Raw genomic sequence first — 57,671 nt, 5'->3', positions numbered from 1 at the left:
GGCTTTGCGAAATCATCGAGGAGAAGAACGAAGAGCGGTTAACCCAACTGGAGCGGCAAGGCATCTTATGACTTCGCTGCTTTGTCCGGGCGGCGATGGACGCGGTTCCGTTTTTTCTGGAGAGCGAAAGGACGATCCCACGCGCCGAAGAGCACCAGGACCTATTTTTTGGGGAATCTTTCTCGGGTTGTTTCTTCTCGACCAGGGGACGAAGGCAGCGATTCTCCAATGTGGAGAAACTTTTTCACTCTCCTTGATTCCTGGGCTGCTGAATTTTGTCTCCGTTCGGAACACCGGAATCGTCTTTGGACTCTTCTCGGGACAGAACTGGCTATGGATCGGAGTGGGGGCCGTGTTTCTTGCCGTTGGACTCTGGATTGGCCAAAGGCTCGATTGGAGGCGCCGGGAGATCAACGGGATTGCCGCCCTTCTCGCGGCGGGAGCGGCGGGGAATATCAGCGACCGGATCGTTCACGGATTTGTCGTCGACTTCATCGATCTCTACATCGGTCCCTGGCACTGGCCGAGCTTCAATGTCGCCGACAGCTGCCTTTGCGTCGCTTCTCTCTGGATCCTCTTTCGATTTGGCCTTGCTCCGGGTCGCTGACCCGGACGCCGCCCGAACACGAAAGGGGGGAAGGGATAGGGTAGGCTGCCGCGTCGAAGCACGAGAGGCTGCACATTTCATGCGCATATTGATCGTCGAAGACGAGGAGAAGATCGGCGCCTTTATTCAGAAGGGCTTGGCAGAGCAAGGATTCGTCGTAGACAGGCTGGCGCGAGGCGACGAGGCCCTCTTGGCCCTGGCCAACCAGCCTTACGATGCGGCGGTGCTCGATGTCTTCTTACCTGGGCGTGATGGTCTGAGCGTGCTCCGTGCCGTTCGGCGCCGCGGCATCCATCTGCCCGTGCTCTTGCTGACGGCCAGAGGAGAGATCTATGAACGGGTTGAGGGACTGGAAAGCGGAGCGGACGACTATCTTCCCAAGCCGTTTGCCATGGAAGAGCTGGTGGCGCGTTTGCGTGCCCTCCTTCGCCGCGCGGCCGGGGTGGGACTTTCCCTCTACCAGGTGGACGATCTGACCTTGAACCTAGTGAGCCGGGTCGCCACGAGGGGCGAGCGAAGAATCGAGCTCACGGGCCGGGAGTTTTCCCTCTTGGAGCTCTTGATGCGCTCTCCCGGAAAGGTCTTCACGAGAACCGAGATCTGCGAGCATGTCTGGAACTTCCACTTCGATCCGGGAACAAACCTGGTCGATGTCTACATTCAGAAATTGCGGAAGAAGATCGACGAGGGTCAGAGCCGCAAACTCATTCAGACGGTCCGGGGAGTCGGATACCGAATCGAGGAGTCCTCATGAGGAAGCTTTCCCTCCGATGGAAAGTCGCTCTCCTCACGGGAGCGACGGTGGGGCTTGCGCTCGCCCTCGTCGGAGCAGTCGCCGACTGGACGCTTTATCGTAAGCTCGTCCAAGAGGCGGATCTCCAGATGACTTCGGATGCGCGGGAAATGGTTTCGGCTCTCAAGAGCCCGCGATTGCTTTTCGAGGGAAAGCTTCCCGAGAACCTGGAGGGAGAGGAGAGCAACCTATGGGAGATTGATCGAGTGGGAGGGGCAGTCCTCTATCGGGCGCCGTTTTTCAGGACGCAGCAACGACTGGCGAAGGACGGATTTCGCTTTTTGTCGATCGGGAAGCAGACCTTTCGTGTCCTGGTGATCACCAAGGGGGGGTATCGATTGATGCTCGGGCGAGACACGCGGCCTCAGAAGGCGATCCTGCAAAAGGCGGAAATCGCCTATCTTCTTTCATTTCCTCTCGCCCTGGCCATCGCCATTTGGGGAGGATGGTATCTTTCCGGATATGCCTTACGGCCGGTTCGGGCGATCGCTGCGGCTGCGGAGAAGATCGGTCCCCATTCCCTTCATGGGCGAGTCGCAATTTCCTCTGAAGATCCAGACCTGGCACGGCTCGCGCAAATCCTGAACGCGATGTGGGAGAGGATCGAAGCCGCGTTCGAGCAGGAAGCGCGATTGACGGCCGATGCCTCCCACGAGCTTCGAACCCCGCTGACGATCCTCCGGAATCAGTTGGAGGCCGCGCTGACCGAATCCAAGGACCGCCCATTCTCGGGAGAAGAAGTCTTCCTTTCTCTCTTGGAGCAAGTGAAGCGGTTGACGACGATCACCGAGAACCTTCTGTTTTTGTCCCATGCCGAGAGTGGTCAGCTTCGGCTGCACAAGCAGCCCATTGATTGGAGCAAGATGGTGGCGGAGGTGGCGGAGGACGCCCGCCTTCTTGCGGTTCCCTCAGGCCTTTCCGTTGCGAGCTCGATTCCTGCCGGGCGATGGATCTCCGGAGATGGAGAGCTTCTGCTTCGTCTCCTTTGGAATCTCGTAGATAACGCGGTGAAGTATAATACGGCCGGCGGCTCTATCTGGATTACGCTTCAAGAAGATGACTCGTGGCTCATCTTGAGCGTCTCCAATACCGGCCCGATCATTGAGGTGGCGGACCAGACGGAAATCTTTCGACGTTTCTACCGGGCGCGAAGTGCCCGAGACAGTCAAGCCAGGGGCAGCGGGCTCGGTTTAAGCCTTTGCCGGGAGATCGCGGCCCTCCATGGAGGGGAAATTCGGTATGACAATCCGGCAGAAAACTGGAATCGCTTCACGGTCTGGCTCCCAAAGGGAGAATCCCAAGGCCCCGGTCGTGAGCCCGCCTCGACAACCGACAATGCCGCATCGAATCGATCTTTTGTCGTCACCAAGAATGCGTCCCAGGCGGCAGCCGGCCGAAGCGCGATCCACTCAGTGCGTTCTGGGTGAGAGAGTCGGCTCCGAGAACGGCAGAGAAACCTTCTGCGTCCTTTCGGCCGAGGGGGAAGATGGAGGAACGTTCGGGAGGGGGATGCGGAGTACAATCTCTCGGCAGAGTTCGTCTTCCGCTCTCTTGAGCGTGATGTCGCGAAGGAATCCGGCGGCCAAAACCGACGAGATCGCGATATCGATCGGAAAAATGGCAGGAAGAAGCGTGGAGTCCTGCCGTTGACCAGTCACTTCGATGAGGGTGCGACCGGTGCGCCCCGACGCGATCCTTACGCGAAGCCCGACCCGCCAGGCGGAGTAGAGCAAGGCGTAGATGGCCACTGAGTCTTGGACCTCGCCGTAGACGAGCGCGTCGACGCCTAGCCAGTCGGCTACCCGTTCTGCCTTCTCGTGGAGCATGTCCGCCGCCGTATGCCAGCCCATTTGCTGTAGGATCTTGTCCGTGAGAGCGGGGCTCTGCACCCAGAAATCCCTCTGCCCCAGGTAAGTTGCCATTCCTCGCCGGAGGCGATTGGCCGTCGTCCACTTCCAGCGGTCCCGCTCATCCCGGGAACGAGGTTTAGCTGGGACGCCGTTGAGGAGAAAGTTTCCCCCGGTTGCCTGATCGACGAAGGGAAGGACGGCGAGTTGGAACGGTCGGTCGGTCGCCAGATCCGGAGAGGCGACCGTTTGGAATCGCGAGGGATCCAGATCGATCAGGTAGTCGAGGGGATTCTTTTTCCCATGGGTGGATTCCTGCTGCTCGGGGAGAAAAAAGCGCTCCGGGGGAAGATTCGAGGCGGGAGAGGAGGTCCAGGGACGCAGGGGAGCGCGGAAGGCGGCAGCGGGAAGAGCGCCTTTTTGCGGAGAAAGCGCAGGAGTAGTGATCACCGGCAGTGCCTTCTGCACGATATCGGTCGCGGAGCGGGCCGACCGCGGAGGATGCGGAACGCGGACGACAAGCTCGCGGCAGGCCTCGTCTTCTCCCCGCCGCAGGGTGACATCCCGCAAATGGACCAGATTGGCGATAGACGCAAGGGCCAGATCGATGGGATTGGTAGCGATCCGGAGCCCGATAATGTTGCGGGTGGCGCTGCCCGAAAAGATTTCGCGGCCCGAAATTGCCGAGACAATCCAGATCGATAGCTTCACCCTCCAACCGGCTGCGAGGAACATATAATAGCTGCGATAGGCCGAGAGCTTGCCGTAAATCAGGGTATCCGCATCCAGGAAGCGACCCAGGACCTGCGGTTCTGTATCGTCGAGGAGCCGGTCGGAAGAGATCTTGTGCGCGGCGAGGGTGGCGTCGACTAGGGCAACCGGAATAAGGTCGAACTCTCGGGCGGCGAAATAGCCGTGAACCATTCGACGAAGCCTTTGCGAGTGTGTCCATCGCCATATGTCCAACGCGTCCCCTGTCCGTCCCGGCCATCGGATTTCGTTGAGCATATAACTGCCGGTTCCCTCATCAATAAATGGGAGCACGGCGATCCGGCAGGGGGCCGACTCTGCATAGTTCGGGCTGATGTGGACGATACATGAACCCGGATCGGGGTCCATGGCATAATCATACCAGTGCTTTCGGCCATGAAAATCGGCACCTTCTTCCTGAAGAAAGAGACGTTGGTCCTCCGCTTTTTCCGCCTCCAGACAAGGAACGACAAAAAGGAAGAGCCCGACGAAAAAGGAGACGAGAAAACTAACCTGCATTGATCAGAATGCTTTTGCTTTCGACCTGCAGAGCAGATTCGCCTGTTTCGCTCTCCCTGGGCTTCCCCTCCTTGCGGTTCTCTTCCTAGCGCTCCGGGGGAAGACCGGCGCCCCGCCTCGTATCCATGCCTATTTGCTTCTTTTCGGGTACGAACTTTGCGAGATCATGCCGTTGAATCGTCTCCAGAAAAGCGGTGAGGAGCATGTCCTTGTCCTGGGTGCGGAAGCGACTGCTCCGCTCGGAACGATGCTCATACCAGCACGCGCTGCCGGGGGAGGGCTTCGCGGATTGCCGCGGGAAGACCGCCGAAGAACTGCAACAACTCCTCTGGACTGCCCACCGTGACGCGGAGCCAGCCGGGTAGCCCCCAGCCCTCCAAGCTGCGCACAAGAACGCCTCGGCGAACCAGTGCCTTCCAGACTTCTTCCGCCTGCGGAATGCGGACCATCACGAAGTTGGCGCTCGACGGTAGCCAATCGAGCCCGAGTTCTTCGAAGCCTCGTTCGAGGCGAAGCCGACCCACCCTCACGTTCTCCTTGGACTGTTTTTGGTGGGGCCCGTCCCTTAGCGCGGCGGTGGCGGCCTCGTGAGCGAGCCCGTTGGTATTCGTGGGAAGAGAGGCCTTCTGGATTGCACGGGCGATTTCGCGCGGCGCGAGGGCATAACCGATGCGAAGGCTTGCCAAGGAATGAAGTTTGGAAAAGGTCCGGAGAGCCACGATGGGAGCTCCGTCCCGAATGGCCGCGACGAGGTCCGGCGGATGCTCTAAGAAATCCGCGTATGCCTCGTCCAGGGCTAATAGGACACGCGGCGGTAGACTTTTGGCAAAATCGAGAAGCGCGGCATTGTCCACCCGGGTTCCCGTGGGGTTGTTTGGATTGGCCAGGAAGACGAGCCTTGTGCGAGGGGTAATGGCACGGCGGAGGCTTTCCAAGTCAACGGAAAAGTTGCGATCGGGCGCGAGGCGAAGGCGGCATCCAAAGCGTTGCGCGAGAATTTCATACAAGGGAAACGAGTATCGCGGTACGACGACCTCCTCTTGTCTGCTGCGGACATAGACATGAAAGAGCAGCTCGAGTAGTTCGGTCGAACCGTTGCCCAACACAATCTGTTCCGGAGAGGCTCCGAGTTCCGATGCGATCAGCGCTCGAAGACCTTCCCCTGCAATGTCGGGATAGCGATGAGATTCCTCCGCCGCCCTCCGAATTGCCTCCAAGGCGAGCGGGGAAGGTCCCAGCCCGTTTTCATTGGCGTCGAGCCGGACCAGAGGAAGATCGCGAGGCAACAGGTCCTGGATCGGACAAAGCTCGCGGTAGGAGGTAAAATGAAGCTGGAGGATCCAGGGATTGGGCTGCGGGAGAAGCCCGGCAACCTTTTCCGCTTCGCTCTCTCCCCCGCGCTGGTCAGCGTTAGAAGAGGGTTGCATAACGCATGACCTCCCAATTGGTTACTTCCCGATTATATTCGTCCCACTCTGCAAATTTACATCGAAGGAACTCTTCCCGCAGGGATCGACCCAGAGCCTTTTCGACCAGGGGGTCGGAGGCAAACTCCGCAAGCGCCTCGCCTAGGGATCGAGGGAGGAGATCTTCATGCGGCAGCCAGTTCTTCTGGCGCTCGGGCCAGGAATAGATGCTTTTCCGCTCTGGCGCGCCCGAATCGAGGTTCTGTTGAACTCCTTCCAGGCCTGCTTCCAGGACCAGGGCCGAGGTGAGATAGGGATTGCAAGAAGAGTCGGGAATCCGGACCTCGCACTGGCCGCCCCCCAGAGGGATGCGAAAGGCATGGGTTCGATTGTTCCCTCCAAGCGAGTTGAAGACGGGCGCCCAGGAATAGAATTGCATCGCGCCCTTCTTGATCAGGCGCTTGTAGCTGTTCACCGTGGGGGCGAACGCTGCACAGAGCGAGCGGCCATGCCGGAGCAGCCCCGCGAGAAACGAGTAGCCGAGACCGGAAAGGCCTAGTCCGCGAGGGTCTTCGCCCGGCTCTGCGAGGAAAAGGTTCGCACCGGTCCGCGAATCGGCCAGCGAGAGGTGAAAGTGGGCGGCATTGCCTGGTTGATCGGCAAAGGGTTTTGCCATGAAGACGGCCGCCAAGCCTTGTTCCGAAGCAATTCGACTGGCCAGGCAGCGGAAAAAGACGAGGCGGTCGGCCATCTCGAGCGCTTCGCAATGACTGAAGACAAATTCGAATTGAGACCGGCCGTCTTCGTGCTGCACCGAGGAGACTTCCCATCCGAGTCCTTCAAGCGCCTCCAAGATCTGGTCGATGATGTTTGCCCTCTCCAGCAGCCTTCCGGCGTCATAGCTGCCTTTGGGAAGGGTTTCCCGTGGACTGGGAAAGAGCAGCCGGCCGGAAGCTTCCCTTTGGAGAAGGTAGAACTCACATTCGATCCCGAGCCGAAGGCGGAAGCCTTGATCCTCCGCCTTCTCGAGGGATCGCTTCAAGGCGGCTCGCGTGCAGGCCGGAAATGGAGCGTCGGCAAAGGTGAGGTGCGAGGGGATCCAGGCCAACTCCGGCTTCCAAGGAACGGGAAAGCCACGCTCCCAATCCGGGGCGACGGCCACCTCGCCGTCTTCCGGATGCGAGCCCAACCCGTCGAGCGCGTGGCCGGAAAATAGTTCCCCTCCTCGGAGGGATCGCTCGACATGGGAGAGCGGCACGAGCTTCCCTTTGGGGACTCCATGGATATCGACGAAGGCGGGCAGGAAATACCGGATATTTTGGCGTTGAAGGTTCTCTCGAATCTCTTGGATTTTAGAAGGGAGGTGCATTGCCGCGGGAGCAGGTCCATCGGGCGGTCGTCGGAGCGAGAGGGCCGCTGTTCTGTCCCGATCTTCGCAGGACAGGATGAAGAGAAGACGAAGAAGGGATGAATTTATTTTCATCCTTGCGCTGCTCTGCCGAGGAGCTTCACCGAGGCATGAGAGCGTTCCAATCTCTTGTCACGATGCGCTAGCCGCAGGAGAACGCGCGTGAGACTTGCAGGCTAGACAAGCCTTCCAGGAGTGGACAGAGTAAAAGGAGACGAAAGGCTAACCGTTTGCGATGGATACCAGACAATGGCAGGAAGAGGTTCGGCGCCTCAAAAAGGAGAGGAACGCCGTTATTCTGGCCCACAATTACCAAGTCCAGGAAGTTCAGGAGATCGCCGACTTCGTAGGCGATTCCCTCGGCCTCGCTTACCAGGCGCATCGCACCGAAGCCGATTGGATCGTCTTTTGCGGCGTCCATTTCATGGCGGAGACCGCGAAGATTCTCAATCCGGAGAAGAAGGTGCTCCTTCCCGACCTGGAGGCGGGCTGCTCGCTTGCGGACTCCTGTAGTGAGGACGAGCTTGCCCAGGTGCGTCGAACCTCCGATCGCCTTTTCGTGGTGACCTACGTGAATTCTACCGCCCCGGTGAAGGCGCTAAGCGACGTAGTCTGTACCTCGGGCAACGCAGTCAGGATCGTGAACCGGGTCCCGCCGGAGTACGAGATCCTCTTCGTCCCGGATCAAAATCTCGGCGAATGGGTAAAGCAGCAGACCGGACGCAACATGCGCCTCTGGCAAGGGCACTGCTACATCCATGTGGAATTTACTCACGCGAGCCTTCTCCGGATGCGGCAGAGCTATCCGGGAGCACCGATCGTGGCCCATCCGGAATGCGATGCCGCCGTCCGGATGCTGGCGGACGAGATCTGTTCGACCGAGAAGATGGTGGACTACTGTGGGAAGAGTTCTGCCAAGAGCTTCATCATTGCCACGGAGGCCGGGATGCTCCACCGTCTGCGCCGGGAAGTTCCGGGGAAGGAGTTCTTGCCCGCTCCCACCGAGAGTTGCGCCTGCGCCCACTGCCGGTTCATGAAGAAGATTACGCTGGAAAAGGTCTGCCGAAGCTTGCAATCTGGCGAACCGGAAATCGTCGTGCCACGGGAGATTGCGGAGCGAGCCCGCCTCCCGATTGAGCGGATGCTGGATTGGAGCGCCAATTAAGGAAGGAAGATCGGCTCTACTTCTGCGTCCAAGAGCGGCGGTCCTCTGGGGCGAAACCGGCTTCTTCGGTTCGCTTGAACCGGGGAGGAGCGCAGAAAAGCGTGCCTGAGCAAGAAGTCGGAATGAGGCGAACAAACTAGAGGAGAAAGTTTGTCCGGGCGGCGGGCTGGGGCGACCTTGGCGCCGGTCGTTCGGGCATGGAGTTCTACCATGAAAATTGCGATCATCGGTTCTGGATACGTCGGGCTGACGACAGGGGCCTGTTTCGCCGAAGTAGGCCACGACGTGCTTTGCGTGGATAGCGACCAGGCGAAGGTGAAGAGCCTGCGCGGCGGGAGTGTTCCCTTCTATGAGCCGGGCTTGGAAGCCATGATTTCGAGGAATGCGGCTTTGGGACGTCTCCGCTTCGGGGAGTCCGTGGCGGAGGCGGTGGAGAGCTGCCTTGCGCTTTTCATCGCCGTACCGACCCCGCCCCATGCGGATGGCAGCGTCGACCTTCATTACGTGGAGAAGGTGGCCCGCGAGATCGCCGGTTCCCTCCGGGAGTACCGGGTCATCGTTGATAAGAGCACGGTTCCCGTCCGGACCGGGGAGAAGGTGGCCCAGACGATCGAGCGGTACAGCAAGCAGAAGGCGGAATTCGACGTGGTGAGCAATCCCGAATTTCTCCGGGAAGGCTCTGCGATCGCGGACCTGATGAAACCGGATCGCATCGTGATTGGGGCCTCCTCAGAGCGAGCCACTGAGATCATGAAGGAGGTCTACGGACCCTTCCGGACGCTGATGTTGATCACGGATTTGAATTCGGCGGAGCTCATCAAGCATGCCTCGAACAGTTTCTTGGCCCTCAAGATCTCTTATATCAACATGATCGCGCAGATTTGCGAGGCTTCGAAAGCGGACGTGCTCCTTGTGGCGGAAGGAATGGGCTTGGATCGGCGGATCGGCCGCTCCTTCCTGCAGGCGGGAGTCGGGTGGGGGGGCTCCTGCTTCCCAAAGGATGTCTCCGCCTTCATACGGATCGCCGAGGAGTTGGGCTGTGATTTCCGTCTGCTGAAGGAGGCCGCGTCGATCAATGAGCAGCAGAGGGAGCATTTCTTGAAAAAGATTCGCGAGGAGATCTGGCTTCTGCGCGACAAGACGATCGGCTTGCTGGGCCTGGCGTTCAAGAACAACACGGATGACACGCGGCAGAGCGTCGCGATGTCTTTGGCGGAATCCTTCCTCAAGGAGGGAGCAGTGGTTCGCGCTTTCGATCCGAAGGCAATGGCGAAGGCGGAGCAGGCGCTCCCGCAACTTCAGCTTTGTTCTCGCGGAGAAGACGTGGCTCAGGGTGCGGATTGCGTCGTGGTGGCATCGGAGTGGGAGGAGTTCCGGGACCTCGATTGGCTCGCCATGAAAAAGCGGATGGTGAGCCCGCTGGTGTTCGATGGACGCAACCTTTTGGACCGGGAAAAGATGACGGCCTGGGGGTTCTCGTATCGCGGCGTCGGTCGATAACAGGAATGGGTCGGGGGGAATGAACACGGTTCTTGTCGGTGCCCAATGGGGGGACGAGGGAAAAGGAAAGATCATTGATTTCCTTACCGGAGGCGCCAACGTGGTCGTTCGTTGCCAAGGGGGAGACAACGCCGGCCATACGGTGAAGGTGGAGGGGGAAAAATTTGTTCTCCATCTGATTCCTTCGGGAATTCTTTGGAAGGAGAAGGAATGCGTCTTGGGCAATGGAATGGTCATCGATCCGATCTCGCTCGTAGACGAAATCGAGGGTCTGACCGCTCGCGGGATTGCGCCGGGGGGCAGGCTCTTCCTATCGGACTCCGCCCACTTGGTGCTGCCCTATCACCGGCGCATGGACGAGCAGTTGGAAAGCCTTCGGGGCAAGAAGAAGCTAGGGACGACAGGGCGCGGAGTCGGTCCGGCCTACGTCGACAAGGTGAATCGAACCGGGTTGCGCGTTCACGATCTCTTGGAGCCGAAGGAGCTTCGGAGCAAGCTCCAAGAAAGAATCGAAGAGAAAAATCGGCTGCTCTGCTTTCTGGGAGCCCAGCCGATCGACCCCGAAAATGTGATCCATCGCTGTTCGGAAGCAGCGGCTTTTCTCCGAGAGATGGTCGTGAACACGGCGATCTGGCTTGCCGATGCGATGCGGGACGGGAAAGACATGCTCTTTGAAAGCGCTCAAGGCACTTTTTTGGACATTGATTTCGGCACCTACCCCTATGTCACCTCCTCGAACACGACGGCGGGAGGCGCCGTCACGGGGACCGGGGTGCCCCCGCATCGCATCGACCGGGTCGTCGGCTGCCTCAAAGCCTACACGACCCGTGTGGGTGCCGGGCCGATGCCGGTGGAATCGGGCGAGTTGGCGGCGCTGCTGCATCAGAGCGGACGGGAGTTCGGGGCCACCACAGGGCGAGCTCGGCGATGCGGTTGGTTTGATGGGGTGATGAGCCGCTACTCCTGTTTGATCAATGGCTTCGACGAGCTTGCCGTGACCAATCTGGACGGCCTGGACACGCTCTCAACGATCCCCGTTTGCATTGCGTACGAGTGGCGAGGTCGACGCCTCTCGCATCCACCGACGTCCCCGGCGCAGTGGCAGGAATGCAAGCCGGTCTATAAGGAGTTTCCAGGGTGGCGACAGCCGACGTCCGATGTCCGGCGCTTCGCCGATCTGCCGAATCTCGCCAAACAATATCTGGATGCACTCTCCGAGTTGACGGGATCCCCCGTCCGCTTGGTCTCCGTGGGAGCGGGAAGGGAGCAGACGTTCCTTGTCGACTAGAAAGACCAGGTCGAACGAGGGTTCGAGTGCCCCGACCCACGTGGCCATCATCATGGACGGAAACGGTCGATGGGCTCGCGCTCGGAATCTTCCACGCATCGAAGGGCATCGAGCCGGCTTCGAGGCGGCTCGGGAAGTCGTGCGCACCGCAGGGGAAATCGGGGTGGACTTCCTGACCCTCTATGCGTTCTCGGTAGAGAACTGGAAGAGGCCGATCCAGGAGGTGAACGCCTTGATGGAGCTGCTGAACAGTTTTGTGGAGGAAACGGAAGCCGATCTGGTCGCCAACGAGGTGCGCCTGAAAGTGATTGGCAGAATTGCCGATCTTCCGTCGGCTTTACGGGAAAAGATCGATGCGTTGATCCTCCGGACATCTCAACATCGCAAGCTTACCCTGTCGCTTGCGCTCAGCTACAGTGGCCGGATCGAGATCCTGACGGCGGTTCAGCGTCTGGCTTGCGACGTTTTGAATGGTCGCCTGCGGGCGGAGGAGATCGATGAGACCGCTTTCCGTCATTATCTCTACACTGGGGAGGACCCCGACCCTGACTTGCTGATTCGAACCAGCGGGGAGATGAGGCTCAGCAATTTTCTCTTGTGGCAGATCTCCTACTCCGAGATCTACTTCACCGACGTTCTCTGGCCGGACTTTCGACGAGAGGCATTCTTACGGGCCGTGGAAGAGTATGGGAGAAGACAGCGACGGTTTGGCCGGCTCGAGAGGGAGGAGTTCGAATGAACAAGGGACCAAGCTGGCTTGCCAGGACGGGGTCGTCGGCCGTCCTCTGGAGCGTCGTTCTCGCCGTGCTCCTCTTTGGATGGAGGACAGGGGAGATCCTGGCAGTAGCAATTTTTTCGGCCGCCGCGCAATGGGAGTTTTACCGCATGCAAGAGGGGAAGGGCGCGGTCATCTTCAAAGGCCTGGGGATCGGATTGGGCCTCATGGTTTACGCAATTTTGTGGTTTTCCTCGGTTGCCTGGCCGGAGACGGGCCAGGCGGCTCGGCTATGGGACGAGGCTCTCTTCGTTTTGACGGTGATCGTGCTCCTTTTCCGAGTGGTCCTTGGTTCTCAGGGAACTCTCTTGCCGCTGGAGGCAGCGGGACTGACGCTCTTGGGCGTCATCTACATTCCCTTCCTTCTCAGCTTCTTGTGCCGGATTGCCATTGAGCCGAACAACTACTCCGATCCGCGCGTCGCGGTTCTCTTCGTGATCGTGGTGACCAAGCTAGGCGATACTGGAGCCTTCGTGGCAGGATCGCTCCTTGGGAAGAACCGACTGCTGCCTCGGATCAGCCCGAAAAAAACATGGGAGGGTTTTATGGGAGGGCTTGCCGCCGCGCTTCTGACGAGCCTAGTCATTGTTTTTTTCTGCCGCAATGGTCTTCCGCGATTTCGCCTGCTGGATACCGTGCTTTTGGGCTTGGGACTCGGGTCCTTGGGTGTCTGCGGCGATCTGGCGAAAAGCGCGGCAAAACGAGACGCACATGTGAAGGATTCGGGCCAGTGGATCCCGGGAATTGGTGGAGCGCTAGACCTTGTCGACAGCTTGCTCTTTACGGCACCCGCCTTCTACTTTTATGGATTGGCGCGGTTTGGCGTGTCCGCGATTCCGTGAATTCCCCGCCAAAGCGGGTAGAGAGCCGTCCAGAGATCGAGAGAAGTGGAAAAGAACCAAGAGATGCTTCCTCCTGCCATTCGAGATGCGCTGCCGCTTCTGACGATTCTGGCTGCGGCCACGGTTTTCTTTCTCATCCTTCCTTTCCGGTGGAGTCGTCTTTTCGGAACGCTGCTTCTTCTTTTGCTCGGGTTTGTGGTTTTCTTCTTCCGAGATCCGGATCGCCGGACGAGTCAGGATCCCAACGCGATTGTCGCGCCGGCGGACGGCAAGGTCGTCCTGGTGGATCTCGTCCGGGAAAGTCCGTTTTCGTCCCGACCCATGCACCGCATCGCGATTTTTCTCTCGGTGTTCGACGTGCATGTCAATCGCGCCCCGGTGGCGGGTACCGTGTCGAAGATTGAGCATGTTCGCGGAAGCTTTTTGGACGCCCGCCGGAAGGAGGCGGCGGAGCGCAATGAGAGGCAAGATTGGTGGATCGAGAGCCCGCGCGGGACGGTGGGAATGCGCCAGATTGCCGGTCTGGTCGCCCGTCGAATCGTCTGCTGGGTCGGAACGGGAACGTCATTGCGCGCAGGGGAGAGAATCGGAATGATCCGGTTCGGGTCCCGCACGGAACTCTACTTGCCGGAGCAGTGCGACATCCTCGTCGAACCGGGAAGAATCGTCCATGCAGGAGAGACCGTTGTAGGCCGGTGGCCGTGAAAGAGCACGAGAACCAGGGCAAAATCTACCTGCTGCCAAGCCTCATGACCGCAGGGAACCTGCTTTGTGGATTTCTTGCGATTCTTAAGATCTTGGAAGGAAGCATCCTGCGCGATAGCGAGCTTTCCGGCTGGATCCACACGTACAAGACTAGCCTGGATTTTATCTTGGCCGCCTTCGTCTTCGACCTGCTGGATGGGCGGGTGGCTCGTCTCGGCGGCAAGGAGAGTGCATTTGGGCGCGAGTTCGATTCCCTGGCCGATCTCATATCCTTTGGGGTCGCTCCGGCTCTGCTGGTCTTTGAGATCGTCCTCTACCAGTTTCCGCACCGGCTTGGATGGATCGTGGCGGCCACCTACCTCGTGTGTGGCGCGCTCCGCTTGGCCCGCTTCAACGTCTATGCCGCCCGAGCCGAGGAGAGCAAAGAGATATTCACCGGCTTTCCGATCCCTGCCGCAGCGGGACTGGTCTCCTCTCTGACGCTCTTCCTGCTCTCCCTCTACGAGACCGATCGAGAGCTGAAACAAGGATGGGGCCGCTTTCTCTTGGTGGCCCTTCTCCTCCTTCTCTCCTTCATGATGTTCAGCAAGCTCCACTACCCGAGCTTCAAGGGAGTCGGGTTGCGAACCCAGCATTCCATACCCAAATTTCTGCTGGTTCTGGCGGCGGTCGCCCTGACGGTCGTCTATTACAAGTGGATGCTGGCCGTCGACTTTCTCGCCTACTTTCTCTTCGGCTTCATTCGCCCGCTCCTTTCCCCACACTGGCGGCGAGCTCTTGAGGAGGAGGAAACCGACGAGAGGGATGTGCAACCGGAATGAAGCCAATGGGCAGAGCTGGATTCGAACCAGCGAAGGCCGGAGCCAGCAGATTTACAGTCTGCCCCGTTTAACCACTTCGGTATCTGCCCGTCTTGCCGAGAAAACGTTTTCCGGAGGTCCTCTTCGTTTTCGAACAGTAGGAGATGAGGAAATCACCTTGGCCGCTGCTTGGCAAGGAGGAAAGGCGGTTCTTGGGACCGGAGAGCCGGCACGGATCGCGACGTCATGACTTTTTGAGGCTACGGGCGGTTGACAAGGATGCCAAAAGACTTAGCTTTGCCTTCTGTGTACGGAAGGACCTTCTCTTGAGCTGCCGCGACCGCGACTTCCGCTCGGCGGGCAAAGGCTTCTGGGCCGACATTCCGGATGAGCAGTGGAACGACTGGCGATGGCAGCTTCGCCACCGGCTCGCCTCGCTCGAGGAGATCGCTGGCCATCTGAGGCTGACGGATTCGGAAAGAGGAGGAATCTTGCTCGCTTCCTCCAGAAAGCTCGCGCTTGCGATCACTCCGTACTTCTTTACGCTTCTCTCTCCGGACGACCCCGATTGTCCCATCCGGCGGCAGGTGATCCCGCGGAGCGAAGAACTGCTTCGCGCCCCCTATGAGATGAGCGATCCCTGCGGCGAGGATGGGAACATGGTCGCGCCAGGGCTTGTCCACCGCTATCCCGATCGGGTTCTTTTCCTAGTGACCGATCGCTGCGCCAGCTACTGCCGCTACTGTACCCGATCGCGGATCGTGAGCGGGGTGGGAGAGCAGCATCTGGCAGTGGACATGGATCGCGCCCTAGCTTACCTCTGGGAGCATCGGGAGGTGAGAGATGTTCTGCTTTCCGGAGGAGACCCGCTGCTTCTTTCCGATGGCCGCTTACGGGAGCTTCTGGGCCGCCTGCGAGAGATCCCCCACATCGAGATCGTGCGCATCGGTACTCGGGTCCCGATCTTTCTCCCGCAGCGCCTGACAAGTGATCTCTGCGAGCTCTTGCGGACTTTTCATCCTCTTTGGATCAACATTCACGCCAATCATGCCGCGGAGTTGACCGCGGAGGTCAGGGATGCTCTCGGGCGATTGGCGGATGCGGGGATTCCTCTGGGAAATCAGTCCGTTCTCTTGCGTGGGATCAACGATTCGGTGGGTGCCGTCCGCGATCTCGTCCACAAATTGGTTCGGGCGAGGGTCCGCCCCTATTATCTCTATCAGTGCGATCTGATCGAAGGCACGGATCACTTCCGCGTACCGATCGAGGAGGGGATCCGGATCATGCGGGAGCTTCGGGGATACACGACCGGTTTCGCCGTCCCTCAGTACGTCGTGGACGGACCGGGCGGCGGCGGAAAGATTCCGCTGAATCCCGAGTACATCGTCGGGGAAGAAGGAGGGCAGATCCTCCTTCACAATTTCCTGGGGAAGCTCTACCGGTATCCATCTCCTCCTTCCTCCCCGGAAGGAGCGGAAAGGACTCCTCGGGAACGGGCTTCCTGAGGCGCACCTCCCTGGTCAGGAGTCAAAGAAAGTCGTGCCCATCGGTTCGCTGCCCGTTCCTCCTCCATTCTCCCCAGGGATTTGCGGGCGAGTTCTCCTTCAGCAGCAGGGGACTCATCGTTGCCTTCATGGGCACCCTTGGATCTATCGGAGCGAAGTGGCGCAAGTCGAGGGCGATCCCCAAGATGGAGACTGCGTCGAGGCGAGGGGCGCCCGCGGCGATCGGATCGGCTGCGGGATCTGGAGCGGCTGCTCCCAGATCGCGGTCCGGCTCTATTCGCGCAGGGAGGAGGTCCTCGACTCCACCTTTCTTTCCCGGCAACTCGACCAGGCGCTTGCCTATCGGAATGCCCTTGGCCTCCTGAAGCCTCACGATGCGGATGCGGTGCGACTGGTCTGGTCGGAGTCGGACGGGCTTCCCGGACTCGTCGCCGATCGCTACCAGGATTGGATGGTCGTGCAGTTTCTCACCTCTGGCATGGAGAGACGGAGCCGGGAGATCGTCTCCCTGCTTCGGGAAAAAACAGGGCTCTCCCAGGTCGTTCTTCGCAATGACGCGCCCGTGCGGCTTCAAGAAAAGTTGCCGCTCGAGAAGAAGGTCCTCTTCGGCAGCTACCATGATCCACTCTGGATCCGGCAAAACGGAGTTCTGCTGCCCGCTCGCCTTCTGGAGGGGCAAAAGACAGGGCTCTACTTGGATCAGGGCGCCAACTATCGGGAAGTCCGCTCTCTTGCTTCCGGCCGGCGCGTGCTCGATCTCTTCAGTTACCAGGGAGCCTTCTCCCTTTTCTGCTCGGCGGCCGGCGCGAGTTCCTGCACGGCGGTCGATCAGTCGGCCACCGCCCTTCAGTCCGGCCGGGCTGCGGCGGAAAAGGCGGGCGCCGCGATCAATTGGGTGGAGGAGAATGTCTTCGACTGGCTCCGAAGAGCGCAGCAGGAGAAGCAGCAATATGATCTGATCATCCTCGATCCCCCATCGTTCACGAAGACAAAGGCCCAGCGCGCCGCCGCCCTCCGGGGCTATCACGAGCTCCACCTGAGGGCGCTGCGGTTGCTCGCCTCGGGCGGACTCCTGGCCAGCTTTTGCTGCTCGCACCACTTTGGGCTCGGCGAGTGGAAGGAGCTGATCGGCCGGGCTTCCTGGGAGGCGAATGTGACCCTGCGCCTTCGGAAGACTCTCGGTCAGTCCTTGGACCACCCGATTCTTCCCACGATTCCGGAAACCGAATATCTCAAGGGGTGCCTCGTGGAGAGGGAGTAGGGAGCCGTTGGTTCTCCAAACGGAAAGAGGCGGAGAGCCCGGAGGCGGCGGATGGGCCGATCCGAAGCTCGAAATCGCCCGCCTCCTTCCTGAGTTCCCCATCCGGCCCGACGAACGCGAGCGCTTCGGAAGGGAGCGAGAAACGCACGCGACGCTCCTCACCCGGTTCGAGAAAGACGCGCTGGAAGCCTTTGAGCTCGGCAATCGGGCGGGTCAGGCTTGCCGCCGGATCCCGCAGGTAGAGCTGGACCGTTTCCGCGCCGGCCCGCGGGCCGGTATTGGCGAGGAGCACGCTCGCTTCCACCGATTGTCCGTGGCCGATGACCGCGGGCGCCACCTGGATATCCCGATAGGCGAAACGGGTGTAGGCGAGGCCGTATCCAAAAGGGAAGAGCGGGGTTTCGGGGAGGTCGATGTATCCGGAAACATCCCGACCGCTTCCCGGGGGGCGCCCTGTATTCGTGTGGCCATAATAGATCGGGATCTGGCCGACGGCACGCGGGATGGTGACCGGGAGCCGGCCGACCGGGCTGGAAAGGCCGAAGAGGATATCGGCGACGGCGTTTCCCGATTCCACGCCGAGGAACCAGGCGGCCAGAACCGCCGGGACATGTTCGGCGATCCACGGCAGCGCCAAGGGCCGCCCGCTGCTGAGGATCGCTACGACCGGCCTGCCGGTCTCGACAAGGGCGCGGACGAGCTCCTCCTGCCGCCCCGGCAGGCCGAGGTCGGCTCGCGAGGCGGCTTCCCCGCTCATTCGCGCCTGCTCTCCGACCACCGCCACGACGATGTCCGCCGACTCGGCGAGACGGGCGGCGCCGGCGAAACCGGCGGTTGACGGGTCGTCGGCCGAGCAGCCAGGAGCAAAGAGCACGCGCGTGGCCGCTGGAGCGCGGCTGCGGATGCCTTCCAGGACCGTGACGACGTCCTCTTCGCGGCCGATTCCGGGCCAGGGTCCCAAGGCGTTCCGACGGTCATCGGCGAGGGGACCGATGACGGCGATCGACCGGACGCGGGGGGAAAGCGGGAGGATCTCGCGTTGATTCCGGAGAAGGACGATCCCTTCCCGAGCCGCTCGGAGGGCAAGCCCACGGGACGTTGCCGGGAGCGGGTCGACCCACGGTGGTACCTGCGGCTCCGCGGGGCTGCTCCAAAGGCCTAGCTTGGCCTTGAGCGCGAGGACCCGCTCGACCGCTTGATCCAGGAGCGCTTCCGGGACCTTACCCGCCCGGACGAGGCCGGGCAGCTTTGCGGCAAAGAGACCGCTCGCCATGTCGACGTCCACCCCTGCCTTCATGGCGAGTCGGGCCGCGTCCTCCGCGTCAGCAGCGACTCCGTGGACCAGCAGCTCGCCGACGGCGTTCCAGTCGCTCACCACGACACCCCGGAAGTCGAGCTTCTGGCGCAGGAGAGTTCGGAGAAGGAAGGGGTTGGCCGCCACCGGCAGCCCGTTGACGCTCGGGAAGGCCGTCATCACCGAAGCCGCCCCGGCGTGAACCGCGGCGGTAAACGGGGGAAGGTAGACCTCGAGAAGCTTTCCAAGGGAGAGGTCGACGGCGGCATAATCGCGCCCTCCCTCCCCCGCGCCGTAGGCGACGAAGTGCTTCGGGCAGGCGGCCAGCCGGTCTCTCGAGGCAAGATCGTCTCCCTGGAAGCCGCGGACCCAAGCCGAGGCAAGCTCCGAGGCCAGAAAGGGATCTTCTCCCGGGCCTTCGGCGATGCGGCCCCAGCGCGGGTCCCGGCAGACGTCGAGCATGGGTGCGAAGGTCCAATGGATGCCGGCGGACCGCCCCTCCCAGGCGGAGAGTCCGGCAACCTCCTCTACGAGGGGAGGATTCCAGGTGGCGGCCAGCGCTAGGGGAATGGGGAAGATCGTGCGGAAGCCATGCAGGATATCGAAGGCGAAGAGCAGCGGGATGCCGAGGCGGGATTCTTTCCGGGCCAGGCGCTGGGCCTCAGCCATCCCCATCGGATCCTGCCAGTTCAGGAAGCTGCCCACCCTTCCTTCCCGGACCCGGCGCTTCTCTTCGGTGGAGAGCCGGCCGGCCGCTTGCGCCGGTGCCTCCTGGACCAGTTGCCCCACTTTCTCTTCGATCGTCATGCGGGAAAGAAGCTCCCGCGGACTAGGAGGCGAGGGTCGGGAATCCATGGCAAGGAGAAGAAAGAGGAGAAGAGCTGGCGGCGCAAGGATAGCGAGCCGGATCATTTTCTTCTTGCCGGCGGCCTCTTTCCTGTCATCTCCATGGGAGCGCAGTCGGTTGGACAATTCGGCATGACCCGATGGCACTCCTTTCCCGAAAGACGTTCAAGATCCATCTGGTTTTCGGAACGGTGGCGCTGCTTCTCTTTCTCTTCATCGTGCGGGAGACCCGCTACCGCCCGCCGCTGCGCTTCGAGGATGTGATCGAGGAGGCCCGGGAAAAGTCCTCGGAGCCCTATGCCGCGGCAACCGTGCCGGCCTTCCTGGCAACGTTGAACTTCGACCAGTACCGGCAGATCCGCTGGCGCGACGAGGATCTCCTCTGGCGCGACGCAGCCCTCCCGTTCCAGATCGGTTTTTTTCATCCGGGCTACCTCTTCAACCAACCGATCCGCTGTTTCCAGGTCGATCGGAAGGGAGTGCAGCCGATCCCCTATCTGCCGCGCTTCTTTGATTTCGGCGGAGCGATGCCCATCCAGAAACTGCCTCCCAACCTGGGATACGCCGGGTTTCGCATCTACTATCCCCTGGAGAGGCGGGACCAACTGGCCGAAGTCGCTTCCTTCCTGGGGGCGAGCTACTTCCGGATGGTCGGAAAGAACATGGCGTTCGGCCTTTCGGCTCGAGGGCTAGCGATCGATACAACGGCGAAGCGCCGCGAGGAGTTTCCTTCCTTCACCCGCTTCTGGTTCTGTGAGCCTTCGCCGAGCGCCCGCGTCCTGCTCTTCTATGCTCTGCTGGACGGACCCTCGGTCACCGGAGCCTACCGGTTCGATCTCGAGCCGGGGGCCGAGACCCTCCTTCGCGTTCGGGCGGTGATCTTCCTCCGACGCGAGCGTGAGGAGATCGGGCTGGCTCCCTTGACGAGCATGTTCTGGTACGGGGAGAATACCGAGATCCCCGCCGGCAACCGGCACCCCGAGGTTCACGATTCAGACGGGCTGCTTTTTCGGTTGGGGGAGGAGCGCTGGTGCTGGCGCCCGCTCGAGTCGGGCAAGGGGCGGCGGGTGAGCGACTTTCCGGCAGGCGACCTTCGCGGTTTCGGGCTCCTCCAGCGCGACCGGGAGTTTGCCCATTACGACGACCTCGACATGGTGTACGACCGCAGGCCGAGCTGTTGGGTGGAGCCCGGAGGAGGCTGGCCTGCCGGGAAAATCCGACTGGTCGAACTTTCGACCGTCGATGCGAACCTGGACAATGTGGTCGCCTACTTTGTGCCCGAGAAGCAGCCGCAGCCCGGCGAGCCGCTCGCGGTGGAATACACCCTTCACTGGTTCTTGGACAATCTGCAGCTTCCCCCTCTCGGCCGCTGCCTGGCTACCCGGGTGGAGAGACTACCTGGAGAGGCTCTCCGCCGCTTCATTCTCGATTTTGGGGGAAACCGGCTCCGGTCCCTGGGAGAGGACGCTCCGCTGCGCGCCCTGGTGGAAAGCGAACCTCCGGCGGCAATCGGAGAGATTCATGTCGTGAAAAATCCGGTCGACCAGTCCTGGAGGGTAACCTTTACGGCCGGGCCGGCCGCCCCATCCTCGACACCCACGCAGCTCCGCTGCCGGCTCGAACTCGAGCAGGAGGCGCTCACCGAAACGTGGACCTACCCCTTCTATCCCTGAACGCCGAGGCGGCGGATTGGGCGAAGCTTCCGGCCGAATCCCTCGCCGATTGGCGGGAGGCGGCCGCACGCCTCGATGCCTACCTGGCGCGCTGGAAGGTTGCGGATCCGTTCTATCAGCGGCTCATCGGAACGAGCCTCTTGGCACTCGCGATCCGGGAGCAGGAGAGGAATCCGGGCCGTCCGCCCGTCGAGCTCACCCTGAAGCTCGCGCAGGAGAAGGTGACGGAGTGGCTCGAAGCGCTCCCCTTGGCGCCGGAGGCGGGAAGTTCGGGTCGCGCGGCCGTTGCCGCCTTGGGCCTCGCGCGGATCGGAGGCTTGGACCGGTGGCCGCGCGCCTTCCTTTCCAAGGAGACTCCTCCGGAGCTTGTCGAAGGGTTGCGCGAATCTGCCTTTCAGGCTGGGCCTGCGCTCCAGGTTTCCCACATGGTTTCGAGGCCGATCGACTACGGCCCCTTCGCGCGGCTGGCCCGGGAAGCGTGGGAGCAGGTGGGCTGGAGAGAGGTGGGTGCGATCCTCGTTTTCTGGATCGGTGTCTTCGGCTTGGCCTGCGCGGTCTACTTTCTCTTCTTCTTGCCATGAACGACCTGCCTACCGGCTCTCCTCCTCCGACCGTGCTCCTTCCCCGGGATATCCTGCCCCTGCGGCGGTCCCTCTTCTTCGGCATCTTCCTCCTGCTGGTCGGCGTCGGCGCCTGGCTCATGGTCGAAGCCCTGGGAGCGCCCGGCTTCGGGGTTCGGCATCTTGTTCTCTTGTGGCTCTTCGTCTTCCTCTTTTCGCAGATCGTCTTCGGCTGCTGCCTGGCTCTCTTCGGTTTTCTCGAGTGGACGAGGGGCGGGGACCCCTATGAGGCCTCCCGGCTCTTCGTGGCAGGAGTGGATGGAGGCGAGCCGACCTCGCCGGCCACCGCGATCGTGATGCCGATCTGCGACGAACCGGTCGCCCGCGTCTTCGGCGCCATCCGGAACATGTGGCGTTCGCTCGCTGTGACCGGCCGAAGCGGGGGCTTCGACTTCTTCGTGCTGAGCGACTCGAGGAGCCCAGCCGTCTGGGCCGCCGAGGAACAGTCCTGGTTTGCCCTCTGCAAGGAGGAGAACGCCTTCGGGAGGATCTTCTATCGGAAGCGGCGGCTTTCGACGCACGGGAAGAGCGGGAACGTTGCCGACTTCTGCCGGCGATGGGGGAGCCGGTACCGGTACATGGTCGTCCTTGATGCCGACAGCGTTCTTTCCGGCAAGCTGCTGACCTGGCTGGTCGAGGCTATGGAGGCCAATCCGAAGGCGGGAATCATCCAGACGATGCCCCGGTTGGTTCGGGGTCGGACGCTTTTCCGTCGGCTGCAGCAGTTTTCGGCCTCCCTGACGGGCCCGCTCTTCGCCGCAGGCTCCCACTACTGGCACTTTGCCGCAGGGCCCTACTGGGGGCACAACGCCATCCTTCGGCTCGCTCCCTTCCTGGCGTCGTGCGCGCTGCCGGATCTTCCCGGCCCGGGGAGGCTCCGGCTGCACATCATGAGCCACGACACCGTGGAAGCGGCCCTCATGCGAAAGGCAGGGTACCAGTCCTGGCTCGCCTATGCTCCAGATGGCTCCTATGAGGAAGGACCTCCGAATCTGACGGAAAGCCTGGGCCGGGACCGGCGCTGGTGTCAGGGGAATCTCCAGCACTTCTGGTTCCTTTTTGTGCCGGGGCTCCGCTTCTCGAGCCGGCTCCACGTCTACGCAGGGCTCCTTTCCTACCTGAGCTCCCCGCTCTGGCTCCTCTTTCTCGGGCTGACGACCTGGGAAGCCTACGACGTGGAGCGCTTCGCCGCCTTGGGCGCGCTGGTGCGCCGCTCCGGCAGCCTTGCCGACCGGGCGACCGCCGAGCTCCTGGGGCTTACCCTGATTCTCCTCTTCTTGCCCAAGCTCTTCGGCCTCGTCCGCGGGCTCTTCGAAAGAAGGGGCTTCGGCGGGTTCCTCCGCCTGACCGCAAGCGCCTTCCTGGAGCTCTGCTTCTCGGCGCTCCTTGCTCCGATCCTGATGCTCTTTTACACCCGGTTCGTGCTCCTCGCGAGCCTCGGGCGGCAGATTCCGTGGCGGATACAGAGCCGTACCGAGGAAGGGGCTCTGCCCCTCCGAGCGGTGCTGCGGGACTACAGTGTGATCACCCTGGCCGGAGGGCTTGGGCTGGGCCTGGTGGCCTGGGAAATGCCGTTTTTCTTCTGGCCTCTCTTTCCCATTCTCTTCTCCTGGCTCTGCGCCGTCCCTCTGGCATGGCTGACAAGCGGGGCCCGTCTGGGAGATCTGACCCGGAGGGCGGGGCTTTTCCTTACGCCGGAGGAGGAGCATCCCGCGCCGGAGCTCGCCGGGCTCGACCGCCGGGGAAACGAAGCGGATCCGCTCCAGCTTTCCCAGGGGCTTCTCGCGCTTGTGGCCGATCCCTATGCCAATGCCCTTCACCTGGCGCTCCTGCGGAGGCGGGAGGCGCGGTCGGGCCGGGCGCGGGAGACATTGGAAGCTCTGGAGGCGCGGTTCTTGCAAGAAGGCCCGGGCTCCCTGAGCGCCCGCGAGCTCGCCACCGTCCTATCGGATCCGGCCTCCGTGCGCTCCCTTCACGTCAATCTCTGGTCGCGGTCTCGCAGCCGCCTCCACCGCTTCTGGGAGGCCGCCTTCGCCCCGCCTCCGACTTAGGACGAGACGAGTGACAGGCAGGAGTTAGGAGCAAAGATGCGTGCGGCAACGCGGATGGAGGCCCGCTTTACGAGCACGTCCTTGGCGCGGTAGAAATCGGCGATGATCCCAGCGGCGCGGGTATCTCCTCGCCCAGCGTACGTCAACCCTCTTGCAAAATTGTTATTGACGGGGCCCAAAGAAAATACCATCGTGTACGGCAAATCGCTCGGAAGTAGGCGAGTTTTCCGACGCGAGGCCGTAGGTGGGATTGCCACCGGCCGAACCGAAGGAAAAAGGGAAAGAAGGAGGAAAGAATTGTGAAGCGACGAACATGGAAAGCAGCAGCCCTCCTCGCGGGGGTGGGTTGCGTGATGATGTTGGGGGCTTTGCCGTTACGTGCGGGAACGGCCGCCACCCAGGAGAACGAGGAAGACGGGGTGACCGTGCCGCAGGGCCACAAAGAGGCCTACGAAGCTGCGAAGGAGCAGATGAAAGAGGCTCCGCAGGAGAAGCACTCCTCCGGAAGCTGGTTCTTGGCCGGTGCTGCGGGCATGGGGTGGGCGCAGTTTGATAATGGTTCGTTCGGAAACTCCTCGCTCAGCGGAAGTCAGAATGAAACCTTTACCGGCGGCGTGGACTTCGGCTACTACTGGCACGACCCCGACAAGTGGGGCAACCTGAGCTTCACTGCGGAATCGATCGGCCTGTATACCGGCTCTACGACAAGCTTGGGGGGTGCGGGTTCCGGCGCGACCATCGGTCTCCTCGGTCTCGGTGGAACGCTCGGCTACCGGATCGCCAAGTCCTTTGAGCCCTTCATCGGGTTCTATGGCGGTGGCTCAATCGGCCAATTTAGTGTGAGTGGTGGTCCAAGCGGCGGGGGTAGCCTCGGGAATGTTTGGGGCTACTGGTTCTCCCCGGCGCTCGGCATGCGGTACTTCATTCCGAACAGCCACTGGTTCATTGGTGCGGAGGCGCTCTTCGTCTTCCTGGGCGATATGAACGGCTTCAACAAGGGCCCCGCTGTGAATGCTAATGTGAACGTGAGCGGCAGCTCCTACCTGTACGAGCCTATCGTGATGATGACGATCGGCTACGCGTTCTAAGCGAAAAGAGTGTCAGGGCCTCGCCCGTCCGGGCGAAGGCGAGAAAAGGGTGGCGGACGCTTCGTGCGTCTGCCGCTCTTTCCTGTGTTCAAAACCGGCCGCCTCCAACGGCGGGGAGAGCCGCGCTCCGGGATGCCTCACCACCCGGAAGCTCTCAGAGTGCTTGCGCTTTCCGGGGGGCTACGTTTAGGTTAAGCGCCATGGGCGGCCATTGGCAGGCCCTTCGGCCAAACGGGCGGCGTTTCGATTGCGGGCGACAGACACCGGGGAGGCTCGCCTCTCGGACCGGGTGGGTGCTCGCACTCGCCTTGTTTCTTATTGCCTGGGAACGGGCGACCGGAGCGAATTCTTCCCGGACCAGTGGAGCCATCGCAGCGCGGGACGCCTTCGGCCGCGAGGTGGTGCTCAACGCCCCCGGCTATGTAACCGTCGTGCTGAGCTCGACCGAGAAGACGCAACAGGCGACGAGAAGGGCGGCGGGGGCGCTCGACCATTTTCAGACGACGCCGGACTTTCGGTTGATCGTGCTGGTCGACCTGCACGGTTCGGTTGCCGCCTGGATGCCGGGTTATGTGTCGCACCGGCTGCAGGCGGATCTTCGACGAGAGGCGGCTCGGATGCAGATGTTATCCACAAAGGACGCGAATCATCCCGGCTGGCATCCCTTCGTCTGCGCCATCCCGGATTTCAACGGCAGGACGGTCCGGAGCCTTGGTTGGCGGGCGGATCGGGGTCGCCTCCGGGCGACCGTCTACGACCGTCACGGAATGGAGCTGGCCAAGTGGCATAACCTCGAGCCCAAGGAGTATGGCGCGGTAGAAGCGCTGGTGGGCCGCGCGCTGCGCCGAGAGGGTTGACAGGCGTGGGGCTCTTTCCCTTACTGTCTCGGAATGCGAATGAAGAGGGGGTCGTCGGCTGCGGCATGGCTTGGCCTGCATTTCTGGGAGCCGTAGCCTGCAAGTCTCGCAAGCTCTCGCGAACCTGAATCCGACCGCCGATGAGCGTCTCTCGTCGACTCCTATGGGCATTTGGCCTCTGCTGCGTCGTTGTTGCTGGGGCGGCGCCGATTTTGGCGCAAGCGCGGAATGCGGCGGAAGCAGAAGAGGACGGGATCTTCGTCCGAGAGCCGCAAAAGGGGACCAGGCCTCCGGTTCTCTCCGGCCTCGGAAGTGAGCCCGCACCCGCCCGCCACCGCTCCGGCAGCTGGTTCCTCAGCGTAGGGACCGGAACGGCCTTTCCGCAATATGACCGCGGGGAAATCGTGAATGACCGTACCGGTGGCGTCGAGGCCGCCGCGGGGAACAGCAACTTCGCGGTGAACTCGGCACTCTCTTTCGGGTACCGCTGGTTTGATCCGGAACGCTGGAGTCACTGGTCCTTCGACCTCGACTTCTTCGGCTCGTACATGGGAGTCGGCGTTTCCGGCTTGGGGGTGAGCGATCACGAGAATCTCGGCTTCCTGGGCATGCGGGGACGAGTCGGCTACCGGGTGTGGCACGATCGGCTCGAACCCTTCATCGGCATGATCGGCGGGAGTGTCCTGGCCAATACCGCCTCAGGAGGGATCGATCATGGGGCGGTTTGGGGATACTGGTTTTCCCCCACCGGGGGCGCACGGTATTACATTCCCAACTCGCGCTGGTCGATCAGCCTCGACGGCTTCTTCCGGTTCATCGGTGGCGTGAACGGATTGAGCGGGCCAGGGGTGACCATCAACGAGACCCCGCATGCGGGGCTAGGCGGACGTTGGCTCTACGAACCAGTGGGCATCGTGGCGCTCGGTTATCGTTTCTGAATCGCTTCCGGCGCCCCATCGTCGTCGAGAAGTTGCGCGCCCACGAGCAACAAGAGCGGGGTAGGCGGCGCAAAGCTTGCCGTCGCGTGTGATCCGGCGATACAATGATGGGAAAGCGAGAAATCCTTCCCGCGTTGCTCTCGAAGCGATTCTTCTCACAGAAAGGAGATTCCCATGAAAGCCGATCCGCTCACGCCCAAGCCGCCCGCGTCCCCCAAAGATTCCTTCATTCGTTGGTTTGCCGACATCGGCATTGAAGACGTGCCCAGCGTCGGAGGAAAAAACGCATCGCTCGGCGAGATGGTTCGCGAGCTCTCGTCCGAGGGGGTCAAGGTTCCCAACGGCTTTGCCACCACGGCGGAAGCCTACCGACATTTCCTCCGGGAGGCGGAGTTGGACCAGAAGCTCGCCGACCTCCTCCGAGAGGTCAACAGCCGAAACCTGGACGACCTGCGCAAACGGGCCAAGCAGGCACGCCAGGCGATTCTCTCCGCCGACTTCCCCGCCGGGCTGGTCGAGGCGATCCGGGGTGCCTACCGAAAGCTCGATGGGAACGGCGGCCAGCCGGCCGACGTCGCGGTCCGTAGCAGCGCGACGGCCGAAGACTTGCCGACGGCGAGCTTCGCGGGCCAGCAGGAGAGCTATCTGAACATTCAGGGGGAGGATCAACTGCTGGTTGCCTGCAAGCGCTGTTTCGCCTCCCTTTTCACCGACCGAGCGATCTCGTACCGGATTGACAAGGGATTCGATCACCTCAGGATCGCCCTTTCGATCGGGATCCAGAAAATGGTCCGCTCTGATCTGGCCGCATCCGGAATCATGTTCTCGATCGATACCGAGAGCGGCTTTCCCAACGCGGTGCTGATCAACGCCTCTTATGGACTCGGGGAAAACATCGTCCAGGGCGCGATCAACCCGGACGAGTACTATGTCTTCAAGCCGACCCTGCGGGACGGCTTCCGCCCGATCCTTCAAAAAACAATGGGGTCCAAGGAGTTCAAGCTGGTCTACGACCTCGGCGGCTCCAAATTCGTCAAGAACGTGCCCGTTCCGCCGGAAGAGAGACGGCGATACGCCATCTCGGACGAAGAGATTCTGCAGCTCGCCCGATGGGCCTGTGTGATCGAGGAGCACTACAGCAAGAAACGGGGAATGCCGACTCCGATGGACATGGAGTGGGCGAAGGACGGATTGACGGGGGAGCTCTTCATCCTGCAAGCCCGTCCGGAAACGGTCCAATCGCAGAAGAATCGGAACGTCCTCGAGATCTACCGGCTACAGGAGCAGAGCAAGCCGCTCGCTCGGGGGCGAAGCGTCGGCGAAAAAGTGGCCAGCGGCGTCGCCCGGGTGATCCCGAGCGTTCAGCTTCTCCACGAATTTCGGGACGGAGAGATTCTCGTCACCGAGAAGACCGACCCCGACTGGGAACCGGTGATGAAGCGGGCCGGCGCGATTGTGACGAACCGGGGCGGGCGGACCTGTCATGCGGCCATTGTGAGCCGGGAGCTCGGAGTTCCGGCGGTCGTGGGAACCGGAAACGCCACGGAGGTGGTGCGCAGCGGCCAGCCCGTGACCGTCTCCTGCGCGGAGGGAGAGGTGGGGACGGTCTACGAGGGGAAGCTCCCCTTTGCGGTGGAGCGCATCGACTTGCAGGAGCTTCCGCGGCCCAAGACCAAGATCCTCATGAACGTGGGCAATCCGGAGCAGGCGTTTTCCCTTTCCTTTATTCCGAACGACGGCGTCGGTCTTGCGCGGATGGAATTCATTCTCACGACCTATATCCGCGTTCATCCCATGGCGTTGATCCGCTTCGATCAACTGGAGGATGCGGGGACGAAGACCGAGATCGAGCGACTGACGGCGGGCTACCAGGACAAGCGGGAATTTTTTATCGAAAAGCTCGCCCAGGGGATTTCGATGATCAGTGCCGCCTTCTATCCGAAGGACGTCATCTTTCGGCTCTCCGACTTCAAGACCAACGAATATGCCAACCTGATTGGAGGGAAGCAGTTCGAGCCCGTCGAGCGGAATCCAATGGTCGGGTTTCGGGGGGCATCCCGGTACTATAATCCCCGCTACCGGGAAGGCTTTGCACTCGAGTGCGCCGCCGCCAAACGGGTTCGGGAAGGAATGGGGCTGACGAACCTCAAACTGATGGTGCCGGTCGTGCGGACGGTGGAAGAGGGTCGCCGGGTTCTCTCGGAGATGGAAAAGAACGGGCTGGTCCGAGGAGTGGGCGGGCTTGAGGTCTACATGATGTGCGAGATCCCCAGCAACGTGATCCTGGCCGAGGAGTTCGCCGAGATCTTCGACGGCTTTTCCATCGGCTCCAACGATCTCACCCAGCTCGTTCTTGGGGTGGATCGCGATTCGGAGATTGTCGCTCCGATCTTCGACGAGCGGAATGCAGCGGTGAAACGGATGATCGCCCAGGTGATCCATACGGCGAAGGCGAAGGGGCGGAAGATCGGCATTTGCGGTCAGGCGCCGAGCGATTACCCCGAATTTGCGGAGTTTCTCGTTGAGGAGGGCATCGACAGCATCTCCTTGAATCCCGATACGGTGATCAAGACGACACTCCTCATCCTCAAGAAGGAGAAGGAGCTTCCGCTGGGGCGAGGCTAAATGGGTGCCGCGGGAGCAGATCTTCCGGAGGAGAGGCTGGCCGCGGATCTCTCCACGGGCATCTATGGGTTGGGCGCGTTTCTCCCACCGAGACGCGTGGCGGTGATCGGGGCGAGCGAGCGGCCGGGAAGCGTCGGCCGTGCCGTCCTCGAAAATCTTTCGGCAGGCCCGGCGAGCGTCTTTCCCATCAATCCCCGGCATCGCCGGGTGCTCGGCATGCCCGCTCACGCCAGCGTGACCGAGCTTGTACCCGCTCCGGACCTTGCCGTAATCGCCACTCCGGCAGCGACCGTCCCGGGAATCGTCGAGGAGTGCGCGCAAGCGGGGGTGAAGGCCGCCTTAATCCTCTCCGCCGGTTTCAAGGAGACCGGTCCAGCCGGAAAATTGCTGGAAGAGCGGATCGTCGCGACCGCCCGCGCGAAGGGATTGCGCGTGATCGGTCCGAACTGCTTGGGCCTGATGCTCCCGCACGCTGGTTTCAACGCCACCTTTGCCTCGAAGATGGCTCTGCCGGGAAGCATCGCCTTCTTGAGCCAGAGCGGTGCGGTGGGGACCGCAATCCTCGATTGGAGCCTTCGGGAGAAGATCGGTTTCAGTTCTTTCTTTACCCTTGGCTCGATGGCGGACGTCGATTGGGGCGATATCCTCTTTTTTTTGGCGGAGGATCCGAAAACCCGCAGCATCGTCCTCTACATGGAGTCGATCGGCGATCCGGCTTCGTTCCTTTCGGCCGCTCGCGCGATCGGCTCGCAGAAGCCGGTGGTCGTTCTCAAGGTGGGCAGGACGAAGGAGGCAGCCCGGGCGGCCCTCTCGCATACGGGGTCGCTTGCCGGGAGCGACGAAGCGCTCGAGGCGGCCTTCCAACGGGTGGGCGTGATTCGCGCAGAGACGGTCGAAGAGCTCTTTTCCCTGGCCGAGGCGTTGGGCGGAAACGCCCGGCCCGCCGGCCCCCGCCTCTCCATCCTAACCAATGCCGGAGGAGCGGGCGTCCTGGCGACCGATGCTCTGCTTCTTTCCGGAGGCGAGCTCGCCCCCCTCTCCGAGGAGACCCGGCAGGAGCTCGACCGGATCCTACCTCCAAGCTGGAGCCACAATAATCCGGTGGATCTCCTCGGGGACGCCGACGCCGATCGCTACCGGAAAGCGGCGGAACTGCTCAAAAAGGAGCCGCAAAGCGACGGCATGCTCGTCCTTCTCTGTCCGCAAGCGATGACGGAGCCGACGCGGACCGCAGAGCGCCTCTGCGAGGCGGTGAAAGACTATCGGAAGCCCGTCCTTGCCGCTTGGATGGGTGGGGAGGCGGTGGAGGAAGGAATCGCAGTCTTCCATCGGGCCGGAATCCCCTGCTTTTCCTATCCGGAGGCTCCCGCGCGGGCCTTTGCGCTAATCTGGCAGCAGCAGCGCAACCTGGAGCTCCTTTACGAGACTCCCCGCCTGCTGGTCGACCCCGAGACGTTGGGCTCGGCGGTCGTCCGCTGCGAGGAGCTCCTCAACCGGGCGGACCAGGAGGATCGGGTCCTGCTCGACGAATGGGAGTCGAAGGAGATTCTTCGGGCCTTTGGAATCCCGGTGGTCCCCACCCGCCAGGCGACGACCGAGGAGGAGGCCGTAGCGGCAGCCCAGGCGCTGGGTTTCCCGGTAGCTGTGAAGCTTCGCTCCCACAAGCTCACCCATAAGAGCGACGTCGGAGGCGTACGTCTAGGGATTGAGGAGGAGGAGGCGGTTCGCATCGCCTTCCGGGAGATTCGTGCCGCCGCCGTTGCTCATGCCGGAGCCGATGCTTTTCTCGGGGTGACGGTCCAGACGATGGTTGCCGAGCGAGGGATCGAGCTCATCCTGGGCAGCGCTGCCGACGCGCAGCTTGGACCTCTCCTGGTCTTCGGAGCGGGAGGAATTTTTGTCGATCTATTGGAGGATCGAGCGATGGGACTTCCCCCGCTCAACACCACCTCGGCGAGACGGATGATCGAGCGGACGCGGATCGCCCGCGCCCTGTGCGGGATGCGCGGCATTCCTCCCGTGGACCAGAAGGTTCTCGAAGAGATCCTGATTCGCTTCGGTGCGCTGGTTCTCGCTCTTCCCCGGATTCGAGAGATCGACATCAACCCGCTCCTTGCCTCCGGCGACGCGCGGGTCAGGGCCCTCGATGCGCGAATGGTGCTCTCTCCTCGCGGCACGCTGGCGCAGGAGCTCCCTCGCCCCGCGATCCGCCCCTATCCGGTCGAACAGATCGAAACGGTCCGGCTGGGCGACGAGACCTTTCTCCGCTTGCGGCCGATCCGGGGCGAGGATGAGCCGCAGATGATCGCATTTCATCGGGAGCTCTCCGAGGAGACCGTCTTTTCCCGCTATTTCGAGCATCTGAAATTGGAGCAGAGGGTCGCGCATGGGCGGCTTGCGCGGATCTGTATGGCGGACTACAACATCGAGACGGTGCTGGTGGCGGAGGTTCTTCCGCCCCATCCGGAGGCGGCGCGGATTGTCGCCGTCGGCCGCTTGGAAAAGCTCCACGGTTTCTCGGGTGCGGAGTTCGCCCTTCTTGTGTCGGACCGTTGGCAGCAAAAGGGGATCGGCCGACTTCTCCTGGAACGGCTAACGGCGATCGGCGGGCGAGAGGGCCTGGGATGGATCGTCGGCAGGATCCGGCCCGAAAACGAGCGGATGAAACGGATCTGTCTTGGCCTGGGCTATCGGATCCGGTTTCACGAGGAAATGGGGGAGAACGAAGCGATCCTTTCCTTGAGGGCGCCGCCCGTTGGCAGGACTCCAGAGCATCGGGAGGGGGAATGAAAGGCAGAAAGCGAGAAGGCATAGCGGCGATGATCGGAGTCCTCCTGGCAGGCGCGGCGCCGCTGCGGGCGGCCGAGTGCGATTTCGAGGGCTGCTTGAGAACCGCCTTGGCCGAGAAGCCGGGCAAGGTCTGGGAGATGGAAATCGAGCGGGAGGAGCAGGGAGGGAAGATCTATAAGTTTGAGATCAAGGACCGGGAGGGGAAGGAGTGGAAGGTCCTTGTCAATGCCCAGACCGGATGTCTCGTGGAGACCGAGGAAGTGGTGGGAAGGGGAAATGCGGCTTTCGAGAACGGGGCGAAGATCTCCCCGGAGGAGGCCCGACAGACTGCGCTCGAGAAGGTTCCGGGAAAGGTGAAGGAAGTGGAGCGGAAGCTCGAGAAAGGGGGGATGCCGGTTTACGAGGTGGAGATCGTCCCGCGAAGCGGAGGCGGGGAGCGGGAAGTGGAAGTCGGTGCGTTGAGCGGCGAGGTACGCGAGATTCGGGAGGAGCGATACGAGATTGGCGAGCAGGAGGGGGATTAGTTTCTCTGTGGTTGACCTTCCTGCGCGGTATAGGGATCGAACCTATGACCTCTCGCGTGTGAAGCGAGCGCTCTACCGCTAAGCTAACCGCGCGGTTCGCTATTCTTTTTGATGCCACAGCGCCGGAGCGCCCGCAAGAGTGAAGAAGGATCGGATCTTTTTGGGCTGTGCCGCTCGCCCGCCTCTTGCCTTGCCACGACGAAGATTCCGGCGCAAACTCTCGGCTCCGAAGCAGGGGAGGGGCAACGGAGATTATGGCGCAGAAAGGGCTTGGCCGTGGGCTGGATGTGCTTCTGGCCCGGAGCAGCGTCGTGGCTCCGGAATCGGACCGAGCGAGCGGAGAGCGCATCGAGAATCTCCCGGTCGACCGGTTGGTCAGCAGCCCTTATCAGCCGAGAAAGACCTTCACGGAAGAAGCTCTCGAAGAGTTGGCAGGCTCCATTCGGGAGCGAGGGATTCTCCAACCCCTCATCGTCCGCCGGGCAGGGGAAAAGTACGAGATCATCGCGGGCGAACGCCGGTGGCGAGCGGCCATGCGCGCGGGGCTTTCCGAGGTGCCCGCCATCGTCCGTCCCGCGAGCGACCAAGAGATGCTCGAGCTCGCGCTTGTAGAAAATCTCCAGCGCAGCGATCTTCCAATTCTCGAGGAGGCCCGGGGATACGCCCTTCTCCAGGAAAGATTCTCCCTCACCCAGGAGGCGATCGCCCAAAAGGTAGGGAAGGACCGGAGTACGGTTGCCAACGCGCTCCGCCTGCTTTCCTTGGAGAACGAGGTTCAGGAACTCTTGGCGAGCGGTCAATTGACGGGTGGCCACGGCAAGGCGATCCTTGGCTTGGCGGTCCCGGCGGATCGGCTTCGGGCCGCGCGCCAGATCGTCCGGCAGGGATTGAGCGTTCGGCAGGCGGAGGCGCTCGTCGAAAAGATCCGGAGGGAGAGGAATAATGGCGAGCTGAGTCGGCTAAGCCCGAGACGGGAAGCGGCCGCGGCTTGGCGGGACTTGGAAAGAAGGCTTCGGGAGCGGCTCGGCACGCGCGTGCGGGTGCGGGGCAAGGCGGAACGCGGAAGGATTGAAATCAGCTATGTCTCGGCGGAGGAGTTGGATCGGTTGCTTCGCTCGCTCGGCGTGGCCTCATCCTCCTCTGCGGGGGAAGGGGAGCTTTTGCCATAGCTCTTCCCAGGTCTTCTGCCGTTTGCCTCCGGCACCGTTGAAGACGACGTAGGCGGCTCCGTTGCCTCCGACCGCCCTGCCGAGTCCCGCAAGCCGGATGGCCGGATTCAGAAGGTTCTTTCTGTGGAGCGGGCTCCGCTCCCAATCCATGAGAACCCTTCCCGGGTTTAAGGGTTCCGAGCCGTAGTAGAGGTTTTCATTGATCGTTTCCCAACCCCCCTCTTCGAGGAGAGAGGAAAGGGAGTCGTCCGACCGGTGTCGCAAACGCCTCTCCGCCGCAAGCCGCTCCGCCCATTCCTGGCTGGCGGCTTGCAGGCGCGGATCGGCTTCCAGGGGCGGAAGATCCTGATGCTCCCGAAGCCGGTTGATCCGGGCCAGCAATTCTTGGCGGAAGGCGGGAAGATCGGGAGAGGAAACCGCAGCGGGAGCGGGAGTGCCCGGAGAAAGGAGCACGAAAAGCGCGGTTGTCGCGAGCAGGAGTCGACGACCGGGTCGAGGGAGAACGGGGTGCCCGTTGGGCATGCTCCGGAAGAGAAAACAAAAAAAATCGATTCGCACAAGCCCAGCGTCAGAGCGAAGCTCGCGGAGAAACTATGGCAAGGAAAATCCGCGTTCTGCCGGAGGCGCTCGCCTCTCAGATTGCCGCAGGAGAGGTGGTGGAGCGGCCGGCGTCGGTGGCAAAGGAGCTCCTGGAAAACGCTCTCGACGCCGGTGCCACGGAGATCGATCTGCTCACCCAGGGCGGCGGCGCCGCCCTGATCCAAGTCTCCGACAACGGCTGCGGCATGGGGAGGGAGGATGCGCTTCTCTGCCTGGAGCGCTACGCAACGAGCAAGCTGGAAAGTTTCGAGGATTTGAGCCGGCTGCGATCCTACGGCTTTCGGGGCGAGGCCATTCCCACGATCGCTTCGGTCAGCTCGTTTCTGCTCCAGACTCGAGAAGAAGGCGAGTCTGTGGGAACCGAGGTGGCGGTCGAGGCGGGAAAGTTGATTTCGGTTCGGGAGATCGGGAGGGATCGGGGCACGACCATTCGAGTCCGGTCCCTGTTTGCGAGGCTCCCGGCGCGCCGGAGCTTTCTTCGCTCTCCGCTCCGAGAGCAGGCGCATCTGCAGCGGCAGGTCGTGCTTGCGGCGATCGCGCAGCCCTCGACCGCGTTTCGCTTCCGGCACGGAACCCGAGGGGAGGGAACGGCTTGGCCAGCGACCGCATCCAGGGAAGATCGATTGGCGGCCATCTTCGGCGCCGACTGGGTCGAGTCGCTCTTGCCGCTCCAATGGAGCCGCGCGGGTCTTTCTCTCCGCGGCTTTCTGAGCCGTCCGGGCGTCGGGCGGCCAAGCCGGGAGGAGCAGTTCTTCTTTGTCAACCGAAGGCCGGTGGAAAGCCGGATGATCGCGGCGGCTCTGCAAGAAGGGTACCGCCACTCGCTCTTGCGGGGCCTCTATCCGACGGTCGTCCTTTGGCTGGAAATCGATCCGGCCCGGATCGATCCCAATGTCCATCCGGCGAAGCGGGAGATTCGATTCCGCGAGGAACGGGAGGTTTGGAGCCTCCTGGTCGAAGCCGTCGGGCAGAGCCTGGGGCGGGGTCCTGCCGTCTCCTTTCCTGCACCGGCTTTTCCTTGTGTCGTGGCGGAGCACGCCGGAGACGGCCACCGATCGGAGAGCCCAATGTCCGCCTCCGGGCCGCAAAGAGTCGAAGCCGCCTTCGCGTTGGCAGTCCAGGGCGAGCCGATTCCCCTTGTTGAAGCCGATTCGGGGAAGCCTGCGGAACTTCCGGGGATGGGAGGCCGTCTGATCGGTGTCCTGGGTTCGCTCTACCTGCTGGTCGAGACTGGCGGGGGACTCGTTCTGGTCGACCAGCACGCGGCTCACGAGCGGATTCTCTTTGAAAGGCTCTTATCGAGCTGGGAGAGCCAGGGGAGCGGAAGGCAGCCTCTCCTCCAGCCGGTGGTCGTCACGTTGCCCGCGCGCGCCGCCGCAGTGTTGGCCGAGGAACTCCCGGCTTTGTGCCGGCTGGGCTTGGAGCTGGGCGAGCTGGGCGGGGGAGCGTTCGCGGTGGAGGCGGTGCCGGCTCGGCTGGCCTCCCTGGATCTCGTCTCCTTCTTGGAAAGGCTGGCCGCCGATCTCACCGAGCGAAAGGGAAGTTGCGCGATCGGGAGAGCGGAAGCGGAAATGCTGGCCGGGATCGTCTGCCGGCGGGCGGTCAAGGCGCATGACCACCTTTCCCCAGAGGAGGTGGGGCGGCTGCTGGAAGATCTGTTTGCCTGCCGGAATCCCGATACCTGTCCGCATGGGCGGCCGACATGGATCGAGTGTTCTTTCGGAGAGCTGCAACGCCGGTTCGGGAGAACCGGATCGCCCGGCGGCTGCGATTTTCTGTGACGAGAAGCCACTTACTCGACCACCGACACCGGAGTTCCGTCCGGAACGAACTCAAAGAGCTCGGAAGCAAAGCTCTTCGGCAGGCGGATGCAACCGTGGGATGCCGCATATCCAGGCAGGTAGCCGCCGTGAAGCCCGACACCGTCCGAAGTGATGCGCAGGAAGTGGGGCATTTCGGCGGCTTCGTAATGCGTGCCCGGAGGGGGGCGTTGTCCGAGGATGGCGTTGCCGTCGACGATCCGACCCGTTACGTTGTCGACGAAGCAGCCGTACCGGCTCGACAGATGGTTGCGGTCCTTTTGAATGATGGTGAAGCGTCCCATGGGAGTCGGATGCGTGGCGTTCCCGGTGCAGATCGGAGCGATGGCCGCCAGCTTCTTTCCTTGGTAGACGTAGAGCTTCTGCTGCCGCACATGGATCACCAAGGAGGTGATCTTTTTCGAGGGAACGAGTTGCGACCAGATTGCGGGGAGAACCCGGGGAGGCGCCTGCGGCCGAACCGGGATCGCCACGCGAACCTGCGGTTCGGAGGAGGAGGTTGGTTTCGGATGCCCGCGCATCGCCTTCTCCTGTGTCTGGCGCTCCTTGTCCAAGCGCTTCCGCTCGCGCTCGGCGGCCTTCCGCATCTCTTTCTCCTGCCGCGCCTTCTCCTTCTCGGCCTGCTTTTCCAACTTGCGCAGGGTTTCCGGATCGACGCTCTGCGCAGGCAGTACACTCTCCTCCGGCTGTGCAAGCCAGACGCCACCCGGCGGGTCCGCCGCCGAGAGGAGCGGCGGAGCGGCGGGGGCGAGGCTCGGAAGCGCCTGCAAGGCTCCAGCCAAGAAGACGAAGTGGAAAGCCCGACGCCGATGAGGAGCAAGAGGGACCGACATGGGCGACTAGACGTTAAAGCGAAACTCAATCACGTCGCCGTCCGCAACGACGTAGTCCTTGCCCTCGATGCGCAGCTTCCCCGCTTCCCGAAGCCGCGGAAGGGAGCGGAACCGATCCATCTCTTCGAAGGAGGCGCACTCCGCCGCAATAAACCCTCGCTCGAAGTCGGAATGGATCACCCCGGCGGCCTGGGGGGCCCGGTCTCCCGCACGAATCGTCCAAGCCCTTGTCTCCTTCTCTCCGGCGGTAAAATAGGTGCGAAGGCCAAGCAAGCGATAGGTCGCCCGAATCAGGCTGTCCACGCCGCTTTCGGCCACGCCGAGGGTCTGCAGGTAGGATCGCCGCTCTTCCGGAAGGAGGTTGGGGAGCTCGGCCTCCAGTTGGGAAGAGAGAACGACGAGCTCGGACTCGCTCCGGCCTTCGAGCAACCGGGCGACCCCCTGGACAAGCGGATTCTGGATGCCCTGGCAAAGCTCCTCTTCCGCCACATTGCACGCGTAGAGAGTGGGTTTCATGGTGAGCAGGTGGAAGGGCCGCAGAGCTTCCTTTTCCTCGGCCGTCCATCCTTTAGAGAAGAGCGGGGCACCTCGGTTGAGGATGTCCGTCGCTTTTTCCATCCACCCGCTCAGAAGCGAGGTGCGAGCGTCGGCGCGGGGTTGCTGCCCTTTTCGTGTCTTCTCCCGTTGCCGCTCCAGGGTAGCCAGATCGGCAAGGGCCAGTTCGGTGTGAATGATCTCGATGTCCCGCACCGGGTCGACCGAGCCTGCCACATGGTGGACCTCGGGACCCGTGAAGCAACGCACTAGGTGGATAACGGCATCCACTTCCCGGATATGGGCAAGGAACTGGTTTCCGAGGCCCTCCCCTTGACTGGCTCCCGCCACCAATCCGGCAATATCGACGAGCTCGATCGCCGCCGGAATCACTCGCTGCGAGCGGGAGAGTTCGGCGAGCCGGACCAGCCGAGGGTCCGGGACCTCAACGACGCCGACGTTGGGGGTAATGGTGCAAAATGGGTAGTTTGCCGCTTCCGCCTTGTGACTCTTCGTGAGGGCGTTAAAGAGCGTGCTCTTCCCCACGTTGGGCAGTCCGACGATTCCCGCGCGCAACATAACGTTTTCTCTTCTAGGAGATAAGGAATTTGTCCACAGGAAGCAATTCCTTCCTTGAGCGATGGTTGCTTGCGTAAACGCTCTCTCTTCGAGAGAATCGGCAGCCCAAAAGGCGCTTGGACATAGGAGATGGGAACAACAGGAGAGAGGATGGCTTTGGAAAAGATTGTCCTTTTCGGCGGATCGGGATACGTGGGGAATGCCTTCCAGCGCCATCTGCGCCGTCGTGGAATCCCGTATGAGGCGCCTTCCCGGAAAGAAGTCAATCTCCTTGAGCCCGGTTCCATTGCCCGCTTTCTTGGGGAGACCAAGCCGAGCTTCCTCATCCATGCGGCCGGATATACGGGCCGCCCGAACGTCGATGCGTGCGAGGACCACAAGACCGAATGCCTCCTGGGAAATGCGGTGCTTCCCGGGGTCTTGGCGGGCGTCTGCGCGGAACTCGAGCTACCCTGGGGGCACGTTTCCTCCGGCTGCCTCTACACGGGCGACCGAGGTCCCGGGCCAAAGGAAGAACGGTTGGGTTTCCGGGAGGAAGATCCGCCCAACTTCTGCTTTCGGACCAACAACAGCAGCTTCTATAGCGGAACCAAGGCCCTTGGGGAAGAGATCCTGGCGGATGCCGGCGGTTGTTATCTCTGGAGGCTGCGCATCCCCTTTAACGAGGTCGACTCCTCCAAGAATTACCTGAGCAAGCTCCTGCGCTACGAACGCCTGCTGGATGCCCGGAACTCCCTCTCCCAACTCGACGAGTTCGCTCGGGCGGCATTCGAATGCTGGGAGCGGCGCGTGCCGTTCGGTATCTACAATGTCGTCAATCCGGGGTCGGTGACCACGCGCGAAGTCATTGAACTCCTAGAGCGTTCTCCCCTTGGCAGGCGGTTGATCGAGGCGGGGAAGCGCTTTGCCTTTTTCCCGGGAGAGGAAGCCTTTCGGAAGGTGGCGCGCGCCCCGCGCTCCAATTGCGTTCTCGACAACTCCAAGCTCCAAGGGGTGGGAATCCACCTGGAAGAGGTTCACGAAGCGGTAGAGAGAGCGTGGAACCAGTGGCAGGCAGAGGCGGCGGCATAGCGGAGAAAGACCGGAGAAAGGCGATGGACCAGACGGGGCGTTGGCTGATCACAGGGGGAGCGGGCTTCATCGGGTCGAACTTTCTCCATCTTCTTTTTACCGAAGGGCCACGACCGGAGAAGGCGGTAACCCTCGACAAGCTCGCCTATGCCGGAAGAAGGGAGAATCTCGTCGGGCTGCCCGACGAGGATACTCACCATTTCGTGCAAGGCGAGATCGGGGACCAGGCGCTCGTCGGCCGTCTCCTGCGGGAGAACCGGATCGCAGGGATCATCCATTTTGCGGCGGAAACCCATGTCGATCGCTCGATCGAGAGCGCGCAGCCCTTCGTCGAAACCAACGTGGTGGGATCGTGGCGGCTCCTCGAATCCGCGTGGAACTATTGGCGGGAGCTCCCGGGAGAGGAAAAAGAGCGATTCCGGTTCCTCCACGTCTCCACCGACGAGGTCTATGGGTCGCTCGGGTCCGAGCAAGAGCCGACTCCGGAGGGAGCCCCTTACAACCCCTCGAGCCCTTACGCCGCTTCGAAAGCGGCATCGGATCATTTCGTGCGGGCCTACGCCAGGACCTTCGGCTTTCCCGCCATCGTGACCCACTGCTCGAACAACTACGGGCCGAGGCAGTTCCCGGAGAAGATGATTCCGCTCATGATCCTGAATCTCCTGGAGGGAAAGCCGCTCCCGATCTACGGCGATGGCGGCAACCGGCGGGATTGGCTCTACGTGGAGGATCACTGCCGGGCTCTCCGCGAGGTGCTCCTCCAGGGAAAGCCCGGGGAGACCTATCATATCGGCAGCGGCGCCGGATGCTCGAACCGGGAGCTCGTCGAACGGCTCTGCGATCTAATGGGCCAGATCCGACCTCTTTCCTCGGGGCGGTCCTACCGTGACCGGATCACCTACGTCGCCGACCGGCCCGGACACGATTTCCGCTACGAGGTCGATTCGAGCAAGATCCGGCAAGAGCTGGGCTGGAAGCCTCGGGAAACCTTGGAAGATGGTCTTCGCAGCACGATCGACTGGTACTGCGGGAACGGAGCGTGGTGCGAGGCGATTCGACGGGATGGTTTTGCCCGGCAGCGGCTGGGACTCCTTCAAGGGTGATATGGGAGAAAGACGAGGGATCGTGCTGGCGGGCGGAATGGGGACTCGCCTTTATCCAGCGACGCTTTCGGTGAGCAAGCAGCTTTTAACGGTCTACGACAAGCCGATGGTCCATTATGCCCTCTCGGTGCTCCTGCTCGCCGACATCCGGGAAATTTTGATTATCTCTACCCCGGGCGACCGGCCCCTATTCGAGCGACTTTTGGGGGACGGGAGCGCGTTCGGCCTCCGCTTCTCCTATGCGGAGCAGCCCCGCCCGGAAGGTCTGGCGCAGGCCTTCGTGATCGGGGAGGATTTCCTGGCGGGGAGGCCCTCCTGCCTCGTGCTTGGAGACAACCTTCTCTACGGGCAGAGCCTGAGTCGGACTCTCGGCCGCGTCTCCGCACTTGCCGAGGGGGCAACGATCTTCGCCTATCGGGTCTCCGACCCCACGGCATATGGCGTTGTCGAATTCGATGGGAGGGGACGGGTGCTTTCGCTCGAGGAAAAGCCCAAGCGGCCGAGGTCAGCCTATGCCATTCCTGGTCTCTACTTCTATGACGGAAGGGCGCCGGAATTTGCGCGCTCCCTCGTTCCGTCGGCTCGAGGAGAGTTCGAGATCACCGATCTCAACCGCTGCTATCTTGCGCAGGGGACGCTTCGCGTCGAAGTGTTAGGTCGAGGGATCGCCTGGCTCGACACGGGAACCCATGACGCGCTGGCTGACGCGAGCGCCTTCGTCCGGGCAATCGAGCACCGGCAGGGATTGAAGATCGCCTGCCTGGAGGAAATTGCCTGGAGTAAAGGGTGGATAGATCGGGAAGCCGTCCTTGCGCAAGCTCGGCGCATGGGCAGCTCCGCTTATGGAGACTATCTGCGAAAACTTGTCGAGGAGGACGATCGCCGGTCCGCGGAGCTTTCCTGATGCGAATCCCCTTGCTCGATTTTGGCCGGATCGCTCCTGACGAAAAAGGGGAGTTGGAGTCTGCCTTCCGGCGGGTGCTGGAGAGTGGACACTTCATCCTGGGCGAGGAAGTGGCTGCTTTCGAGAGGGAGTGCGCGGACTTCCTTGGCGTTGCTCATGCGATCGGGGTTTCTTCCGGCACCGATGCCCTGCTCCTTTCGTTGGAATCCTTGGAGATCGGCCCCGGCGATGAGGTGATCTGTCCCTCCTACACCTTCTTTGCCACGGCAGGTTCGATTGCGCGGACCGGGGCGAAACCGGTCTTTGCCGATTGCTGTCCCGGCTGCTGGAATCTCCCTCCGCAGGAGGTCAGAAGGAAGCTCACCGCGAAGACGCGGGCCATCATCCCGGTCCACCTTTTCGGCCAGCCGGCGACGATGACGAACCTCCTTGCGGTGGGACAGGAGGCGGGGCTTGCGGTGATCGAGGATGCCGCACAAGCTTTCGGGGCGAGTTCCGATGGTCAAAAGGTGGGCGGAAGGGGGCTCCTGGGCTGTTTCTCTTTTTTCCCCACGAAGAACTTAGGGGCCCTGGGGGATGCGGGCCTGATCGCCACGCAGGATGGAGCACTGGCCGAAAGGATTCGGGCGCTCCGCGTTCACGGTTCCCGCGTCAAGTATCGGCATGAGTGGATTGGAGGGAATTTCCGAATCGATGCGCTCCAAGCGGCCTTCCTTCGTGCACGGTTGCCGCGCGTCGAGGCCGCGCTGGAGATGCGCCGGCGCAATGCCGCGCTCTACGAGGAAGCATTCCGGGCGAGCGGCATTGCCGCCCTCTCTCCGGAGCCCTGCCGCTGCCAGGGAGAGGAGAGGGTAGCGCCGAAGGTCACAAGCCCACTCCTTTTGCCCCGCAACGACAGGGGCGAGCATACCTGGAACCAATATGTGGTTCGCTACCCCACCGACCGGGATGGCTTGCGTCGATTCCTCTCGGAGGAGGGCGTGCAAACCGAGGTCTATTATCCGCTACCCCTGCACCAGCAGCCCTGCTTTCTTGACAAGGGTCGGGAAGTCGACGAGCTTCCGGTTGCCGAGCTTCTTGCCCGTGAATCGTTGGCCCTTCCGATCTTTCCCGGCTTGTCGCCCGGCGAGATCCAGCGGGTCGTCGATCTCATCGTTCGTTTCGTCTCGCAAAAGGGGAACGAGGCATAGGAGCGGTGGGTCTCTCCCCGCTCGGGACGTCCCCGGGGAGGGACGAGGGAATATGGCATCCAGGAGAGCCGGAAGGCGAGGAACCGCACCCGAGGGAGGGGCCGATCTTCCCTCCTTTCCCTGGCGGGGGTTTCGCCTCTACACTCTCCTTCTCGCTCTCTTCTTCCTGGCCTGGGCCGTCGCCGCCTCTTCCGCGTCTCCTCCTGCCTCCGGCGATCCGGGGTCCTCACCCGGCCAGCAGCCGGTCGAAATCAATGCGCAGGAGACGCACTTCGTCGGGGGAATCGCGACGGCGGAAGGGAATGCGGTCGTCCGATTCGGGGATACCACTCTGTACGCCGATCGGGTCAGCTTCGACAACCGCACGCGCAACGTCTTCGCCGATGGAAACGTTCGTGTCTACACGGGCGAAAAGATCTTTCGGGCGCACCACATGGTCTACAACCTCGACACCAAGGCGATCACGGCCAACGATTGGGGAATGGTCGATCTTCCTATTCTGGCAACGGGTGAAAAGCTGACGACGCCGGAAACCGACCATTACCATGTCGACCGGGGCATGGCCACCGTCGAAAATCGAGAGAAGCCCGGGCTCCAGATGAAGGCCCGGACGATGGACATCTACCCGGGGGATCGCCTGCTCATGCGAGACGTCACGATCTACCTCAGTCACATCCCCGTGCTCTGGCTTCCCGCGATGAGTCAATCCCTCGATGGCGACTCGAACACGCTTTATGTGGTTCCAGGAGATCGCTCCTACTGGGGGTATTATTTGCTGATCACATATAACTGGAAATTCAACCCGAAGCTGAAGGCTTCGTTCCTGCTCAATTACTATTCGGATCGCGGGATCGCGTTGGGAAGCCTCTTCCAATACAAGCCGAGCGAAGAGGGATACGGCAATCTCCGCCTTTTCGGCCTGCCGTACGACCAAGGCTATTTGCTCAACTATTCCTCGCTCAACCGCTACGACGTGGGTCCTGAGCGCTTCATGGCCAGCCTGCAGCAGCGCTATCCGTTGACTCAGGAGCTCACTCTGACGACGGACCTGAACTATTGGACCGATCCCTACATTACAGAGGACTTTTACTACAACACCTACATGTCCAATCGCCAACCGAACAACGTGGCCTGGCTGAACTACTACCACCCCGGGTTCACGATCGATCTGTTGGTCCAGGATAACTTGATGGATTTCTTCAACGGCTTGAATCGCCTGCCGGAGCTCGATTTCGAGTCGAATCGCGCCAAGATTTTCCATAGTCCGATCGCGTATGAAAGCCGCACGAGCGTCGTCAACTTCGAGCAGCAGTTCTCGAACCTCAATCCGCTGACGGGCAATCTCGTCGGGCTCTACTACCCCTGGTTGCCCCTCAATCGCTTCTATCAGCAGCACGGGATGGACAACGCGTACTTCCTGAGCAACTATGGGGGTTGGCGCTGGGATACGCTCCAGCAGCTCTCCTATCCGCGGGAATATTTTCACTGGCTTTCGCTCACGCCGCGGGTCGGTGTCGAGGGAACCTACTGGTCGGATCAGAACGTCTACGGCAATGCGTTCAATGCTCCCATGCCGCTGATGAACCAGTCGAATCTGACCTTCGATCGCGGGCTCTTGATCGCGGGGCTGGATGCTGCGTTCAAGCTGTCGAAGACGTGGAACGACGTGGAGATCGAAGCTCTGGGAATCCACGGGTTGCGGCATGTGATTCAGCCCTTCGCCACATTCCAGTACATCCCGAACCCTTATGGAAACCCGTATGATATCCTGGGATTCGACAGCCTCATGCCGACGATTACGCCTTCCCTCATCAATCCCATCGACTATCCCTCGATCGATTCCTTCTTCGGGATGACCTACTTGCGGGCGGGGGCGACCCAGCGGCTGCAGACCCAGCGCAACGGCCAGAACTACGACCTGGCGGAGCTGACCCTCTTTACGGACGCCAACTGGGATCGGAAGTACAACACGCTTCTCATGCCGACGACCGACACGGTGAACGAGGTCTACGGGACGTTCGATCTCAAGCCTGTGCCCTGGCTGATGTTCCACACCGATCTAGCGCTGCCGACCTATGACGAGGGATTTACCAATATCAACAACAGCTTGAGCTGGCAGTTCCATCGGTCGGATACGCTGACCTTGGGCTATCAATATTTGAACAATGTGACGATTCCGAGCAGCTTCTTCCCGGTTCCCCAGATCGCGTCGGGCTACTTTCCCCAAAACAATATCCTGCCGGTCATCGCGCAGATTTCGCCGACCGTCCAGAGCATGGCCTACGTATCGGACTTTTGGCGGATCAGCGAGCACTGGCAGGTGAGCGGAACGCTCATGTACATGAGCGAAACCAACTCCGTGCCGATCAAGATGTTCTCGATTTACCGGGATCTGCAGGATTGGATCGTCTCGTTCAACTTCCAGGATTTCAGCTATCCGGGAGCCGCTTCGATTATCAACTTCTATCTGGGCTTCACCCTGAAAGCCTTTCCCTCATTCAAACCGCAAATCGGTCAATAGGGGGCGGCAAGCGATGTCTGCGCTCGCAAGATCCTTGTGGCGGTTCCTGCTTGTCGCCGCCGTTATCGGCTCTCTTTGGGCGGCGCAGGAGGCGAAGGCGGAAGAATCGGCCCCGGCTCCCGAAAGGCGGGTCGTGCGTTTCGGGGATCTCCCCGACCTTGAGAAGAAGGAGGGACCCCATCCGAGGGATGTTTGGGTTTACGGGCGGTTTACCGCTCGTGCGGCGCTTTCCGGGGGAGTCTTTCTCGCCTCAGTAAACGAAGGGATCAACTTGCCGGATTGGGAAGAAAACTTCAGCATCGTCAATAACCCCGGGGATTTCGTTTTTCGGCGGGTCGTTTTTCGGGCCGGACTGCCTCTGCCGGAGATCCGCAGAGGGACTAAGTTCGTGATTCCCAGGGACCGGCCCGCCAAGCTCATCGAGGTTGCTCGAGTGGACGGAGTCATCGCTCGCCTCGTGCTCGAGAGTGCGCCGACGATCGAGTCCCAGGACGGCGCGGGCCGAGCGGCACCTCGGCCACGGAGCCCAAGAGAAGGGAGCGGCGCGGGGGGCTATCCGCCCCGGAGAATCGTCCCTTTCCGGGAACTCGGTTCGATTGCTAAGACCGAAGGTGTCCACCCGGAAAATCTATGGACCTGGGGAAAGTTCAGCGCGCGCTCGAACCTGCGCGAGGGGATCGTCTCGGCGACGCTGGCGGGGATGGAAACCCGGCGCGCGCTCGAAACAGCGATCACCGGCGCGGCGACGTTCTATTTGCCGTACTTGGCATACTTCGTGCTTGGAGCGGAGGAACCGGTTCACCGGATCATTTTCCGTGTGTACCAACCGAGAATGATCCGAAACGGCGACGTGATCGAGATTACGAAAGAAAGTCCGGCCCGCGTAAAGCGGATTTTCACTGCCGGGGGAATCCTCGTCTGGCTCGACCTCGATCCCCCGGTGCCGGTCGCGATTCCGATCGAATTGGGTGAATCGGGGAATGGCGGACGCGAATCCGCTCCGCCTGCTGCTCCGCCCAGGCCGGCTTCCGTCGAGCGAGTCGCGACGGAATGACTCCGGTTATCGGCCACTCCCCTCGCGAAGAGAGCGGCGGGGTCGAACGGGTCGACTTCCTATCCCGACCTTGTCCAGGGCCAGGCTCACGGGGTAGACTAAGGTTCATGGAGGTCACTTATTACGGGCACTCCTGCTTTGCGTTGAAGGTCGGCGGCTCATCCCTGCTCTTCGATCCCTTTCTCACCGGAAATCCGCTTGCGGCCGATTTGCGCATCGAAGAGATTCCCGCCGACTACCTTTTGCTCTCGCACGGGCATGCGGATCACATCGGGGATGCTCCTGGGATCGCCGAGCGGACCGGAGCGCTCGTCGTGTCGAGCTTCGAGGTGGCGGAATGGCTGCTCAAGCGGGGGGTGGAGCGAGTCTATGCGATGAACCTGGGAGGGAAGAAGGAGTGGCCTTTCGGCGTCGTCCACTATGTCGTCGCCCACCATTCCAGCAGCCTGCCGGACGGTAGCTACGGCGGTTCGGCAGGAGGCTTCGTGATTCGCACCTCCGAGGAGACGGTCTATTACTCCGGGGACACCGCCCTCTTCGGGGACATGAAGCTGTTGGGGGAAATCTATCATCCCATCACCCTGGCGATTCTTCCGATCGGAGACACGTTTACGATGGGGGCGGATGACGCGATTCGCGCGGCGGAGCTTCTCGGTTGTCGGAATGTGATGGGAGTGCATTATGACACCTTCGAAGGAATTCGCATCGACAAGGGTGCGGCCCGGGAGGCTTTTTCGGCCGCGGAGCTCAACCTCTATCTTCTGCCGATCGGCGGAAGACTGACCGTTTCGCAAACCGGGCGGTTTTCGGAAGAAAAATGAGTCGATTGGCGACGGCAAAAAGCCCCTATCTCCGGCAGCATGCGGCCAATCCGGTCGACTGGTATCCCTGGGGAAGCGAGGCTTTCGCCAAGGCGAAAGCCGAGGGAAAGCCGATCTTTCTTTCGATCGGGTATGCGACCTGTCACTGGTGCCATGTGATGGCACACGAATCCTTCGAAGATGAAGAAGTCGCGGAGCGGCTCAATCGGGCGTTCGTGCCGGTCAAGGTCGACCGAGAAGAGCGGCCCGATGTGGATCAAGCCTACATGGCCTTTGTCCAGGCCACCACGGGGCAGGGAGGCTGGCCCATGAGCGTCTGGCTGACTCCGGATCTCAAGCCGTTTTACGGAGGAACCTACTTTCCGAGGCACGACCGGTGGGGGTTGCTGGGATTTCTTTCCGTTTTGGAACAGATCGCCGAGCTCTGGTCTCGCCATCGGGAGGATCTGGTGCTTCGTGGCGAGGAGATCGCGGGGCGGCTTCGAGAAGCCTTGGCCGGAGGCCGTCCGGGCCTCTCGGAGGGAGGACGGGCGTCGGAACGCGCCTTCGAGGAGTTTTCCAGAGCGTTCGATCCGGAATGGGGCGGCTTTGGCCCCAAGCCGAAGTTTCCCCGGCCCGCTGTCCTCCACTTCCTCCTTCGCTATGCCGTCACGAACCGCGGACGGCCCCAAGGGGAACGCGCCCTCTCGATCGCTCGGCAAACCTTCGAGGCGATGGCTCGTGGAGGAATTCGAGACCGGATCGGGGGCGGCTTCCATCGCTATTCGGTCGATCGGTTCTGGAGGGTACCCCACTTCGAGAAGATGCTCTATGATCAGGCGCAACTCGCCTCTGTCTACCTGGAAAGCTTCTGCTGCGACGGTGGCGCACGCTCGGAATCGATCGTTCGCGAGATTCTCGACTATCTATTGCGCGATCTCGCGTTTGCCGATGGGGGGTTTGCCTCGGCGGAAGATGCGGACAGCCTCTCTCCCGAGGGAGGACCTGCCCGGGAGGGGGCCTTTTATCTTTGGACATACCGGGAGCTTGCGGAGGTCCTGAAGCCGGAGGAATTGGCGTTGGCCGCCGAGATCTGGGGGGTGCGGCCCGAAGGAAATATCCCGGCGGATGCCGATCCTCACCAGGAGCTGGCCGGAAAGAATATTCTCTTCGAGAACGAGCCGATCGAGGAGATTGCCGCCCGGCGAGGTCTTTCACTTGGAGAAGCGGGGAGGATCCGGAGTGCCGTGGCCGGCAAGCTGGCCCGGGCGCGCAACCGAAGGCCTCGGCCCGCGAAAGACGACAAGGTGGTGCTCGGCTGGAACGCTCTGGCCGTTTCGGCTCTCGCCCACGCGGGGCTGCTGCTGGGCGAGGAGCGTTACCGGGAAGCGGCGGAACGCACGATGGGGTTTCTCCTTTCGGCTCTCTTCGAGCCGACGAGCGGAAAGCTCTTTCGCCTCTACCGGGAGGGCCGGGGCGAGGTCGAGGCCTTCGCCGGCGATTATGCGATGCTGGTGCAGGCCCTCCTCGATCTCTTCGAAGTCACGCAGGAGGCCGGCTGGGTGGGAAAGGCGGTCTTCTTCCAAGACCGGATGGAAGCTCTTTTCCGCGATCCCGAATCCGGCGCCTATTGGACGAGCGGGGAGGAAGCGAGCCCGGTACCCTTCCGGGTGCGCGAGGAGTACGACGGAGCGGAGCCGGCTGCGATCTCGATTGCGGCGGCCAACCTCCTGCGCTTTGCCGTGCTGCTGCCCGAAGAGAGGTGGCCGGGGCGGCTCGAAGCCCTCTTTCGCGCCGAAGCGGACCGGCTTGTCCACGGCCCGACGGCTCTGCCGCAACTGCTGGCAGCCTATCTCGACTCGACCCGTCCACGCCTATCGGTGGCCGTCGTGGGCGCGCGGGCCGACCCGCGGACCCGGTCTCTGCTGGCCTCGGCGGCGTGCGGGCTCTCTTACCGGAAGCTTCTTCTCGGGATCGAGCCGGGCAAGCGCTTCCCTTTTTTGGGCGAGCAGGAGGACTTCTATCTCTCGCTCCCTCTGCGGGAGGAGGGTCCCGTCGCCTACCTCTGCCAATCCTTTGCCTGCTCCGAGCCTGTTTCCGATCCGGAAACGCTCCGCGAACGCTTACGAGCGGCCACTTAAGAGGCCGCGGCCGATGTCGCGGGCGAAGCTCGGTCCGCGGAAGACAAAACCCGTGTACGCCTCGAGCAGGACTGCTCCCGCATCGAGCTTTTCCTGGGCATCAGCGGCATCGAAGATCCCGCCGGCGGCAACGAGGGGCAGACGGCCGGCGCTTTCCCGGGCCAGGAAGCGGATCGTCTCGGTGCTCCGCTTGGCCAGGGGCTTGCCGCTCAGCCCGCCCACCAGCCCACGCGGACCGGGGCTCGGCAGAGTATTCGTCGCGACCAAGCCGTCGCAGGGACCACGCAGAAGCACTTCGAGAATCGCGCCTAGCTCTTTTTCCTCGAGATCGGGCGCGATCTTCACCAGGATCGGCTTGGCGGGCGGAGGGTTGGCTCCGGCGACCGCTTCCAGCACGGTTCGCAGATGCCTCTCCTGCTGGAGGGATCGCAACCCGGGAGTGTTCGGCGAGCTAAGGTTGAGCACGAAAAAGTCGCCGTGAGGGCGCAGGAGGGAGAAGGCGCGCGTGTAATCGCCGGCGGCCCGATCGAGATCCGTCTGCCGGGATTTGCCCACGTTGATTCCCACCGGAAAGCTTGGCCATTGCTTCTTGGCCCGACGTTGAGCGAGCCGGAGGGCGACCCGCTCCGCTCCCTCGCTGGGGAAGCCAAGCCGATTCCAGAGGGCTTCGGACTGCGGCAGGCGTTGGAGGCGCGGTGCGGGGTTGGGTTCTTGCGGGAGGGGGGTCACCGTGCCGACCTCGCAGAAGCCGAATCCCAAAGCCTCCCAGGAGGCGAGCGCAACGCCGTCCTTGTCGAAGCCGGCGGCAAGCCCAAGCGGGCTCGGAAAACGGAGGCCCCAAACCGTCCGTTCGAGGCCCGAGGGAGGAGGAGGCAAAAGCAGCCGGAGGAAGCCTTCCGCCCAGGAATGGGCGCAAAGAGAAAGGGCGATCTGGTGGGCGCATTCCGGCGGGAGGAAAAAGAGAAGAGGGCGAAGGAGCGAACGGTAAAGCACAAGGGCAGTGTCCGGAAGTCAGGGAGCGTTGACAATCTGTAAGCCGCAGAGCGGGAAGGAACAAAGGGCTGGATTCTCGGAAGAGGAGACCCTACTCTAGGGATAAGCAGGGCCCATGCACCGGTTTGTCCTCGATACGAGCGTCTTCACCAACCCGGACGTCGCCTCTCAGTTCGGAGAAGACGAAGCGGCGGTGGGTAGTTTCCTGGATCTGGCACGGAGGGTTCCTGCGGAATTTTATATGCCGCTCTCCATCTACGAGGAGTTGCGGAAGATGCGAGATCTCGAGTCTCTGATCGGATATTTCGAATCGGTGATTCGGATCCGTTCCCCCCGCAGATCGGATCTTCAGATCCCGGGAGATTTTCTTTACGACTTCATTGACGAGGTCCGGAAGCGGATCGACCATGGGTTGCGCATTGCCGAGGAGCATGCCAAGCGCGCGGGCGCGGCGGCGGAGATGGGGCAACTTCTTCACCAGCTTCGGGAGCGTTACCGGGAAACCTTGCGTCGGGGGATTCTCGACAGCCAGGGAGATGTCGACGCGGTCCTGCTTTCCTTCGAGCTCGAAGGGAGCCTGGTCGCCGCCGACGAGGGAATGCGGAAGTGGGCGGATCGGATGGGGGTGACGGTCGTCGATGCCCGCCACTTCCGGGAGTTGCTTTGCCATCTAGTCGAAGCGAAGGGAGCCGCCAAGGGCATTCCGGAGAAAACCCGTGGTTGAACGGTAGAGCTTCTCGAATCGGAGGAACCAGCTTCCGCCTTCCTCCTGAAGGCTGACTAGGCGGGTTTCTCCCTCATGGCCGTGGATCTGTCCAAGATCGTCGAGGAGCCGAAGGGCATTTTCTCTGGCGTGAAAGCGGCAGCAGAAGGAGCCGGCGCATCGGCCTTGTCGAGCTGCGGCAATTCTCTCCCGGAGAGCGGAAAGGAAGGCTTTTCCCAGCCGGCGGTACCATTCTTCCCGATCCGTCACCCCCATGTCCTCCAAGAAAAGAGCCAGCCGCAAAACCCGTTCCGTGAAATACTCCGGAGGCACATCGAGATAGCGTTGGGTCATGGAGGCGATGTCGGAGAGCTCGGCACTTCCCGTGACATATTTAGCGCGGAAGTTCCGCAGCGAGTCCTCCTTGAGGACGACTCCTTCTCGCTCCTGTGCATCGAGCCGAGATACGATTGCCGGGAGTTCCCGCAGATCCTTCGGATCGATTCGGCCGTAAAAGGGAACCTCCGGAAGGGCGAAGGATCGGGCGAGCGCGCGCCTCTCCTCGACCGGAAAAAAGCCTTTCCCGCCTTGCCGGATCACGTCGAAGAGAAAAAAGCCGATGTCTTGCGGCACCAGCGGGGAGGTTCCCTCGACGTAGGGTGTCTCCGGTCCGGTCACCTCCCCACAGAGAATCAGGTCCGGGTGGGCGGAGAAGATCGTCGGATCGACCAAGTCGGCCCGTCGGTCGGTTGTAAAGGGGCAGACTAGCCCCCCGCGGGTGGCGGCATAAATCTCATCGCCGACTCGGAAAATTCGTACATTGTAGCCATCGACCTTTTCCTCGACCCAGAATGGGGCGTGGAACTGCGTGAGGATTCCCGATAGGGTTTGGACCCGGCCGATCTTCGGATAGCCGGGAATGACGACTTCGCCCGCCAACAGCGTACCGCGTGGCCATCCGTGCCAATCATGGAGCAGCCGGACATACGCCCAATCGCCGAAGGACTCCCGCTTCGCCTTCTTTTCGGCGACCGCCGCGTGAATGTCGGATTCGGGAATCACCCTCTGCCTTCCGCCTCCTCGAAGCATTATGGAGCATCGCGGCGCGCCGGCAATTCTAGCCGCCACTTCTCACAAGCTTTCTCCTGCGGCTTGCGAAATGGGCCTGGCTGCTTCGTTGGGACGCCGGCCTTCTCCTCCGCCGAAGGGGATTGGGGCCTCACTTCCCGATGCAAAACTGTCGGAAGACCTCGTCGAGAATCTCTTCACTCGTCACCGCCCCCGTGACTTCTCCCACGGCTCGGAGAGCAGCGCGCAGCTCGAGACACCAGAGCTCGCAGGCCAACCCCGTTCGGAAGGCGTCGACCGCTTGCTCCAACGCCGCGACCGCGCGCCGAAGAGCGGCTTCCTGTCGGGCATTGACCGCGCTCCCGGTCGCCGCTTCGGGGGCTAGGGTGGCGATTTCCTGGTAGATCCGGCGATCGAGCTCGTCCAGCCCCTGACCGGTGAGTGTGGAGACGCAGATCTGCGACCGGCGCTCCGCGTGGATGCCCAAGTCCGACTTGTTTGCGACGAGCAGGTGCCGTTGATGCGGAAGAAGGGTCGGAAGGCGAAAGGAGTCGCTCTCGGGCGGCTCCGGCGCGGTCGACACATGGACGACGATCTCCGCGAACCGGAGAGCCTCCTCGGCGCGGCGAATCCCTTCGGCTTCTACCGGGTGTTCGGCGGGTCGATGGCCAGCCGTGTCGACGAGGCGGACCGGAAAGCCGTGGATCTGGCAGAGGGATTCGATCGTATCCCGCGTCGTGCCGGGATGGGGAGAAACGATGGCCCGATTTTGGCGCAGGAGGGCGTTGAAGAGGCTGGATTTTCCGACATTGGGAGACCCCGCGAGAACCACGACGATGCCCTCCCGGAGCAGACGGCCCGTTGGGGCGGTGCCGGCCAGTCCGAGCAGTTCCTTCCTCAGCTGGTCGATGCGGCGGAGCATGCTCTCCCCCACTTCCGGATCGATGTCTTCTTCCGGAAAATCGAGATAGGCCTCTGCGTGAGCGACAAGCTCCAGGAGCGTTGTCCGGGCTTCGGCGAGCTTCCGGCCGAGCCTCCCTTCTTTTGTCTCCTGGGCGGCAGCGAGGCCCCGAAGACTCCCGGCATGAATGAGATCCGCAATCGCCTCGGCCTGGGTGAGGTCGAGCTTGCCGTGGAGAAAGGCGCGCTGGGTGAACTCTCCGGGAAGAGCCGCCCGGGCACCCCGGGAGAAATAGGCCGCGAGGATCCTGTCGACCAGGAGGGGATTCCCGTGGCAGGAGATCTCGATCATCTCCTCGCCGGTGTACGAGCGGGGCTGCCGCCAATAGAGGAGAACGGCGTCGTCCAATCTCTCTTCCTCATCCCAGAGTTCCCGATGCCAGGCTTTTTGGGGTAGCCAGGAAACCGGTTTCCTCAGCAGGAGATCGGTGATTTCCCGGGATCGCGGGCCGCTGACCCGGATCACGGCCAGGGCAGCCGGGGCCGCCGGAGTGGCGAGTGCCGCAATGGTCTCATTCATGGAGCGTCAACAACCGATCCAATGTGCGGTCTTCCGTTGCTTCTGTCATCTGCTTCGTTGGGACTTGGTTTTTTGCCCCTCCTCGCAGGATGTCGTCCTATCGCTCCGGGCGAAAACTTGAGCCCCGCCCCTCGCATCCGGGACCATTCGTCGCGCTTCGGGTACGATCTTTGTAAGACAGGCAGGTTAAGAACATTGGTGAGAGGTCCCCTGGAGGATACGATTGCTTATCCCGGGCCATGGCAAGCCAACTCTTCAAAGGTCAGGAGTTCCGTTCGGATCGTCGAGTCCTGGTCGCCCGGGTACTCCTGGAGCGAAAGAGGGACTGCCTGCTCGATTACGCCGTTCCAGAGAGGCTGGCGAAGCAGGTCAAGGTCGGTGCTCATGTCCGGGTCCCCTTGCGGCGCGCCGAGACGACGGGCTGGGTGATCGATTTTCCAGCAAGGTCCGCCGTGGAAGGGCTGCGAGAGCTCTCGGCGATCTCCGAAGAGCCTTTTCATCTTTCGGCCACGCTGCTGCACCTAGCCGAGTGGACGGCCGGCTACTACTGCTGCCCACTGGCCGCGACGATCGCCTGCATCTTCTCCGCGCCGGTGCGCCGAGCGCGGACGCAGGAGCAGCTTTTGGCCGCTTGCCGGTCCGAATGGGACGAAAAGTCGGTGGACCAGGTGCGCTGCTCTTCTCGCGAGAAGCGGGCATGGGCACGATTGCGTGAACTCGGACCGACTTGGTTGACGGAGCTCTGCGCGAGCACGGGCACTGGACCGCAAATCTGGAAGCGGCTCGCGGAGCGGGGGCTCGTCGAGCTACGGAAGGCGCAGAGGAGGAGGCATCCGCTGAGGAGTCTTCCCCCAGGACTCGGAGAGCTTCCGGTCTTGACCGAAGATCAGACGAGGGTCCTCGAAGCGATCCGCGCGGCGATTCGGCAAAACGGGTTTTCGCCCTTTCTCCTTTTCGGCGTCACGGGCAGCGGCAAAACGGAGGTCTATCTTCGATCGGTGGGAGAGGCGCTCTCCCAAGGACGCTCCGCCCTAGTCCTGGTCCCGGAGATCGCCCTGACCCCGCAGCTGGTGGAGCAGGTGCAGAGCCGATTCGGCGATCGACCCGGAAAGGTTGCTCTCTGGCACAGCCGGCTTTCGGCGGGAGAAAGGCATGATCAGTGGCAGGATATCGTCTGCGGACGAGCACGAGTTGTCGTGGGCGCGCGTTCCGCAGTCTTTGCTCCGCTACGCGGACTCGGCCTCATCGTTGTCGACGAGGAACACGAGAGCGCCTACAAGCAAGGAGAAACTCCGCGCTATCACGCCAGAGACGTCGCCGTGATGCGCGCTCGCCGGGAAGGCATTCCCGTGCTCTTGGGCTCCGCTTGTCCTTCTCTGGAGTCCTATGCCAATGCCCTCGCGGGAAAATATCGCCTTCTCGAGTTGAGCGTGCGCGTCGAGGATCGGCCTCTCCCTCTTGTCCGCGTCGTCGATCTCCGGCGACGGGCGAAGAAGAGCAGAGCGGTCGCGGGAGCCTCCTCCCCTGAAAGACCCTGTCTCTCCCCCGAGCTCCAGGAAGAACTGGGGAAGCGGCTGGCGCAGCGGGAGCAGGCGATTCTCTACGTCAATCGGCGCGGTTATGCGCGGGTCCTCCAATGTTCGGATTGCGGTGCCGTGAGGGAGTGCCCGCACTGCAGCGTTGCTTTGACCTATCACCGAGCGGGCGAAAATCTCCGCTGCCACTTCTGCGGCCACTCCGAGCCCTTTCCGAACGCATGTTCCGCCTGCCACGGTGGACGCTTCGATGCGCTGGGCACCGGTACCGAGCGCATCGTCGAGTCCGTCGAAGCGGCTTTCCCGTCGGCAAAGGTCTTGAGAATGGATTCAGACTCGATGGCGAAGAAGGGCGCACTGCCGGACGCCTTGCGAGCATTTGCCGAGCGCCGCTTCGACATCCTCGTGGGAACCCAGATGGTGGCCAAGGGGCTCCATTTTCCCGGAGTCACCTTGGTCGGGGTTGTGCAGATCGACGGACTCCTCCACATGCCCGACTTCCGCTCAGCGGAAAAGGCCTTCCAACAGCTTCTCCAAGTCGCGGGGCGCTCCGGGCGGGGGGAGACGCGGGGGGTCGTCTACATCCAAACCCGCTGTCCGGTTCACCCCGCGATTCAGTTCGCCCGCCACCACGACTATCGCGGCTTTGCCGAACAGGATCTCGAATTTCGCGCTTCGTTCGGCTATCCGCCGGCAACGCGCCTGGTCCTCCTGGTCTGGAAGAGCCAAAGCGACGGGCTCTGCCGGCAGGCGGCGGAAACCGAGGCTGGGGAGATTCGCCGGAGGCTCGACGGCGTCGCCGAGGGGGGAGAGATCCTCCCTGCCCCGATCCTGCGGCTCCAAGGAGCCTTCCGCTATCAACTTCTTCTTAAGACCAACCGAATTGTCGAGGCTGGCCGAATTCTCAAGCGATGGGCGGAGACCAGATCCCGCCGCACGGAAGTCGACCTCGTGGTGGACGTCGATCCGGTCGAGTTCTTGTAGCCTGCCGGCCGCTCAGACTGCTGCCGGCCTGAGGAACTCCTCTCCCTTCTTCCAATCGCAAGGGCAGAGCTCCCCCGACTGCAACGCGTCGAGCACGCGCAGCACCTCTGCGGGGTTGCGGCCGACCGAAAGATCGTTGACCGACACGAACCGAATGACGTTGTGCGGATCGACGATAAAGGTCGCTCGGAGCGCGACTCCTTGGATCTTGTGCAGAATGCCGAGCGCGGTCGAGAGTTCGCGTTTGATGTCGGCGAGCATCGGAAAGGGGAGCCCTTTAAGGCTTGGATGGTGTAGCCGCCAGTTGAGGTGGACGAACTCGCTGTCCGTCGAAACCCCGTAGAGCACCGCGTGGCGGTCGGTGAACTCCTTGATCCGTTCGCCGAATCCGACCAGCTCGGTCGGGCAGACGAAGGTGAAATCCTTCGGCCAGAAAAAGAGCACCTTCCACTTGCTGCCATGCGTTTCGTCGGATATGTCCGTGAACGCGGTGTCGAACTTCAGGCCTTCCGGTCCTCCCTGGACGGCCTTCAAGGTAAATTTTGGCAGATGGTCGCCTACAGTCAGCATCGTTGTCTCCTACTCCGAGTTTAAAGATAAAGAATGAACCACTCACATACGACCGATGCACGGACCAATCAAGGGAGTGGCCGCATCATCTCGAGGATCCTGCGGCCGCCTCGCGACGGCGCAGGGCCTCGGCATAGGCCGCTTCGTACTGCCCTGCAGTCTGCGTCCAGGAGAAGAGCTTCTCCATTCCCTCGGCGCGCAGCGCGGCCACGGTCGACGGCGACTTTTTCCAGAGTTTGATCGCCCGACGGCAGGCGGAGCCGACCCCCTCTCCCGTCGGCTCGAAGAAGAGCAGCCCCGTCCCCTTGCGTGCCTTGTCGTCCAGATCGATCACCGTGTCCTTGATCCCACCCGTCGCCCTCGCGACGGGGATCGAGCCGTAGCGCATCGCGTAGAGCTGGCTCAAGCCGCAGGGCTCATAGAGGGAGGGCATCAGAAAGAAGTCGCTTCCCGCAAAGATCCAATGGCTAAGCTCTTCAGAGAATCCGATCGAAGCGGCCACCTTGTCGGGAAACTCGCGGGCGAGCCAGCGGAGAAACTCCTCGAACTCCCGTTCTCCCGTTCCTAGGAAAATGCATTGGATCGACTCCTCGCGGAGAAGCGAAGGCAACGCGTCGCGGACAAGATGGATTCCTTTCTGGAGGTGGAGCCGGCTCACCATCGCGAAGAGCGGGAGATCTGGCCTTGCGGGTAGGCCCAGCCGGCGTTGAAGCGCTTCCTTGCAGCGGGCCTTTCCTGCCAAGTCTTGCACGGAAAAGTTCGCAGGAAGGAGAGGATCGGTGGTCGGTTCCCAGCGCGTCTCGTCGACGCCGTTGAGGATTCCGCGAAGATCGGCTTTCCGTCGCGCGAAAAACGGCGCGAGTCCGCAGCCGCCGACGGTCTCCTGGATTTCCTCGGCGTAGGCCGGAGAGACGGTGGTGAGAAGATCAGCGTCGTGCGTGCCCGCCTTGAGCAGGTTGACCTGACCGTGGTCCTCGATGAAATCCGGCCGGAATCTCTCCCACTCCAAGCCGAGATAGGGTAGGACGACCGATCCATACTTCCCTTGGTGCCCGACATTGTGCAGTGTCAGAACGCTTGCGGTCCTGCCAAAGGGCGAGAGGAGATGCGGCCAGGCTTTCAAAAAGACCGGCACGAGGGCGGCCGGCCAGTCGTGGACATGAAAGACATCGGGAACGAATGCCAAGGATTTGCAGATTTCGAGGGCCGCCTTGGACAAGAGGGCAAACCGGAACGCATTGTCGGCATACTCTCCGCTCGGCTCGTCGTAGACGCCGGCTCGCCCAAAATAGCTCTGATAATCGACGAGCCAGACGGGAACCCGCTCGGCTCCGAGGAGGGTTTCCCAGACGGCGATCCACTGCTCCTGCCCGGTCCCCATATGCACGCAGCACGAGCCGAGGAGACGGGCGTCCGCCTTCCGCCGGTCGATTCCGGCATAAAAGGGAAGGATCACGCGCACGTCGTGGCCTCGTCGGGCGAGAGCCAGCGCGAGCCCCTCCACCGCATCGCCCACCCCTCCTACTTTGGACAAGGGGGCGC

General features: G+C 62.1%; 46 protein-coding genes and 2 tRNA genes (2 of these 48 running past the window's edge). 34 read left to right on the top strand and 14 right to left on the bottom strand.

What is annotated here, in order from left to right; genetic code table 11:
• The 4 genes from A37A_RS0105890 to A37A_RS18195 form a co-directional block, all read left to right on the top strand.
• A protein-coding gene (locus tag A37A_RS0105890) for a hypothetical protein (protein WP_018290596.1) crosses the window boundary here: on the top strand, positions 1-71 show its end. Its footprint begins 319 nt before the window's first position; the window shows 71 of its 390 coding nt (coding positions 320-390); its start codon lies beyond the left edge, outside the window; its stop codon occupies positions 69-71.
• Positions 68-607, top strand: coding sequence for a signal peptidase II (gene lspA, locus A37A_RS18200; protein ID WP_018290595.1), 540 nt, complete (start codon positions 68-70; stop codon positions 605-607). Before A37A_RS0105890 ends, lspA begins: the two co-directional genes overlap by 4 nt.
• A 79-nt stretch (positions 608-686) precedes the next feature.
• On the top strand, positions 687-1,361 hold the full coding sequence (locus A37A_RS0105880) for a response regulator transcription factor (protein ID WP_020494078.1): 675 nt from the start codon (positions 687-689) through the stop codon (positions 1,359-1,361).
• Positions 1,358-2,827: a cell wall metabolism sensor histidine kinase WalK gene (locus tag A37A_RS18195; RefSeq protein WP_018290593.1), complete on the top strand. Its 1,470-nt coding sequence runs from the start codon at positions 1,358-1,360 to the stop codon at positions 2,825-2,827. Before A37A_RS0105880 ends, A37A_RS18195 begins: the two co-directional genes overlap by 4 nt.
• Here A37A_RS18195 and A37A_RS16050 read toward each other — a convergent pair.
• The 3 genes from A37A_RS16050 to glnT all read right to left on the bottom strand — a co-directional run bounded on the left by A37A_RS16050 (position 2,810) and on the right by glnT (position 7,291).
• Positions 2,810-4,516 carry a GNA1162 family protein gene (locus A37A_RS16050; RefSeq protein ID WP_018290592.1) on the bottom strand — a complete coding sequence of 569 codons (1,707 nt, stop codon included), beginning with the start codon at positions 4,514-4,516 and terminating at the stop codon, positions 2,810-2,812. The genes A37A_RS18195 and A37A_RS16050 overlap by 18 nt on opposite strands.
• 251 nt (positions 4,517-4,767) lie before the next feature.
• Positions 4,768-5,943, bottom strand: coding sequence for a histidinol-phosphate transaminase (gene hisC, locus A37A_RS16045; RefSeq protein ID WP_018290590.1), 1,176 nt, complete (start codon positions 5,941-5,943; stop codon positions 4,768-4,770).
• Positions 5,927-7,291: a type III glutamate--ammonia ligase gene (gene glnT, locus A37A_RS0105850; protein ID WP_018290589.1), complete on the bottom strand. Its 1,365-nt coding sequence runs from the start codon at positions 7,289-7,291 to the stop codon at positions 5,927-5,929. Before glnT ends, hisC begins: the two co-directional genes overlap by 17 nt.
• 274 nt (positions 7,292-7,565) lie before the next feature.
• On the opposite strand from glnT, the gene nadA reads away from it, so the two are divergent.
• The 7 genes from nadA (at position 7,566) to pssA (ending at position 14,426) form a co-directional block, all read left to right on the top strand.
• Positions 7,566-8,495 (top strand): quinolinate synthase NadA, encoded by a 930-nt coding sequence (gene nadA, locus A37A_RS0105845; protein ID WP_018290588.1) that lies wholly within the window; start codon positions 7,566-7,568, stop codon positions 8,493-8,495.
• A gap of 210 nt (positions 8,496-8,705) precedes the next feature.
• Positions 8,706-9,995, top strand: a complete 1,290-nt coding sequence (locus A37A_RS0105840) for a UDP-glucose/GDP-mannose dehydrogenase family protein (protein WP_018290586.1) — start codon at positions 8,706-8,708, stop codon at positions 9,993-9,995.
• A 19-nt stretch (positions 9,996-10,014) separates the two neighbouring features.
• On the top strand, positions 10,015-11,283 hold the full coding sequence (locus tag A37A_RS0105835) for an adenylosuccinate synthase (protein ID WP_018290585.1): 1,269 nt from the start codon (positions 10,015-10,017) through the stop codon (positions 11,281-11,283).
• Positions 11,273-12,022, top strand: a complete 750-nt coding sequence (locus A37A_RS0105830; RefSeq protein ID WP_081616199.1) for an isoprenyl transferase — start codon at positions 11,273-11,275, stop codon at positions 12,020-12,022. The genes A37A_RS0105835 and A37A_RS0105830 overlap by 11 nt, the downstream gene beginning before the upstream one ends.
• Positions 12,019-12,900 carry a phosphatidate cytidylyltransferase gene (locus A37A_RS0105825; protein WP_018290583.1) on the top strand — a complete coding sequence of 294 codons (882 nt, stop codon included), beginning with the start codon at positions 12,019-12,021 and terminating at the stop codon, positions 12,898-12,900. The genes A37A_RS0105830 and A37A_RS0105825 overlap by 4 nt, the downstream gene beginning before the upstream one ends.
• A gap of 45 nt (positions 12,901-12,945) precedes the next feature.
• Complete coding sequence (locus A37A_RS0105820; protein ID WP_018290582.1) at positions 12,946-13,605, top strand: phosphatidylserine decarboxylase family protein; 660 nt, start codon at positions 12,946-12,948, stop codon at positions 13,603-13,605.
• Positions 13,602-14,426, top strand: a complete 825-nt coding sequence (gene pssA, locus A37A_RS0105815; protein ID WP_231363781.1) for a CDP-diacylglycerol--serine O-phosphatidyltransferase — start codon at positions 13,602-13,604, stop codon at positions 14,424-14,426. Before A37A_RS0105820 ends, pssA begins: the two co-directional genes overlap by 4 nt.
• 6 nt (positions 14,427-14,432) lie before the next feature.
• On the opposite strand, the gene A37A_RS0105810 is transcribed toward pssA, so the two are convergent.
• Positions 14,433-14,515 (bottom strand) — tRNA-Tyr (locus tag A37A_RS0105810).
• A 216-nt stretch (positions 14,516-14,731) separates the two neighbouring features.
• Between A37A_RS0105810 and A37A_RS0105805 the strand changes: the two genes are divergently transcribed.
• Both A37A_RS0105805 and A37A_RS0105800 read left to right on the top strand, forming a co-directional pair.
• Entirely contained in the window at positions 14,732-15,910 is a 1,179-nt protein-coding gene (locus A37A_RS0105805; RefSeq protein ID WP_040888421.1) for a KamA family radical SAM protein, read from the top strand.
• A 34-nt stretch (positions 15,911-15,944) separates the two neighbouring features.
• On the top strand, positions 15,945-17,171 hold the full coding sequence (locus A37A_RS0105800; protein ID WP_018290579.1) for a class I SAM-dependent rRNA methyltransferase: 1,227 nt from the start codon (positions 15,945-15,947) through the stop codon (positions 17,169-17,171).
• On the opposite strand, the gene A37A_RS0105795 is transcribed toward A37A_RS0105800, so the two are convergent.
• On the bottom strand, positions 17,143-19,377 hold the full coding sequence (locus A37A_RS0105795) for a glycoside hydrolase family 3 N-terminal domain-containing protein (RefSeq protein ID WP_196799513.1): 2,235 nt from the start codon (positions 19,375-19,377) through the stop codon (positions 17,143-17,145). The genes A37A_RS0105800 and A37A_RS0105795 overlap by 29 nt on opposite strands.
• Positions 19,378-19,451: 74 nt before the next feature.
• Between A37A_RS0105795 and A37A_RS16035 the strand changes: the two genes are divergently transcribed.
• The 9 genes from A37A_RS16035 to A37A_RS16025 all read left to right on the top strand — a co-directional run bounded on the left by A37A_RS16035 (position 19,452) and on the right by A37A_RS16025 (position 32,477).
• On the top strand, positions 19,452-20,984 hold the full coding sequence (locus A37A_RS16035) for a glucan biosynthesis protein (RefSeq protein ID WP_018290577.1): 1,533 nt from the start codon (positions 19,452-19,454) through the stop codon (positions 20,982-20,984).
• Positions 20,960-21,565: a hypothetical protein gene (locus A37A_RS0105785; RefSeq protein WP_018290576.1), complete on the top strand. Its 606-nt coding sequence runs from the start codon at positions 20,960-20,962 to the stop codon at positions 21,563-21,565. The genes A37A_RS16035 and A37A_RS0105785 overlap by 25 nt, the downstream gene beginning before the upstream one ends.
• Complete coding sequence (gene mdoH, locus A37A_RS16030) at positions 21,562-23,655, top strand: glucans biosynthesis glucosyltransferase MdoH (RefSeq protein WP_018290575.1); 2,094 nt, start codon at positions 21,562-21,564, stop codon at positions 23,653-23,655. Before A37A_RS0105785 ends, mdoH begins: the two co-directional genes overlap by 4 nt.
• Positions 23,656-23,954: 299 nt before the next feature.
• Positions 23,955-24,743, top strand: coding sequence for an outer membrane beta-barrel protein (locus A37A_RS0105770; RefSeq protein WP_155996491.1), 789 nt, complete (start codon positions 23,955-23,957; stop codon positions 24,741-24,743).
• Between the two features lie 200 nt (positions 24,744-24,943).
• Positions 24,944-25,600 carry a hypothetical protein gene (locus A37A_RS0105765; protein ID WP_018290571.1) on the top strand — a complete coding sequence of 219 codons (657 nt, stop codon included), beginning with the start codon at positions 24,944-24,946 and terminating at the stop codon, positions 25,598-25,600.
• Positions 25,601-25,740: 140 nt separating this feature from the next.
• Positions 25,741-26,538: a hypothetical protein gene (locus tag A37A_RS0105760; protein WP_018290570.1), complete on the top strand. Its 798-nt coding sequence runs from the start codon at positions 25,741-25,743 to the stop codon at positions 26,536-26,538.
• A gap of 174 nt (positions 26,539-26,712) precedes the next feature.
• The gene (gene ppsA, locus A37A_RS0105755; protein WP_018290569.1) at positions 26,713-29,163 is read left to right on the top strand and encodes a phosphoenolpyruvate synthase; all 2,451 of its coding nucleotides are present in this window, start codon (positions 26,713-26,715) and stop codon (positions 29,161-29,163) included.
• On the top strand, positions 29,164-31,953 hold the full coding sequence (locus A37A_RS0105750) for a bifunctional acetate--CoA ligase family protein/GNAT family N-acetyltransferase (RefSeq protein WP_018290568.1): 2,790 nt from the start codon (positions 29,164-29,166) through the stop codon (positions 31,951-31,953).
• Positions 31,950-32,477: a PepSY domain-containing protein gene (locus tag A37A_RS16025; RefSeq protein ID WP_018290567.1), complete on the top strand. Its 528-nt coding sequence runs from the start codon at positions 31,950-31,952 to the stop codon at positions 32,475-32,477. Before A37A_RS0105750 ends, A37A_RS16025 begins: the two co-directional genes overlap by 4 nt.
• A gap of 21 nt (positions 32,478-32,498) precedes the next feature.
• Here A37A_RS16025 and A37A_RS0105740 read toward each other — a convergent pair.
• Positions 32,499-32,570: transfer RNA gene (locus A37A_RS0105740), tRNA-Val, on the bottom strand.
• A 161-nt stretch (positions 32,571-32,731) separates the two neighbouring features.
• On the opposite strand from A37A_RS0105740, the gene A37A_RS0105735 reads away from it, so the two are divergent.
• Entirely contained in the window at positions 32,732-33,646 is a 915-nt protein-coding gene (locus A37A_RS0105735; RefSeq protein WP_026195687.1) for a ParB/RepB/Spo0J family partition protein, read from the top strand.
• Here the strand turns inward: A37A_RS0105735 and A37A_RS0105730 are convergent.
• Positions 33,608-34,168 (bottom strand): CAP domain-containing protein, encoded by a 561-nt coding sequence (locus A37A_RS0105730; protein WP_155996489.1) that lies wholly within the window; start codon positions 34,166-34,168, stop codon positions 33,608-33,610. The two genes, A37A_RS0105735 and A37A_RS0105730, sit on opposite strands and share 39 nt — an antisense overlap.
• 71 nt (positions 34,169-34,239) lie before the next feature.
• Between A37A_RS0105730 and mutL the strand changes: the two genes are divergently transcribed.
• Complete coding sequence (gene mutL / locus A37A_RS0105725; protein ID WP_018290565.1) at positions 34,240-36,027, top strand: DNA mismatch repair endonuclease MutL; 1,788 nt, start codon at positions 34,240-34,242, stop codon at positions 36,025-36,027.
• Positions 36,028-36,038: 11 nt separating this feature from the next.
• Here the strand turns inward: mutL and A37A_RS0105720 are convergent, their stop codons facing one another.
• Together A37A_RS0105720 and ychF are read right to left on the bottom strand one after the other, a co-directional pair.
• Positions 36,039-36,899 carry a L,D-transpeptidase family protein gene (locus A37A_RS0105720; RefSeq protein WP_018290564.1) on the bottom strand — a complete coding sequence of 287 codons (861 nt, stop codon included), beginning with the start codon at positions 36,897-36,899 and terminating at the stop codon, positions 36,039-36,041.
• A gap of 6 nt (positions 36,900-36,905) precedes the next feature.
• Positions 36,906-38,012, bottom strand: a complete 1,107-nt coding sequence (gene ychF, locus A37A_RS0105715; RefSeq protein ID WP_018290563.1) for a redox-regulated ATPase YchF — start codon at positions 38,010-38,012, stop codon at positions 36,906-36,908.
• Between the two features lie 150 nt (positions 38,013-38,162).
• On the opposite strand from ychF, the gene A37A_RS0105710 reads away from it, so the two are divergent.
• From A37A_RS0105710 to A37A_RS16020, 8 genes are all read left to right on the top strand, one after another.
• The gene (locus A37A_RS0105710; RefSeq protein ID WP_018290562.1) at positions 38,163-39,083 is read left to right on the top strand and encodes a sugar nucleotide-binding protein; all 921 of its coding nucleotides are present in this window, start codon (positions 38,163-38,165) and stop codon (positions 39,081-39,083) included.
• A 23-nt stretch (positions 39,084-39,106) separates the two neighbouring features.
• Positions 39,107-40,186, top strand: a complete 1,080-nt coding sequence (gene rfbB / locus A37A_RS0105705) for a dTDP-glucose 4,6-dehydratase (protein ID WP_040887638.1) — start codon at positions 39,107-39,109, stop codon at positions 40,184-40,186.
• A 1-nt stretch (position 40,187) separates the two neighbouring features.
• The gene (gene rfbA, locus A37A_RS0105700) at positions 40,188-41,090 is read left to right on the top strand and encodes a glucose-1-phosphate thymidylyltransferase RfbA (protein ID WP_018290560.1); all 903 of its coding nucleotides are present in this window, start codon (positions 40,188-40,190) and stop codon (positions 41,088-41,090) included.
• Complete coding sequence (locus tag A37A_RS0105695) at positions 41,090-42,280, top strand: DegT/DnrJ/EryC1/StrS aminotransferase family protein (RefSeq protein WP_018290559.1); 1,191 nt, start codon at positions 41,090-41,092, stop codon at positions 42,278-42,280. The genes rfbA and A37A_RS0105695 overlap by 1 nt, the downstream gene beginning before the upstream one ends.
• A 52-nt stretch (positions 42,281-42,332) precedes the next feature.
• On the top strand, positions 42,333-44,801 hold the full coding sequence (locus A37A_RS0105690; RefSeq protein WP_018290558.1) for an LPS-assembly protein LptD: 2,469 nt from the start codon (positions 42,333-42,335) through the stop codon (positions 44,799-44,801).
• 13 nt (positions 44,802-44,814) lie between these two features.
• Complete coding sequence (locus tag A37A_RS0105685) at positions 44,815-45,855, top strand: hypothetical protein (RefSeq protein WP_018290557.1); 1,041 nt, start codon at positions 44,815-44,817, stop codon at positions 45,853-45,855.
• Between the two features lie 107 nt (positions 45,856-45,962).
• On the top strand, positions 45,963-46,676 hold the full coding sequence (locus tag A37A_RS0105680; protein ID WP_018290556.1) for a metal-dependent hydrolase: 714 nt from the start codon (positions 45,963-45,965) through the stop codon (positions 46,674-46,676).
• Positions 46,673-48,796, top strand: a complete 2,124-nt coding sequence (locus A37A_RS16020) for a thioredoxin domain-containing protein (RefSeq protein ID WP_018290555.1) — start codon at positions 46,673-46,675, stop codon at positions 48,794-48,796. The genes A37A_RS0105680 and A37A_RS16020 overlap by 4 nt, the downstream gene beginning before the upstream one ends.
• On the opposite strand, the gene A37A_RS0105670 is transcribed toward A37A_RS16020, so the two are convergent.
• Positions 48,779-49,789 carry a quinone-dependent dihydroorotate dehydrogenase gene (locus A37A_RS0105670; protein WP_018290554.1) on the bottom strand — a complete coding sequence of 337 codons (1,011 nt, stop codon included), beginning with the start codon at positions 49,787-49,789 and terminating at the stop codon, positions 48,779-48,781. The genes A37A_RS16020 and A37A_RS0105670 overlap by 18 nt on opposite strands.
• A gap of 115 nt (positions 49,790-49,904) precedes the next feature.
• On the opposite strand from A37A_RS0105670, the gene A37A_RS0105665 reads away from it, so the two are divergent.
• The gene (locus A37A_RS0105665) at positions 49,905-50,513 is read left to right on the top strand and encodes an RNA ligase partner protein (protein WP_018290553.1); all 609 of its coding nucleotides are present in this window, start codon (positions 49,905-49,907) and stop codon (positions 50,511-50,513) included.
• On the opposite strand, the gene A37A_RS0105660 is transcribed toward A37A_RS0105665, so the two are convergent.
• Both A37A_RS0105660 and mnmE read right to left on the bottom strand, forming a co-directional pair.
• The gene (locus A37A_RS0105660) at positions 50,460-51,554 is read right to left on the bottom strand and encodes an RNA ligase (RefSeq protein WP_020494069.1); all 1,095 of its coding nucleotides are present in this window, start codon (positions 51,552-51,554) and stop codon (positions 50,460-50,462) included. The two genes, A37A_RS0105665 and A37A_RS0105660, sit on opposite strands and share 54 nt — an antisense overlap.
• 157 nt (positions 51,555-51,711) lie before the next feature.
• The gene (gene mnmE / locus A37A_RS0105655) at positions 51,712-53,040 is read right to left on the bottom strand and encodes a tRNA uridine-5-carboxymethylaminomethyl(34) synthesis GTPase MnmE (RefSeq protein ID WP_018290551.1); all 1,329 of its coding nucleotides are present in this window, start codon (positions 53,038-53,040) and stop codon (positions 51,712-51,714) included.
• 239 nt (positions 53,041-53,279) lie between these two features.
• Between mnmE and priA the strand changes: the two genes are divergently transcribed.
• Positions 53,280-55,559: a primosomal protein N' gene (gene priA, locus A37A_RS0105650; RefSeq protein WP_018290550.1), complete on the top strand. Its 2,280-nt coding sequence runs from the start codon at positions 53,280-53,282 to the stop codon at positions 55,557-55,559.
• Between the two features lie 12 nt (positions 55,560-55,571).
• On the opposite strand, the gene A37A_RS0105645 is transcribed toward priA, so the two are convergent.
• Together A37A_RS0105645 and A37A_RS0105640 are read right to left on the bottom strand one after the other, a co-directional pair.
• On the bottom strand, positions 55,572-56,129 hold the full coding sequence (locus A37A_RS0105645; protein ID WP_018290549.1) for a peroxiredoxin: 558 nt from the start codon (positions 56,127-56,129) through the stop codon (positions 55,572-55,574).
• Positions 56,130-56,214: 85 nt separating this feature from the next.
• A protein-coding gene (locus A37A_RS0105640; protein ID WP_018290548.1) for a glycogen synthase crosses the window boundary here: on the bottom strand, positions 56,215-57,671 show its 3' portion. 265 nt of this gene lie beyond the right edge of the window; 1,457 of the gene's 1,722 nt are visible here — the last part of the coding sequence; the start codon falls outside the window, past its right edge; the stop codon is at positions 56,215-56,217.

Origin of the sequence: Verrucomicrobium sp. 3C (assembly GCF_000379365.1) — a bacterium.
Lineage (GTDB): Bacteria > Verrucomicrobiota > Verrucomicrobiia > Methylacidiphilales > Methylacidiphilaceae > Methylacidimicrobium.
The sequence above is the reverse complement of the archived record's forward strand: the minus strand, read 5'-3'. Positions and strand labels throughout refer to the sequence as shown.

Coding starts and splice junctions, on each gene's coding strand:
- A37A_RS0105695 (WP_018290559.1), top strand. CDS start 41,090: ATGCGAATCCCCTTGCTCGATTTTGGCCGGATCGCTCCTGACGAAAAA.
- lspA (WP_018290595.1), top strand. CDS start 68: ATGACTTCGCTGCTTTGTCCGGGCGGCGATGGACGCGGTTCCGTTTTT.
- ychF (WP_018290563.1), bottom strand. CDS start 38,012: ATGTTGCGCGCGGGAATCGTCGGACTGCCCAACGTGGGGAAGAGCACG.
- A37A_RS16050 (WP_018290592.1), bottom strand. CDS start 4,516: ATGCAGGTTAGTTTTCTCGTCTCCTTTTTCGTCGGGCTCTTCCTTTTT.
- A37A_RS0105720 (WP_018290564.1), bottom strand. CDS start 36,899: ATGTCGGTCCCTCTTGCTCCTCATCGGCGTCGGGCTTTCCACTTCGTC.
- A37A_RS0105680 (WP_018290556.1), top strand. CDS start 45,963: ATGGAGGTCACTTATTACGGGCACTCCTGCTTTGCGTTGAAGGTCGGC.
- rfbA (WP_018290560.1), top strand. CDS start 40,188: ATGGGAGAAAGACGAGGGATCGTGCTGGCGGGCGGAATGGGGACTCGC.
- A37A_RS0105710 (WP_018290562.1), top strand. CDS start 38,163: ATGGCTTTGGAAAAGATTGTCCTTTTCGGCGGATCGGGATACGTGGGG.
- A37A_RS0105750 (WP_018290568.1), top strand. CDS start 29,164: ATGGGTGCCGCGGGAGCAGATCTTCCGGAGGAGAGGCTGGCCGCGGAT.
- A37A_RS0105795 (WP_196799513.1), bottom strand. CDS start 19,377: ATGATCCGGCTCGCTATCCTTGCGCCGCCAGCTCTTCTCCTCTTTCTT.
- A37A_RS0105835 (WP_018290585.1), top strand. CDS start 10,015: ATGAACACGGTTCTTGTCGGTGCCCAATGGGGGGACGAGGGAAAAGGA.
- A37A_RS0105690 (WP_018290558.1), top strand. CDS start 42,333: ATGGCATCCAGGAGAGCCGGAAGGCGAGGAACCGCACCCGAGGGAGGG.
- A37A_RS0105760 (WP_018290570.1), top strand. CDS start 25,741: ATGAGCGTCTCTCGTCGACTCCTATGGGCATTTGGCCTCTGCTGCGTC.
- hisC (WP_018290590.1), bottom strand. CDS start 5,943: ATGCAACCCTCTTCTAACGCTGACCAGCGCGGGGGAGAGAGCGAAGCG.
- A37A_RS0105645 (WP_018290549.1), bottom strand. CDS start 56,129: ATGCTGACTGTAGGCGACCATCTGCCAAAATTTACCTTGAAGGCCGTC.
- mutL (WP_018290565.1), top strand. CDS start 34,240: ATGGCAAGGAAAATCCGCGTTCTGCCGGAGGCGCTCGCCTCTCAGATT.
- A37A_RS0105685 (WP_018290557.1), top strand. CDS start 44,815: ATGTCTGCGCTCGCAAGATCCTTGTGGCGGTTCCTGCTTGTCGCCGCC.
- A37A_RS0105730 (WP_155996489.1), bottom strand. CDS start 34,168: ATGCCCAACGGGCACCCCGTTCTCCCTCGACCCGGTCGTCGACTCCTG.
- rfbB (WP_040887638.1), top strand. CDS start 39,107: ATGGACCAGACGGGGCGTTGGCTGATCACAGGGGGAGCGGGCTTCATC.
- mdoH (WP_018290575.1), top strand. CDS start 21,562: ATGAACGACCTGCCTACCGGCTCTCCTCCTCCGACCGTGCTCCTTCCC.
- A37A_RS0105825 (WP_018290583.1), top strand. CDS start 12,019: ATGAACAAGGGACCAAGCTGGCTTGCCAGGACGGGGTCGTCGGCCGTC.
- A37A_RS18195 (WP_018290593.1), top strand. CDS start 1,358: ATGAGGAAGCTTTCCCTCCGATGGAAAGTCGCTCTCCTCACGGGAGCG.
- A37A_RS0105765 (WP_018290571.1), top strand. CDS start 24,944: ATGGGCGGCCATTGGCAGGCCCTTCGGCCAAACGGGCGGCGTTTCGAT.
- mnmE (WP_018290551.1), bottom strand. CDS start 53,040: ATGAATGAGACCATTGCGGCACTCGCCACTCCGGCGGCCCCGGCTGCC.
- A37A_RS16035 (WP_018290577.1), top strand. CDS start 19,452: ATGGCACTCCTTTCCCGAAAGACGTTCAAGATCCATCTGGTTTTCGGA.
- glnT (WP_018290589.1), bottom strand. CDS start 7,291: ATGCACCTCCCTTCTAAAATCCAAGAGATTCGAGAGAACCTTCAACGC.
- priA (WP_018290550.1), top strand. CDS start 53,280: ATGGCAAGCCAACTCTTCAAAGGTCAGGAGTTCCGTTCGGATCGTCGA.
- A37A_RS16025 (WP_018290567.1), top strand. CDS start 31,950: ATGAAAGGCAGAAAGCGAGAAGGCATAGCGGCGATGATCGGAGTCCTC.
- ppsA (WP_018290569.1), top strand. CDS start 26,713: ATGAAAGCCGATCCGCTCACGCCCAAGCCGCCCGCGTCCCCCAAAGAT.
- A37A_RS0105880 (WP_020494078.1), top strand. CDS start 687: ATGCGCATATTGATCGTCGAAGACGAGGAGAAGATCGGCGCCTTTATT.
- A37A_RS0105840 (WP_018290586.1), top strand. CDS start 8,706: ATGAAAATTGCGATCATCGGTTCTGGATACGTCGGGCTGACGACAGGG.
- A37A_RS16020 (WP_018290555.1), top strand. CDS start 46,673: ATGAGTCGATTGGCGACGGCAAAAAGCCCCTATCTCCGGCAGCATGCG.
- nadA (WP_018290588.1), top strand. CDS start 7,566: ATGGATACCAGACAATGGCAGGAAGAGGTTCGGCGCCTCAAAAAGGAG.
- A37A_RS0105735 (WP_026195687.1), top strand. CDS start 32,732: ATGGCGCAGAAAGGGCTTGGCCGTGGGCTGGATGTGCTTCTGGCCCGG.
- A37A_RS0105665 (WP_018290553.1), top strand. CDS start 49,905: ATGCACCGGTTTGTCCTCGATACGAGCGTCTTCACCAACCCGGACGTC.